Source organism: Flagellimonas olearia (assembly GCF_009184425.1).
Classification (GTDB): Bacteria; Bacteroidota; Bacteroidia; order Flavobacteriales; family Flavobacteriaceae; genus Flagellimonas; species Flagellimonas olearia.
Map to the genome: position 1 here is coordinate 891719 of NZ_WELG01000001.1, position 57671 is coordinate 949389.

The following is a 57671-nucleotide window of genomic DNA, read 5'->3' on the forward strand; positions in this document are numbered from 1 at the left end:
TCCTCAATGCCATAGATGGCATCACTGAAGGATTTGTCGTAGGCACTCATGGCCTTTGCAATGGTCCCTGACGCACCACCGGCCCTAAAAAAATGTCTTGCTGTTTCTTGTCCCGCACCAATTTCGGCAAAGGTTCCGTAAATGTTGGGGTTAAGATTTATGCGTAGCGTTTTTGCCTTTATCGAAGGGATGTTTTCAAAAGCATCTTCTTTGCTGAGTACAGTAGGCATATCCGGTATTTTATTGACCACAAAGTTACACTCTTCATTCAATCTATTAAATAAATAAGTTATAATTTTGATTTTAATGGACGATGTGATGACCATCACCTTTTTGGGCACCGGAACCTCACAGGGAATACCTGTCATTGGCAGTAACCACCCCGTGTGCCTAAGCCAGGACCCCAAGGACAAGCGATTACGGGTATCGGTCTTGGTTTCTTGGAAGGATTACCATTATGTAATAGACTGTGGCCCCGATTTTAGGCAGCAAATGTTGACCAATCCCATAGATCGTTTGGATGGTATTTTTTTTACTCATGAGCACGCGGACCATACCGCCGGTATAGACGATATCCGTCCTTTTTTCTTCCGGCAAGGCGATATCCCCATCTATGCCCATGAACGGGTCATTGCTTCTTTGAAAAGACGTTTCGACTACATTTTTGCCGATGAAGACCGATATCCCGGTGCTCCCGCGGTCCAAGTGATCCAAGTATACAAGGATACCCCCATTCAATTGGAAGACATGGATGTCATTCCTATAGAAGCCTATCATAACCGACTGCAGGTTTTTGGCTATCGTTTTAAAGATTTTGTATACCTGACTGATGTAAAGCGGGTGGATGCCCATGAAATGGCCAAGATGAAAGGGGTCAAGGTTTTGGTGGTCAATGCCTTGCGGGAAGAGCCCCATCATTCCCATTTCAACTTGGAGGAAGCCTTGGCCTTTGCCGAAGAAGTGGGAGCCGAAAAAACCTATTTGACCCATATTAGCCATATGTTGGGATTTCATGGGGAAGTGGAGAAAAAACTTCCCAAGAACGTACATTTGGCCTATGATAATTTGAAATTGAAGATCTAATCCATGAAGAACAAGATTTTTTTGTACCTATTTTTATTTGCAGCTCTTTTGGCCCTGTATCAATTTGTGAGTGCTAATAACCTACAAAAAGCCATGACTGCCGATGTGAACGAGTTGCAGACCAAGGTAGAGCAGCTTGAGGACTCCATTCAAAAAACCCAGCTGAAGTTATTGGACATGCAGTACTTTTCCTTGGAAAACAATGACGATGCCTTGGCCTATTACGACCATCTCAATCTGGAACACCCTGCCCGCTACATCGAGGACAAGCTTTTGGAGACCAATGAAAAATCCGGAGACAATCCACTGATTCCTTATGCAGGGATGGAAAGTGATTTTAAAATCAATAAAATCAAGGTATTGAACCACAAATGGATCTTGGCCGATTTCTCGGATGGGAAATACTGGGGAGATCTCATCATCAAGTATGAACTTAAGGACGACCTGAGCGTAGACTTTACCCTATTGGATCATTTGTTGTACACCCGTAGCAATTAAAGGTGCTCCACCAACCACTTCCGGAAGGAATAAAAGTTTTGTTGTGAAACCCCATGCCCAATGGGGAACTCTTCGTAGGTAATGTCTATGGAAAGTTTCTTTAAGAAATCCGGGGTCCTTTGGGCCCATTCCAAGGGGATCACCTGGTCTACCTGTCCGTGGGAAGCATAGATGTGTAGATGGTTAAAGTCGTTGTTGGCATACCCCTGCTTTATTATTTTTTCATCGATATAACCGCTTAGAGCGACTACATTTTTCACTTTCTCAGGATAGGATAGGGCCACGGCATAGCTCAGGATACTCCCTTGGCTAAATCCCAAAAGGGTAATGTTTTCTGGGTCGATATCATAGGCTTCAATCGCCTCATCGATGAACGCAACGATTTTTTCACGGGATTCCGAAGCTTGTTCCACATCGTTCCATTTGCCATGGGTCGCATCAAAATTGATGGCATACCAGGCATATCCAAAAGGATCTAAGTGGTAGGGTGCCCTTACCGAAATCACCAAAAGCTCTTCTGGGAGTTCAGAAGCAAAGGAAAAAAGATCTTCTTCATTGCTGCCATACCCATGGAACATAAAAATACCGAGCTTTTTACCAGATTCAACAGATGACGGGCGTATAAGATATTCCAGGGATAACGGGGTGGGGGACATGGTATTGTTTTAGGAAATAAAGGTAAACCATTTTTGAAAATGCTCCCCAAGAATAGGCAGGGGATTGCTCTTTCCTGATGAGGCTTGGGTGATTCCGTATATGAGCCCCATAACATATAATCCATAAAGCGGCAGGGTCAGAAAAACAATCTGGCTGAAGGAAAGCACGATGGCCATGGCGTGGAACACCAAATGCATGCCAAAGGCCTGTCTAATGTGAAAGCACGCAAACGTATTTCGCGGTTCCATGTTCCTACTCATGGCGATCAAAAAACCCACCAAGGTGATGTAGGCTATTACTGCAGTGGTTTTACCAGATTTGGCTTCGTTCAAAATATCAGATTAAAATATGACTGTTGTTGATAATACCATATACCTTACCCTTCAAAGGTACTCCCAAGAACATACTGTTTTTGGAGGTGGACAGAATATCTCCCACCCCAAAGGTATATTCCGTTTCTGGGTCGAACAAGGTAAGGCAAGCTTTTTGGCCTTCTCCCAAGGAAGGGGATTCTATCCCAAATCGCTCATGACCTTTGGTCAATAAAGCCACAGTTTCCTCCACACCAAATATGGGGTTAAGGGCTCCAAAAGCGGATTCCAGACCCAGGGTGCCGTCGGCGGCATTGTCAAATTCCACCCGTTTTTCCTCAACATCCATGGGAATGTGGTCCGTAGCGATATAATCAATCGTCCCATCCTTGAGTCCTTTGATCAACGCTTTGATTTCTTTTTGTGTCCTCAGGGGAGGGGATACCTTGTAGTTGGTATCAAAATCTTTTAAACTTTCATCCGTGAAAACCAGATTATGAACCGCAACACTGCAGGTTACATCCAGTCCTTTTTTCTTGGCATTGGCAATCAATTTTACCGACTCTGCCGTGGAAATCGTTGGGATATGTAGTTTTCCTCCGGTATATTCCAAGATAAAGAGGTCCCGGGCAATCTGAAGTTCTTCGGCCAAAGCCGGAATGCCTTTCAGTCCCAAAGTGGTGGAAACTACTCCTTCATGGGCGACCCCTATCCCTTTAATGGAACCTTCTTGCGGGAAGGAAAAGACCAATCCGCCAAAATTCTGGGCGTATTGCAGCGCTATTTTCAGTAGATTGGGGTTACTGATCTGTTGTTTAAAATCGTAGTAGGCCACGGCTCCGGCATTTTTCATATCGAACAATTCGGCCAAATCGTTTCCTTCCGAGTTCTTGGTCAAAGTCCCCAAGGGATATAAGCTGGTAGCTTTTCCTTGTCCACGTTCCTTCAAAAAGACCACATCGGAACTGGTGTCCGGTACGGGGCTGGTGCTGGAATACAATACAATATCGGTAAAACCGCTTTTGCCGGCCACATGAAGCCCATGGGAAATAGTTTCCCTTTCCTCATGGCCAGGCTCCCCAAAACTTACCCCTGTATCCAACCACCCCAAGGAGACATGAAGGTTTTTTAAATCGACCAATTTGGTGTTGGACGGTGGATCAATGGATACGGCAATCTTTTCGATGATGCCTTTTTTTATAAGGATGTCGCGTTTTTTCAAGTGCAGTTCCCTGTTCTCGGGGCACACTATTTTTGCGGACTTCAGCAGAATGTTCATGGAATGATTTTTTGGATGATTACCTCTACCAGTGCCAAAAGCAACGCTAAAATAACAAACCATTTCCAATAAGCGGCAATGTTGTTTTCAGCTTCCAAATAGGTAAAAAGCGAGTCAATGGATTCTTGGGTATGGGTCTGGTTCAAACTTTCCAAATCCAAATAGGCCAATTGGCTCTCGGATCTTGGATAATTAAAGCTTATGTTCTTTAAGGCCCGATCATTTTGGGTGATGGTGTAAATGCCATCGGTGGTAGGGTTCTGCTCAAAAACAAGTCTCACTTTATTGGGGAGACTCTGTTGTAGTGGAATAAAGGTTTCATCCCCTTTGGATACGCTTAAAATGGCATCGTTGGTCAATTGGGTGGATATGTCAACCGATTCCGCTTGGCCCAAAGTATGTTGAATCTGGGGTAGTTTCAAGCTGGAAGTGGCCATGTTGTAAAACGTGGGAACGATCAATGGGGAGGCCGTAAAATTTGTGTTTTCCGGTTCCAAGGATGCGGTGAAGCAAAACCATCCATCACTTCCCAATAAAAATGGTTCATTGTTATCCAAAGACAGTATTCGTGGCAAATTGGAACGGATTCTGAAATACTGCTCTACCTTCGGATACTGAAAATTGGCCACCTCCTTTTCAAACACGTTTTTGTATAAGGGATGGCCAAATGAAATGGCGGTGATGTTCACACTATTATCTACTTTTTCAAGAAATTGAATATTGGAAAGCTGGGAAAACAAGCTATTGTATGAAGTGAGATCACTATTTTCTGAAGGCGCCACCACCAAAGTACCTCCATCCTCTTTAAAAGAGGCAAGCACATTTTGCAAACTATTGGGAATGGTGTTCAAATTATCAAGAATAACCATATTCTGTCCTTCTAGGGTACTGTAGTCCAATTGGTCCAGAGGTACTTTGATCAGGTCAAAATCTTCTTGGGGAAATAAGCGTTCCAAATAGTCGCTATGGGAAGCGCTTATTGCCAACACCTTTATTCTTTCCTTGGTGTTGATGTTAAAATAGAACTGGTTGTCGTAGCCCAAACCATTGTCTGTGATGATGATCCGCCCGTTGATCTCTTGTCCACTGGGAATAGAGAACATCACTTCAGATGTATGGGTAGTGCCGAACTTCGCGGCAGATTTTGCGATTAAGGACGACCCATTGTAGAGCGAAATGGGCAAGTTTTGCCCATCGGAACCGCCGCTCAAGAGAATGTGGAGTCGGGTCTGATCTGAAAAATCTTCCTCAAGATATATGGAATCTATGGAAACATTGGTGCGGTCCCGTGGTCTGATCGGCACATAATAGGAATGGACGGTGGAATCCGATGGGATTTGTCCAGCCGCCATACGTTGCTGAAAATCGGAGATGACAATCAAATTTTTTATGGTGGCGTTGGAGTTGGAAAACAAGGTATTGGCCTTCAACTGGATATCTTCAAGGTTCAATTGCCTATCCGTATAAGGAAGTGACAATAGCTGGTTTTGAATATCCTTTACAGAAACATCCCTAAAAGTGTTTTCATTGGTGAACAAACTAAAAACAGTCCCTGCATCCATATTTTTGATAAGATCTTGAATGGCCTTTTCCATCAGCGAAAGACCATTGTTCTTGGCCTGCATACTAAAGGAATTGTCCAAATAAACCACAGTTTCCTTTTGCTGTAATGCCGTAACTGTGGAAGAAAATGGTTGGGCAAAGGCTATGATCAAGGCGGCCAATAAGAGTAATCGGGTAATAAGCAACAGCCATTTTTTTAGGGTATTGCTCTTCCGTGATTCAGAGACCACCTTTTGTAGCATAGCCACATTGGTAAAGGGTGTTTTTCTAAACCGTCTTAACTGAAATAAATGGATTAGAATGGGAATACTGAGGAGAAAAAGGGCCCAAAGGATTTCTGGATGTTTAAACTGCATTCCCAACTTTGATTGGACAAATATAGGCATTAAAATAGTGCAGCCCCACAAATTTCACTGTTAAGGGAGTGGTAAATGTAAGTAGGGGAAGAACAGTAGCTCAGCAAAAGAAATAATAGTCCTCCATGGGAGTTAGGCCTACATGGGAAAAATATGCTGTGATTTCCCGTTGTGCTTCCTCGTTGGCTACGGTAACAATACTTTGGGGTTGTTCCAACGCTTTAAGCATCTTAAAATGGACCAATACTTTCCCATAGATTTTTTTTCCGATTTTTTTCGGGTTATCGCATAGCCAAGTAAAGTCAATATGCCGTTCCAAAAGGGTTTTGGCGATGGTTTTTCCCTTGAATCCGGCACCCCATATAACCAATGGGCGGTTAGGTTGATAATCCAATTTTAGAAAATAATGGAGTTTGATGTCCAAAAAATAGTTTTGGGCATAGTGCTCATGGGTACGGGAGGTCCTGGTATCATAATCGCGCCATAAATGGAGTACTTCATGGCAAGGAATGATTTTCAAATCGTTTTCATAAAAGCGAAAAGTGAGGTCATAATCTTCAGGATATCGGTGTGGACGAAACGCACCGCTAGTCTCAAAATCCTCCCGATAGGCCATCCAACAAGGGGAGGGAATAACACACTCCTTATAGATTTCACTGTAATTGGAACCCGTGGACGTCAATTGGTTCAGCCAAGCTTCATAGCGTTCATAGCCATTGCTGATACCACGTTCAGAGAAATAACGGACTTGCCCAACGGCCACATAACCTTTTCCCGATTCCAAAAGAGATTGCACCATGACCTCCAAACGATGGGGTTTCATAATATCATCCGAATCCATTCGGGTTACAAAATCGCCAGTACTTTGGGCATAGGCGGTCTGCAAAGCCGGAATGATGCCTTTTCCTGAATTGTTGAACACCTTCACTCTGGAGTCTTTTTGTCCATAGGAATTCAAAAGACCGAGGCTATGGTCACTGGAATGGTCGTTTACGGCAAGGATTTCCCAATTGGGGTACGTCTGTTTCAGGATGGAATCCAGACATTCAGGAAGAAAATGTGCGGTATCCTTAAAGGGTATAACAATGCTTACCTTGGGATTTTGCATATTACAAAGAAACTAAATTCCAGAGGCAAATGCACGGCATCAATCAAAAGGAAGCAAATCTGGAGGAATATAATCCGTTTTTGCCTTTTCATGGGTCAGCACTTCAGGGGTGTAATGTTGCTCAAGCAATTCTTTGAAAGCAGTTTTCAATCGTGGAAACGCATCCATAAAATCGAAAAAGTTGGTGGATTTTGATTTTTTGTTGAAATGATGTACCGCCTTCACGGCTGCAACGGTTATGGTAGCGTGAAATTTATCCCCATTGCCATATATAGCATCAAAATGAGCTATACCCGCGCAAGTCTTCTCCACAGCCTTCTCTTCCCCGTACTTTTGAAGATATACCCATGCCAATCGTATATGGGCCTCATGGTTGAACAGTTTTGGGTGCAAACTGGCTTTTTCAAAAGCTTCCACAAATTCCTTATCACTGAGTTGGGAATGATGGGTATAATTTTTACCATACCAAGGATTTGGGCGCGTGCAAGACATACTGTTTAATTTTAGATTGGGTAATTGAGGAAATGAAAAGTATCACCACAGGAAATCAACATGAGATGCAATTGCCTGTGGCGATATATTCAGAAGGTTACGCTTTCTCTGAGACGTCCTTAAACGTCAGCATTTCCCAAATTCGTTTGGAGGCCCCATTGTAAAAGCCCGTTTCATGCTTATATCCTTTTGGATTGTTGAAGGTTCCAAAAATGATATCAAATAGGGAAATGTCTGAATAGTTATAGGCGTGTATCCCTTTAGCATGATGAATGGTATGGGCTTCCGGCCTTTGTATGATATAGCCTATCCACGTTGGTGTGGTAATATTGGCATGCTGAAAGATGGCCAAAAAAGTAGTAATCAGAATGAACAGGGTTGCCGCTTCCGGGGTAAATCCTGCCACGACCACCAAGCATAGGCTTCCCAATAGGGTAAACCCAATCATGTCCATCGGGCTAAAATAAAAGGCACCATAACTATCCATGCGTTCTGCACTGTGATGCATCTGATGGAAAATCTTCCATAAGGTATCATTCTTGTGCATGGCATAGTGCCAAATGTACAGTCCAAATTCATAGATCATGACCGCAACAAACGCTCCCCAACCGGCCCCCAAAGCGGTAAGGTCAAATAGTTGGTAATCCACCAAATAGGTATCCCATACCAAGGGGAAATAGGTGGATAAGTAAAAAAATACGCCGAAGGATGCCAGTCCCCGCAGTTTCCAATTCTTTACTTTGGGCAGTTCCCTGGCTGGAAATAGGGCTTCCCAAAGCATCAATACGCCGTACATGCCCAATACAATCAAGGAAATTGGGTCGATGAGCACTTCCCATGGATTGGGTAAACTTTTAATGATTTCAAACATCTTGTCTAGTTTTAATGTGTTGTTCACCCTAATAGGCAAAAGTTTCCGCCTTACATTGTAAGGAAAGTGTCGTAAGGGCCATTAAGTGGTCCACTCATGCGGCGTTTCCGGCTCGTAACTACAACAGGTGCCCGTCTTGATGGAGTTGGTCAAATGCTTGGCCAATTGAGGGTGTACCTTTTCAATTTTTTTAATGGAACTCCGAACACGCCAAGTTACGGCCGCTCTTGCCTTTTCTATGGAAGACCCCGTTTTTCGAATGGAATTGGAGAGTCCGGTTACTTGGGACAAGTGTTCTACCAAGGCGTCGTAATCCCCTTTTAGTTCATCTGCCTTTTGGTACAAACCCATTTCTTCGGCATCGCAAATTTGGATTTTTAGGGACCGAAGCTTGGTTTTGTACTCTTTCATGGCCTGCTCATCGATCAGTGAAGTTCCTCTGGTCTCCAACACCACACCCATCAATTCGGCACAGTGGACCTGTTCTTCGGGCTGTTCCAATAATTTGGCAATATCGTGGAGTCCCTTGGAATCTTTTAGGGTTGCCGACAGGTTTAAGTAATGAAGTTCCCAAAATTCACCATTGTCCAAGAAACTTCCTTTTACGGTAGCGCTGGTTTCTGGTTTTGGAAAAGATGTTGCATCTATTTTGGAGGAAGCTCCCGAAATGTATTCCCAGAAAGGCTCTAAATTATTTTTGACCTTATACGGATTCACCACTTTTTGCCATTCCACAGCCTCTTGGTCGGTAGGCTCCTTTCCTTTGTTGATGTTTCGTTTGTGAAGTTCCAAGTATTTTTTCCAATAGACCTTCATCTTGTCATACATGGAAAGGTGATAATATGCGGCGGACAAGTACGCCGGGAAATCGGTCCAAATGGAAAGTATGGCCACTTTTTCACCCAGTTCAATGGCTTTTTTATAATCTCCCTTTTCAAAATAAACCAACATGCCAATGGGGAGGTAGGCTTCGGGTTGCAACGGGTTTAGGTTACGCGCCCTGAGATAGAGTTCCTCGGCTTCCTTCAAATGTCCCAGCCAAACAAAGCAATTGGAAATCAGGATCAGGTTGTCCGCATCATTCGGATTCATCCGCAATGACTTTCTCAAAAGGTGTTCAGACTTGTCGTAATCCCCCAAATACAGAAAGGTTCTTCCCAAAACGGCCAGAGACACATAATCATTTTCATCCAAGTCAATGGCCTTAAGGGCATAATCATGCGCCCCTTTATGACTTACTTCCCAACGGTCCCATAACTGGCAACTCCATTCATTGAAATAGGAAAGGGATATTCCGGTATAGGCTCTGGCGAACAGAGGGTCTATTTGCAAAGCGGCCTCAAAATATTCCCTAGCGGTAAGGTCGCTTTCAACGGTTCCTTTTTTTAGTTCCTTGATGCCCAAAAGCCAATTTTCATAGGCAGCGAGCTCAAAAGATTCTTTTTTGTAGGAGTAGGAGAGCAGATCGTGTTCTATCTGTTGCTGTAACACACTGACCATCTGTTGGGTAATGGTGTCTTCGGCATTCAGCAGGGTCTCAAGGGTCTCAATATGATTCCCGGCAAAGACCACTCTATTGTCCCGGGTCCGTATTAGTTGCACCCCAATTCGGTATCCATCATTTGAAGGTCTAAAACTACCTGTAATGATATAGTCAGCGCCTAATTGGGCAATGGATTCGGTATCGGAAATATCTGAAATACCCAAAGTGGAGTATTGTGAAATGACCGATAATCCCACAAATTTGGAAAAGTTAATGATAAGATCTTCCGTGAACCCTTTTATGATAGGGCTCATGTCATTTTTCACCCCAATAATCTGAAAGGGCAATACTGCAATTGTAGTTTCCTTGTTGCCAACTAGTTCCACCAGAAAATAATTGTATGATCAAAGATACAAAAGATCACCTATGGTGTACAGAAGAGCAGTATATCCTCAAAGTTTTTGTGTGTTTGGCGTACACGGTTATATAAATGGATAGGAATTCTGTGGCTATGGTCGTAATAGGGCATCGTCTATATTGGCCTTATACAACCTGCTGTTTCCATTTTCGTAGGAATTCAGAAATTGTATAAGTTGCCCCATAGTTTCCAATGTTCCTTCCGGGTTTTGGGTGCGCCGGCTCGTAAAATACAGCACGCCTTTAACTTCATCCACATAGGGGCAGTAGTCCATATAAGGCGAGTTAATGGGTTGGGGAAGGGGTTGGGCTTTGGTCCATTGCCCTTCATTTTTAAAACTAATGTACAGATCGCCGCTTCCTTGACCATCCTCACGCGCATATCCCCCAAAAATCAAATAAGAGTCATCCTTGGAGATGTACCCATTGTACTCGAATCCCTTGGAATTGATATTCTCGTCCAGCGAAATAGGCTCACTATATTCCCCATTTTGAAATGCGCTGAAAAAAATATCATCCTCACCTTTGGAGTCTGGACGGTCACCGGTGTAATATAGATTCCCGTTGGACGCTATTGCAGGATAAAACTCGTTATGCTCCGTATTTATCGGTGCTCCAAGATTTATAGGGTTGGACCATTTCTGGTCAGGACCCTTTCGCTCTACATACCAAATATCATAATCCTTGGTTTTGGAAATGGAGTCATGCAACGGGCGGTTCGACACAAAATAAAGCCGAAGACCATCAGGTGACATGAAGGGTTCCATATCCTTATATGTTCCTGAAAAGGATGCAATCTGGGGAGAATCCCATCCATTTTCGGTTTTTAAAGAGATGGAAATCACGGAAACCTCTTCAGTTTGGGATTGAACGGTAAAATAGGCCTCGGTACCACTTGCATCCATGGTAAAGTCCCGGACCTTGTTAAACTCCTTAAGGACATCCATAGCAGGACTTACGGTTATTTTGGCTTGACCAAAAATGGTCAGCGAACAAATGGAAAAGAAAACAAAGAGCCTAGTTTTCATTTTGGATTACTTGAGTAATCGCTTTATTGACCAACTTTTCCATCACGGCATAACCTTCCTTGGTTACATGGACTTCATCCGTGGTGTAGGCTTTGGGAAGACCGTTTCGTTCATCGGCCATTGCGGAAAAATAGTCCAGATAGGTTACATTTTGCTCAGTGACCATTTCTTTTAGGAGTTGGTTGAGTTTAGGAATCTTGATATTGGGCTGTAATCCAGGTCGCCACGGATAATCATAGGCAGGAAGTACGGAGCAAACAATGGGGTGGATTCCATTGGCCTTGGCCAATTGTACCATGGAGAGGATATTGTCCCTAATTTGTTCCAAAGTCATCGGACCTGTGTTTCCGGCTATATCATTGGTTCCCGCCAGAATAACCACCGTTTTGGGGTGCAGATCAATGACATCTTGTTGAAACCGAAGCAGCATTTGGGGAGTGGTCTGCCCACTGATTCCCCGATTGATATAAGGATTATTGTTAAAAAATGAAGGATTGGCATTGGACCATCCCTCGGTGATGGAATTCCCCATAAAAACTACACGGCTTTCCAAATTTTTGGTCTTTAGTACTTCGGCATTGGCTTCCTGAAACTTTTGAAGATTAGGCCAATCCTGGGCCTGAATAGCTATGGGGAGCGACATTATTACAACTAAAAGAATAAATTGGATTTTGGTTTTGTACATCTATGACAGGTTTTGCTAAAAATAAGCAAATAATCATATTCCAAAATCAAAAGAACAGGTAATAGATCACTATACCCATCGAAATCATGATAAAGATGGCAAGGAAGGTTGCATTTTTTTCCTTTCTTTTCCGTTGGGCTATTTTTCTTCGAATGCGTAGCATATCCAATGGAGTGGACTTCTTCAAGTTCAATTGGGTCTTTACTTCAGAACCATACACGTCCCCTTTACTTTTCAACTTACGTTTCTTCAGTAAATCCCGGTTGGCCTTAAAAGACTTTACCGCGTCCAACATGTAACCGCCACCACCCATAGTATTGTAGTATACCTATTTGTAGTAAGTTACAGATTTTTGTTACAAAAAAGCGGTAAAATCAACTTAATGTCGACTTTACCGCTTCGAATGTTTTTTTATGATTTACACCCTAATACTTGGCACTCTTTCCATTGGCCTGCGTCCGTACAATGAAGGCTCGGATATCATCGTTGGCCTTTTGTAGATCTTCCCGTCTTAGGTACATCATATGCCCGGAACGATAGCCTTTGAATTCAAACCTATCCTTCATGCGACCACTGGGATCTACTTGCGACATGCTATACTTTGCGGCAAAATAGGTGCAGGCCCCATCATAATACCCAGATTGTACCAATACGTTCAAATAAGGGTTTTGGGCCATGGCCTGACGTAGATTATCGCGTACGTCGTCATCGTCATTGTTCCATGGATGAACGGGGCCGAACATATTGTATTTGATATCTGTTTTAAAATTTAATTCTTCTTGCAGATAGTAGTTGATGGCAGGAGTGAAACTATGCAACCAAGAAGTCAATTCTGGAGAATAATCCGGACTATCACCAAAAACCTGCTTGTCTATACCAAGGTATCTACTATCCAAGCGACCCATCGTATACGCACCTCTTTCCTTCATCAGGGCTTTCCAGAAAAACTGTGTAGGCACATCGAGATTGTGATCTAGGATATCCTGTTCTTTAAGCCCCGTATAATAGGCCATCTTTTTTGCCACGGCCGCTTTTTCGGCGTTAGCAATAAAACCGCCTTTGGCAATGGCAGGCAATAAGGTATTTAGGGTATAGTCTTCCACTTCGGGCAAGACCTCCAAAAGATCTTTGCCTTGCAAAGCAGAAGGTAAAGCCTTATGGTGCCAAGCGGTGGCGGCGAAATAAGGTAAGTTCAGGGCACTGGAAACGGGATCTTCGGTACGGAACACACGATAGTCCGCGGGAGATACCATGATTACCCCATTGAGGTACATCCATTGTTGATTTTGAAGCGCCAAGGAAAGTCCCATTACACGGGTTCCTCCATAGCTTTCCCCAACAATATATTTGGGTGATCGCCATCGATTGTTGCGTGTCACGAAGGTATTCAACCATTCGGCCAAGTAGGCCGTGTCGGCATTGATGCCGAAAAATCTTTCACGATCTACTTTCTCACCCGTTTCAGGAATGGTCCTGGAATACCCGGTATTGGCAGGGTTTACATATACAATGTCGGTAACGTCCAATACGGAGAATGGATTTTCCTTTACCCCATAAGGTTGAACAGGGTATCCTTCATCATCTATCTTAAGGATTCTGGGACCGGTGTAGGCCAAGTGCATCCAAACCGAACCGGAGCCCGGACCACCGTTGAAGGAGATCAAAAGGGGACGGCTGGCCCTATCCTTTACATTGTTCCGGGTGTAATACGTATAATGGAGTGCCGCTATGGGTTCGCCCATTTCATCCCAAACAGGTTGTGTTCCCGTAGTGGCCGTATAGTTGATGTTTACCCCATTGATAGTGACGGAATGTTGCGTGGTCACCGTAGTGTCAACAGGTATTTTTCTGTTTTGTGCAAAAGCAATCGATGAGCATAGGACCATGCCCAAGAGAAGATGGATATTTTTCATTTTTAAGGTTAATTAGTCTAAGCCTAAAAATAGGTATTTTGGGTTACATGGGTTGCCACACGACCAAAAAAGAAGGGATTAACATTAAATTCAAATCCTAGAAACACAGAAGCCACCCAAACTTTACATGCTAACATTGATTTAAAACAAGCATAAACCAATCAATATATAGGGGTAACCCAATCCTAAAAGTTCATATATAGTTTTGACGAAACAGTAACCTTAAAACTAAACTTTATGAATTTGAAAAAATTATTTCTAGGATTGGTATTGACTTCGGTGGTCGCCATTGGCTTTACTAGTTGTGATGGGGAGGACGGCAAAAATGGTATTGATGGAGTGGACGGTGTCGATGGAGTTGATGGTGTCAACGGAGAGGACGGGGAAGATGGCGATGATCTTACCGTTGCCGATTTGGTTCCCCTTACCAGCTCGGTTACCCCAAATACCGTATTTGAATTAAAAGGTGAATTCAGTACCTCGGCCCAATTGGAGATGATCATGTCTTCTGCGGACATCCTTGAATCTGATTCCACTTTCGTTTATGGCGCTTATATGGACGGTGCCGCATTGTATCCGTATGAAGATGGCACCTATGCCTTCATCAACAATTTGGAAGCTGATTATTCCATTGCACGTATCCGAATGAACTCCGATCTTCAACCATTGGAAGGTGATTATATTGTAAACTCAGCAGCCACCGCTTTTACTGCAATGTGTTCCGGGTCCTCCATCACTATGGAAGAGCATGGATTTGGACCTCTATATCTTTCTGGTGGAGAGTGGGGTGGAAATGCCAAAGGGGTATATAAAATCAATCCATTTCGTTCCCCTGATGAAAGGGTGGAGGCCGAAAGATTACCGGCTTTGGGTGAATGGGCCACTGAAAATGCCGTAGCTATCGGTAAAGATGCCTACCCAACCCAAACCGTGGTTTTTATGGGTGATGATGACAGTAACAACACCTATCCTCAAGCCCATTTTGGAATGTATGTGGGTAACAGAGGTGATCTGTATAGCGGAAAGCTATATGTGTTGAGAGGAAAGAACCCAACTGAAACAGCTATTGGAGGTGGAGGCCTTAAGTTTGAAATGGGTATGGCCGAAGATATTGAATACGATGTGGAGTGGGTTGAAGTTACCGAGCGTACCCTTGCCGAATTGAACCAAGAGGCCATAGATTCCGTTGCCATTGGATTCCAGAGAATTGAGGATATTGACTGGAGAAGAGGTTCTGCCGAAAACAACAGGACCGTGTTCTTCAACGCTACAGGAAGAATCCGTTCGGATAATCCTGATTTGGCCAATAGAGGTACTTCCTTCGGAAGGGTATACAAATTGGAACTTGATCCAAGTAATCCCATTGGAGATGCAAAATTGACCGTTGTCGTAGATGGTGATTTGGAAGGTGGAAAAGGAGACGGTATGCACTCTCCGGATAATATCGTGGTAACCGAGAACTACGTATATGTTCAAGAGGACCCTAATGGTTATGCAGATGCCAACCCAGATATACAAGGTTATGCCAAGTTGTGGCAATATGACATTGCTACGGGAACTTTCAAGGAAGTGATGGAGTGTAACCAAACGGTTGCTGCCGGACTTGGTATTGGGAATACCGATTCTTACTGGGAAATCACCGGTATGATCGATGTAACCGATATCATTGGAGCTTCCGAGCCAACTTTTGTGGGTGGAGCACAGGTACACGGATGGTCTTTTGACAGTGGTAACCCCATGACCTATAGAGCAGACGGAAAGAAATTTGTGGATCCAACCGCCATTGATGAGGCAGCGGCCACTTTGGAAGGCTCCTTCCTTTTCAAATTAACAGGGCTTCCCAGATAATCCATTGATTTCACATCATAACATTTTTTAAAATGAAAGGGTTCCCTGTTATGGGGAACCTTTTTGTTTCCATTTTTAAATTCATCAACCCATGAAATCATCGATATATACTACCTTCTTTGCATTCCTTTTTTTGATGGTGGGATCTTGTAAAAAACAAGAAGGAAATGCAAGTCGTACCACTTCAATGGACAAGGAATCCGTGTTCAATGAAGACATCAAAAGCTACTATTTCCAAACATTGGACAGTGCGGCATACTACATTCAAAAAATGGATACGACCCAAAGCTTGGAAGTAAACCGGGCCAATTTTCTGAAAAGCAGGGAATGGTACAAACGGGCAGAACCCATGATTATCGCTTACGATTATGAAAACTACCTATCCATGAACGCCCCCAACCTCCTTAAAGTGGAAATCGATGATTACACGGACATTAAAAAATTGAAGCCCAAGAGCTATCAGGTCTTGGAAGAGCTGTTGTATGCCGAAGAACCCATCTCCAATAACGAATTGGATTTGGTATTGACCTATTTACAGGTTCGTATCCCCTATATCCGCAGAAACCATATGCTCTATACCCAAAGGGACCGACATCATCTTAAGATGATGCGTGATGCCATTGTGAATGTTGCCACCAAGGGTATTACCGGTTTTGATTCGCCCATGTTGGCCAATTCCCTGAATGAGGCCATCTATACGTATGAATCCATTGCTGAAATATTGGCAATTTATACGGAAGCATTCAAGGATAAATCCCTTATGGATCAATGGTCCGCTGAAATAGAGAGCACTATGGCAACCTTACAATCTGGGGATTTTGACCATTTTGACCGATACACTTTCATTAAAGACCATACGAACAGGCAATTGGAGTTGATCAATGCAACCGCAACAGATTGGAACATTGCCTTGAATACATCAAGACCATTGAACCCCACGGCCACCAATCTTTTTGATAAGGACTTTTTCAATATTGCCCAATTTTCCACACCAGGCTCCCCTGACATTACCCCTGAACGCATTGACCTCGGGAGAAACCTGTTCAATGACCCTTCCCTTTCCAGTAGTGGAAACATAAGCTGCGCCACTTGCCACATCAAGGAAAAGGCATTTACGGACGGACATCCCAAAGCTTTGGGTATCAATGGGGTGGAATTACAGCGAAATACCCCTACCATGACCTATGCCGTATATCAGACCACCATGTTCTATGATGGTAGGGCGGATGGCTTGGAGGACCAAATCGTGAATGTGGTCAATGATGAAAATGAGTTTCATATTGATTTGAACACCATTGAAAAGCGAGTAGGGCAGAACACGTTTTACAAAGCCGCTTTCGATAGCTTGTATGGAGGGGAAATCAATAACTTGAACGTACGCCATGCCATTGCCACCTACATTCGGAGTCTTGCCCCATTCAACTCCAAATTTGACCGAAACATACAAGGAAAGGAGAACTCACTGACCCAAGAAGAAAAACTGGGCTTTAACCTTTTCATGGGAAAAGCGGCCTGTGCCACCTGTCATTTCCCACCAGCCTTTAACGGATTGGTGCCTCCCAAATATGACGAAACGGAATTTGAAAATCTGGGCGTTCCCAAAAATCCGAGCTTTGAGCATCCCATTTTGGATGATGACCCAGGCATGTACCATCCCTACAAGGTAGAAGAAAAACGAAATTTCTTTAAAACGGCAACGGTCCGAAATGTAGAGTTGACAGCACCTTATATGCACAATGGGGTGTACAAAACCTTGGAAGAAGTAATCACTTTCTATAATGTTGGGGGAGGGCAGGGAATGGGCCTTGACGTGCCTTACCAGACCTTACCACCCGATTCGCTGAACCTAAGCGATGGTGAACAAAAAGCATTGGTGGCTTTCATGAAAACGCTCACGGACAAAGAGTTTGTTGATGGAAAATAACGGTTATAGTCTCGACTAAAACTTTTCAAATACGCCAAGGCCGAAAAGGGCAAAATCATATTTTACCGGGTCCGAGGCATCCAACCTTCGTAGGTTTTGGTCCAATTCAGCCAAAGCTTTGGCATCGTTCTGTTTGCGTTTGAGCAGTTTCAGCTTTCGGGCCACATTGCCGGAATGTACGTCAAGAGGGCAGGAAAGTTGACTTGGTCTCAAGCTTTTCCACAGGCCAAAGTCGACCCCGGTGTTGTTGTCACGGACCATCCAACGTAAAAACATATTGATGCGTTTGGCAGCAGAACCTTTCACAGGGTCCGAAATGTGTTTTGTGGTCCGGGTAGGGTGGGGCAGTTCAAAAAATACCTTCTTGAAACTGGAAATGGTGGGTTGCAGGGAGTCTTTTTCGCTGTTTTGACTGAATATAGGCTCCAATCCACCATGGTTTAGGTAGATATGCCGAATGCCGCGGATAAAATATTGCAGGTCGATTCCATTAAAAGTGCGATGTACAAAGGGAGAAAGCTTTTCCAGGTCATCTTCGGAGTGGTTCATTACAAAATCGTACGGGGTGTTCCCCATAAGTTCCATCATCTTGGAAGCATTGTTGATGATACTTTTCCGATTGCCCCAAGCAATGGTCGCCGTTAGGAATCCACTGATCTCGATATCTTCTTTTCGGGTAAACCGATGGGGTATTTGAAGGGGATCATCCTCCAAAAAACGAGGATGGTTGTATTGGACGACCTTTTCATCCAAAAAAAGTTTTAATTCTGATTTTGTCATGGTACGCTAGGAAACTATCAAACCATCCACCATGGTCAACTTACGATCCGCCATATTGGCCAACTCCAAATTGTGGGTTACCAATACAAAGGTCTGTCCAAACTCATCCCGAAGCTTAAAAAAAAGCTTGTGCAGGTTATCCGCACTTTCCGAATCCAGATTTCCGCTGGGCTCATCGGCCAGTACAACAGATGGTTTGTTCATCAAGGAACGTGCTACGGCCACTCTTTGCTGTTCCCCTCCGGAAAGCTCGTTGGGCTTGTGATGGTACCGGTCCTTCAGACCCAAAAAGTCCAAAAGCTCCATGGCTCTCTTTTCTGCTTCCTCCTTGGGTGTTTTTTTGATAAAAGCAGGAATACAAACATTTTCCAAAGCCGTGAACTCAGGCAATAGTTGGTGAAATTGAAAAATGAAACCAATATGCTCGTTTCGGAAACGGGCCAAGTTCTTATCGTTCAATTGGGTAACCTCGGTATCATTGATCAGGAGTTGGCTTTCCTGTGTGTTCGATGGTGAATCCAAAGTGCCCAAAATTTGGAGCAAGGTGGTTTTCCCCGCTCCTGAAGCCCCAACAATGGATACCACTTCCCCTTTTTTGATTTCCAGGTCGACCCCTTTAAGTACTTTCAGGTCGCCGTATTTTTTTTGAATGTTTGTTGCCTTGATCATGAAAACAGCTTCTTCCGGTGAACGTAACCATTGCACCATGCGGTAACAAAGATTGGAATTTTTACTAAGTTTTTGGGCATCTTTCCGACTGATGTCAGGAAATTAGTTTTTTATCTGGATTGCGGGATACTAAACTTTACCTAATTTTGAAACTTCATGGACAAACAAGTCAACATGGATTGGGAGACCGCCATATTCGCTGGCGGTTGTTTTTGGTGCACTGAAGCTGTTTTTCAACGACTCAATGGGGTGATGGAAGTGGTTTCCGGTTATACTGGGGGAACCATTAAGAATCCGGCTTACAGGGAAATCTGTACGGGGCGCACAGGACATGCTGAAGCCATCAAGATTACATTCGACCCTTCAAAAGTTTCTTATGTGGAATTGTTGGAAGTGTTCTTTGCCACCCATGACCCCACTACCTTGAATCGTCAGGGAAATGATGTGGGAACCCAATATCGGAGTGAAGTCTTCTATACAAACCCTGCACAAAAGCAGCAAGCGGAAGAGTTCATTGCCCTTTTGGAAAAGGAGCAGATTTTTGCTTCACCCGTTGTAACGGCCATTTCCGAAGAGAAACCCTTTTACAATGCCGAGGAAGAACACCAGAATTATTATAATGACCATACACAACAACCCTATTGCCAAGTCATTATAGAGCCCAAAATCAAAAAGTTGAACACTTATTTTTCAAAAAAAACAAATACTATCAAGTAAAGCCTATGGCACCGTATCGCAATCTGGAAGAATACAATATTGAAATTACAAACGAGGTAAAAGACCACTTTGCCAAGATCATGGGGGACATTGGGGAGGATATATCCCGTGATGGTTTGGTAAAGACCCCGGAAAGGGCTGCAAAAGCCATGCTGTTCCTTACCCAAGGGTACAAACAGGATGCTACGGAGATTCTTAAAAGTGCCATGTTCGCAGAGAGTTATGACGACATGGTGATCATTAAAGACATCGAGGTGTATTCCCTTTGCGAGCACCATATGCTCCCTTTCTTTGGGAAGGCCCATATTGCCTATATTCCCAATGGACATATTGTAGGACTCAGCAAAATACCCCGTGTGGTGGATGTTTTTGCCAGAAGGCTTCAGGTTCAGGAAAGATTGACCCATGATATTTTAGAGTGCATAAACACTACCCTTAAGCCCAAAGGAGTGGCCGTGGTTATTGAAGCCGCCCATATGTGCATGATGATGCGCGGGGTTCAAAAACAAAACTCGGTCACCACAACATCTGGATTCCGAGGTCAGTTTGAAAAACAAGAGACCAGAAACGAGTTTCTAAAACTTATTAGCTCCGATTTGTCTTAAGGCATTTCTTCAATTCATTTGGATTTTCTATTTTACCACAATGACAGAAGAAAAAGACCCCAAGTACCGTAATCTACTTTTAGGACTTTTGTTCGACGGCATCGGAATGCTGTCGTTCGCGATTCCCGGAATAGGGGAGTTTTCGGATGTAATCTGGGCTCCCATTGCAGGGTGGCTCATGACCCGATTGTATAAGGGCAGGGTAGGGCAGGCTGCAGGTCTCATCACCTTTGCCGAAGAGCTGATTCCCGGTATGGATATCGTGCCCACCTTTACCTTGACATGGATCTACACCTATCTATTGAGCAAAAAAAAGAGCGACAAATCGTAAAAACTATCTGCCGCTCTCCAAATTTTAATTCCGTTTTTACAATCCAATACTCAGATTAAAGGCAATGTTACGGCCAATATTGGCAATGCCATCAGTCTTTAATCGGGATAGGTGTGAGATGTAGGTTTTATCAAAAAGATTATTGCCACTTATCTTGAAACCCACCAGTTGGTTGAAAATGTTGATTTCACCCCCAAAACCCATATTGAATAGGCTATATCCAGATGTAGGTGTCTCAAAAGTGGCCACTTTGTTCTGGTCAAACACGGATTGAACCGTGGCAAAGGCATAACTTTTGGATTTCGTCCCTTTTGCCGTGTTCCATTCTACCCGTAGTGTATTGTTCCATCGGTTAGCAGGAATCAACGGAAGGTCGGTCTTGTCTTCCAGTTCCCCAAAGACCATATCAAAACTGCTTTCCAAATGCAGCCAATCCAAAGGATGGGGGTGTAAGTGGAACCCGAATTCCCCTCCGTATAGCTTGGCATCCTGTTGTTGGAAAACGTATATGGGGTTATCATCCCTAAACTCTCCAGTAGGTTGCAAATAAATATAATCACTCACATTGTTATAGAATGCATTGGCATACACCTCAATATGTTGATTGCCATATTCAAGGGCCAGATCTACCTGTACATTTTGCTCGCTATCCAGATCTTGGTTTCCTATCTCAACGCGATTGGCGCCACTGTGGAGGCCATTGGAAGTCAATTCGGATAGGTTGGGTGCCCTGAATCCCGTGGCAATGTTCAAACGGAACAAAATATTGTCCGTTAAATCTGCCCTATATCCAACGGCAGCATTAAAACTATTAAAGTTTTTGTCCAAACTGGGAATATATTCCTCATCGCCAACAATGCCACTTTCTTCCCCATTTATTGATCTTAAATCATACCGTAACCCAAATTGGAAATCACTTTTATTGAAATGGACATGCGAGGTGGCCAAAACCCCAAAATCGTTGGTGATGGCATTGGGAATAAGCACTTCTTCCCCAAAATTCTCGTTCTTTTGATGCATGCCCTGCACACCAAAGATAGTGGTCATGCTGCCCCATTGGGGATTGAACTGCAGGTTGTAGTTAAACGTGCTCAAGTCCATGTCCAAGGCGGGACCTTCCTCCTCTTCATGCTCTTCCTCTTCCGCAGGTTCTTCGCCTTCATGTTCGTGGTGTTCCTCGAACTCTTTCCGATTATTCAAAATGTATCCCAACGTAGCCTCCAAACTGGATTTTCTAAAGAAAAAATTACTTTTTGAGCTTAATATATGGGTTGCGATTTCTTGATTGGGCAATAGCGGGTCCCTACCATTGTCTTGTACTCCAATTTCCTCGGGAATCCCCAAATTGGATTCGTTGTAATTGTATCTCAGTTCCGTTTTGAACTTGGTGGCCTGATAGGCAAGTCCGGTCTTGATATCAGCTTCCTTGAACCTAGAGTTGGTCACGCCGGTACCATCGCCGGTTTCATAATCGACATTGGATGCATAGGCACCCCTGACCAAAAACTTAAGTTTTTCACCTGAGGTTTTAAACCCCGCGTTGGCCCCATACCCCAATGTATTGGTAAAATAGTTTAGGTTGATGTCGCCTGAGGTTTGGTTGGGAAGTTCAAAACTTTCAGGGTTTAGGTAGAGTACACCACCTAGGGCATCCGAACCGTAGAGTAGGGAAGCGGGACCTTTGATGACCTCTATACTGGAAATCCCGGCATCATTGACCCCAAGACCGTGTTCCCCTCCAAATTGTTGGTTCTCCAATCGTACGCCTTGGGTATAGACCAAAACCCTATTGAAACTCAGTCCCCTGATCACAGGTTTTCCAATACCTACCCCTGTGGAAACCGAGGTTACCCCGGGAACTCTGGTAATACCATCTGCCAAGGTAATGGCACCTTCACTTTTAAGCTCTGCGATGGACTTTTGTTCCACCTTCATTACATTCTCGCGCTGAAGTTTATGAAAAGGAGTGGAAAGGACAACCTCGTCAATTTCTATGGCCGAGGGAGTCATGGCATAATTATACGTGTTGTTGCCCGAGTGGATTTCCAAGGTCGTGGAATGGGTTTCGTAGCCCAAATAGGCCACTACGAGTTTATAGGAACCTTCAGGAAGGTCTTTTAAGGTGTAAGTTCCGTCAGCGCCGGTCACGGCTCCTTTCTCCAATTGGGGAATATAAACGGATACCTGTTCCAAAGGCTGTCCATTTTCCGAATCTGTTATGTTACCTGTAACTGTGCTCTGTGCAGCTATATATATTGGAGCCAATGCCAAAAGCATTGACGTGAATAATTGTTTCATTATAAAAATTACTACGTTATTGAATGTGTTGAATGGAAAGGAAAACTATAACGAAACAGTAGGGGGACCTCGTAAGGCCAAATATTCCTTTTGGTAAGGTTTAAAAAAGGAGTTGTGAAAATTGTGCTGATGCCCAATAATCGGTATTTCCAGACAAACGTATTCATAGGAAGATGCCACAAATACTTTGGAAACCAGCGTGAAATCATGAAACTCACAATGGATATCCGCCTCATGGATGTGCTTTGTGCCCTCAGCAATGCAACGTTTTTCCTTGGAGTGTCCAAAGAGCGCATGCGATAGCTTTACTGCGGATGGGGTAAGTATCCCCAAGGCCAGTACAAAGGAAACTACAGCAATGATGCGTTTAGGAAGCAATGAGGTCATCTTGGCAAAGTAACCTATCCAAATACTTTTTCTGTGTTAACAAAACTATAAAACTATGGAAGGAGAAATCCTAACCCCATGCGTTTCAACATTTTCTTTTCAAATTCCCAGAAGAATTTGAATTGTCCGAACAGCCATCCAACAAAGACCAATATGCATTGGTATATGGGAAATATCAAAAGAATTCGCGCGGTCCAATATATAGCTCCATGGGTATTGTTTTCTCCAAGTCCTATCCATTCAACCAAAGGGCCGGCAAGCTTTCCGGAGAGGCTTCCGGTTATGGCGAAGACAATGAAAATGGCTATCATTTCCCATTTATGGGATACCTTCCACTTATGCTCCAATTTTTTAAAGCACCACAGAAAAAATCGAATCAAAATCAGAGATAATCCTATAGTGGATCCTAAAGTAAAAACCCATTCCACTAGTGTATTGTTAAGCCCGAAAGTGTGCAACAAACGTCTGGAAATCCAATAGGCGGTAAGGAGCACCAAGGAGAATCCCAGAAAGGGAAAGAAAAGTTGCCAGTTTTTATGAATTTCCCAGCGGTCCTTTATTTTTTTCATCGGCAAGAGTGTTCCGATGCAAAAATACGGTTTTAAATCCTTGGAAGAAAGGGGCCAAGGCGCTGTTTGTACTTCCTTTGGAAATAAACAAAATAATTATAGAGCTTATAATTCACCTCATAGCCATAATCAATATTGGAATCATAATCGATTTGGAACATATACAGGTTTGGATTGAAGTTTCCGGGCTGTACCACACGTCTGTTCCATTCCATTACAAGAAGTTGATTCCTGTTTTCCAGAAAAGATTGGGAGTAGTACCCTTCGGGTCGGGCGATACTCAGTAACCAAGTATAGAATCCAGGTTCAATGATAATGATTTCATACTCACTTTCCTCATCTTTGATTTCTACTTCCTTTTCTTCCTGTGAATTGAAAACAGCCTGCTCTTCGTCGGAAATGTCCAAGGCCTCTTTTTGTGCAGAACAGGACACCAATAGGCCAAAAGTGGCCATAAAGGCCACCAATAAGGATAAAATTCTCTTTTTCATAGCTTTAAGATACAAAAAAAGCCATTTGAAAATTCAAACGGCTTTGTTAAATATCGTTAAGTAGAAAGACTATTTTCCAAAAAGTCCGCCCAGCATTCCGCCAAGGCCGCTTTTTTTCTGTCCGCCACTGTTCAATACCATTCCGGCCAAGTCGTCTATAACGCTACCATCGCCATCCGAGTCAAGAAAAGTCTCAATAAGGGATTGTTGTTTGGAGGCACTTCTACCGCCGCCCATAAGTCCCCCCAAAAGACCGTTCAGTCCATCAGGGCTGCTTACATTTTGCTGACGTGTTTGTTTCCCCAAATAACCCAATAGGATAGGGGCCGCAATTTTAAGGATTTGGGAGATGGTCCCGGCATCCAGACCCGATTTGCTGCTCAAGGCATTTTCCACTTGGGGCTGTTTTGTCCCTAAGATATGCCCTAAGATTCCAGCTCCATCGTCCATTACATTTTGGTCCACTCCTCCTCCGAAGAAACCACCCATATCATCCAAAATGCTACCATCATGTTTGGAAGACAGCGCATTCATAAGTCCTTGGGCTCCCCCAGGGGTAGAGGTATTCTTTTTCATGGCACCCATCAATAAGGGCATGGCCATACTTAAAACGTCGGCCGTCTTATTCTCGGATTGCCCGGTTTGTCCGGCCACCCCGCTAATCAATTGTTGGCCCATGGGGCTATTTAGTAAATCCAATAATCCTGACATTGTATTTGTGTTAAGGTTAGAAAGACAATGTAGTGAAAAACTAGGTTTTGAACCCACATAGGGGTTAAAAAACCAGTTATTTTAGCAATTTGATAATCTGTTGCGCCAATTCCAGACCAATGCGTTGCTGTGCTTCTTGGGTTGATGCCCCAATATGTGGGGAAAGTGATATTTTGGGATGCATCAATATTTTGATTTCAGGCTGGGGTTCGGATTCATATACATCCAATCCCGCAAAGGCCAATTTATCGGAATCCAAGGCTTCCACTAGGGCCACTTCGTCCAAAACTCCACCACGTGATGCATTGATGATTCCTGCCGTGGGTTTCATCTGGGCCAATTCTTTTTTCCCGATGACATACCCATTTTGTGACGGTACATGGATGCTGACAAAATCAGAATTCTTTAAAACCTCCTCAAGTGGGCTATCGGCTACATTGAATTTCACTGTCCGTCCGTCATAAAAAGAGAGCTCCAAGCTTATTTTTTTGGTATGATGATCATGGTACAGCACTTTCATGCCCAAAGCAATCGCCATTTTTGCAGTGGCCTGTCCTATCCTGCCCAAACCGATTATACCCATGGTCTTTCCACGCAGTTCCATTCCGGAAGCATAACTTTTTTTGAGCTGTTTAAACTGACTGTCCCCCTCCAAGGGCATATTCCGATTGGAATCATGCAAGAAACGTGCTCCGCTGAGCATGTGGGCAAAGACCAGTTCGGCCACTGATTCTGAAGAGGCTTCGGGTGTATTGATCACATGGATACCTTTGGATTGGGCATAGTCCACATCGATATTGTCCATACCCACACCGCCCCGGCCGATTAATTTGAGACCAGGGCAAGCGTCGATGGTTTTTTTTCTTACCTCAGTGGCACTTCGCACTAAAAGGACCGATATGGAATTGGCGTTGATGAAATTTGCCAACTGTTCTTGGGCCACTCGGGTGGTGACCACTTCAAAACCTTCTTTTTGAAGTACATCTATTCCCGATTGGGCCAAGCCATCATTGGCCAGTACAATATTCATAGGCTTAAATTCTAAGTCTTAAGTTTTAAATAGTTTCTTGGCTGGTTTTGACAATTTTGGTCAAAATTTTGATGATTTGCTCTATTTCTTCCAAATACTCTTTCAAATCAAGGTCAGATAAATTGGCTTTATGAATCAATCGTAACCAATATCTGGATTCACGTGCTTCTTTTGAAGCTATGGCATTTTAGAAATGAAATCTTTTTTGAATTGACCTACACCTGCTTCGGCTACATTGGCTCCAATGCTGGTGGATGAACGCAATAATTGATAGGCGAAGACATACTCGTTGTTTTCCTTCAAATTTTTAACCAACTTGATGATGCGCAACGAAAATTCAAAACTTCTTTCTTCGATCAATATTTACGATTTAGAACTAAAAACTCAACACTAATCTATCCTTTTTTCTCCAATTCGCTCATAATGTCGACCAAAACCCCTACACTTTCCAACGGAAGTGCATTGTACATGGATGCTCGATACCCTCCAACGGACCGGTGCCCATTGATTCCACTGATCCCTGCTTCCTTGCACATAGTATCGAAAAGCTCTTTTAATCCATCATCTGTTATGTTGAAGGTGGCGTTCATGGTAGAACGGTCTTCCTTGGCTGCAAAACCAGAAAATACCGGATTCAATTCTATTTCGGAATAAATAAGACTGGCCTTTCGCTCATTGATTTCCTCAATGGCAGCTATCCCTCCCAAATCCTTTAACCACTGCATGGTAAGCATGGATACGTATACCGCAAATACAGGAGGTGTGTTGAACATACTCTCTTTTGATACATGCACGGCATAATCCAACATGGACGGGATTTTTCGGGAAACCTTGCCTAAAATATCTTCTTTGACCACTACCAAAGTGGCTCCAGCAGGGCCCATATTCTTTTGCGCCCCGGCATAAATCAAATCGAATTTTGAAAAATCGAGCTGGCGGGAAAAAATATCGGAGCTCATATCACAGACCAAAGGCACATCCGTTTTGGGGAATTCCTTGATCTGGGTCCCGAAAATGGTATTGTTGGAGGTAAGGTGCAGGTAATCCAAATCTGAAGGGATATGGTATCCCTTTGGGATATGGTTGAAATTTTCCGCCTGTGAGGAGGCCACTTCCACAATATCCCCGAACAATTTGGCCTCCTTGATGGCTTTCTGGCTCCAGGTCCCTGTGTTGACGTAGCCCGCCTTTTTGTCCAAAAGGTTATAGGCCGCCATCAAAAACTGCATACTGGCCCCTCCTTGTAAGAATAGGGCTTGATATCCCTTTCCTTCCAAGCCTAAAAGTTCAAGGGCCAACGAACGGGCCTTTTCCATAATGGCCACAAATTCCCTACTGCGGTGAGAGATTTCTATAAGTGATAGACCAATGCCGTCCAGTTCCACTACGGCTTCGGAAGCCTTTTGCATGACCTCTTTGGGTAAAATGCAAGGTCCTGCGCTAAAATTGTGTTTTTTCATTCCCTTAATTTAAAGGGTAAAGGTCTAAAAAAAACTTGGATCTAAAAACGGTTTCGGTAAACGGTTTTTCTATAGTTGAAGTAAAAATTCCATAGTGTCCACACCATCTGCGTAATCATCCAGTTTGGGTTTTTGGGTCTCCCCGAAAGCAACATCATTAGATTGGCTCTCTGCAGACACGATACATTGGATTTGCTCTTCTTGTCCCAACAACTGTTCACGTAGTTCTTCCAACGAATCGTAATGGGAATAAAATAATGCCGCGATAGGGGAAGAGAATCCCTCGTCTTCCTTGAGTACCAAAAAACCATTGTCCAGAATCTTGAAATCGCTCATCAGGTACACTGCCTTGTTGTAGTCGTAGTTATTGGCATATTTATGATGATGGATAACCTCCTGAAAAGTAAACATGGCCTTGTAAAATGTATCAAAATCATATCCTTTGGGCACAAAAAGCTTGGCTACATTCCTACAACCCAACCCGTAATACCTGAAAATATCCTCACCCAAGGCTTCCAGCTCAGCTTGGGATTCATTCCCGCTTAGGATGGCCACCGAACTTCTGTTCTTTCGGATGATGTTCGGTCTTTTTCCAAAGTAATGTTCAAAATAGCGCCCGGTATTGTTGCTTCCCGTGGCAATGACCGCATCGAAATTTTCCAGTTTACCTTCGGTAAATTCAATCCGTTCAGTCAATAAGGGCTCCTCTTTCATCAAAAAATCGGAAATAAAGGGGAGCAATACCTTATCATTGGAGGAAAGCTTGGCCAACACCTTGTTCCCAGAGAGCAGCACACATAAAAAATCATGGAATCCCACCAAGGGAATATTACCGGCCATGACAATACCGATGGTCTTTGGAGCGTTATCAACCGTAAGCTCATACTTGGAAAGCCATTGGGATAGGGTTTCTTCGGTCAACAATTCGCTCCATTGTTTTAGCGCAACGATGATGTTGTCCCGGGTAAACCACCCATTTTGCTGTTCAGCCTTGGTCAGGGCCTCTTCAAATGAAGCCGATGAACCATTGTCATTTTCACAAAAATCGGCAAGGTAACTTCCAAGTTTAACAAAAGCTTTCAATATTGGGAGATGTGCCCTCATTATATTTGTATACTAATTTGGTAGGGTTTATTTTTGCCAAAAATACGCATGCTGAAATGAATCAGCACCACGGAAAAAGAAAATTATGGCGATAATTATAACAGACGAATGCATTAACTGCGGGGCCTGCGAGCCAGAATGCCCCAATACAGCAATATACGAAGGAGCCGACGAATGGCGATATGGTGACGGTACTTCCTTGGAGGGCGATGTGGTCCTTCCCAACGGAAAGGCCGTGAATGCCGAGGAGGTCCAGGAACCCGTGAGTGACGAAATCTATTATATAGCACCCGATAAGTGTACCGAGTGCATGGGCTTCCATGAAGAACCCCAATGTGCGGCGGTTTGTCCTGTGGATTGCTGTGTGCCGGACGAAGATCACGTGGAAAGCGAAGAAGAGCTTTTGGGTAAACAGAAGTTTATGCACCCCAACGGGTAACCCATAAAAAACACGTAATTTAGCCCCGAATTTATTTCGGGGTTTTTTTATGCAGGAAAAAGAAAAAACATATAATGGTTTTTGGAAGCAGGCCGGGTGTATTTTGTCACTTGTGGCCATTTTTGGAATAATCGGTCTTTTTGCCATGGGCTTTTATTTCCTGATAAAAGGGTTTTAAAACGTTCAAAACAAAACTTCAACTTATATTTGCAGCCTTAAAATACACCTGAATAGATGAAAGCCGGTATCGTAGGATTGCCCAATGTGGGAAAATCCACCCTCTTTAACTGTTTGTCCAATGCCAAGGCGCAAAGTGCCAACTTTCCCTTCTGCACCATTGAACCCAATATTGGGGTGGTAAACGTACCCGATACCCGCTTGGAAAAATTGGAGGAATTGGTGAATCCTGAACGCGTAATTCCCGCCACCGTGGAAATTGTGGACATAGCCGGTTTGGTAAAAGGTGCGAGCAAAGGTGAAGGGCTCGGCAACCAATTTTTGGGCAATATCCGTGAAACAGATGCCATTCTTCATGTCTTACGCTGTTTTGACAATGATAATATTGTACACGTAGATGGTTCCGTAGACCCTATCCGGGACAAGGAGACCATCGATATGGAACTCCAATTGAAAGATTTGGAGAGCGTGGAGAAAAAATTGGACAAGGTAAAACGTGCCGCCAAAACCGGAAACAAAGAGGCCCAGAAGGAAGAAGCTGTTCTTTCTGCCTTGAAAACAGGTTTGGAATCCGGCACATCGGTACGGGCCATTCAACTCAGCGATGAAGATAGACAGGAATATGTAAAACCGCTCCAATTGATCACGGACAAGCCTGTAATGTATGTCTGTAACGTAGGGGAAGAAGCCGCAGCTACCGGAAACGCCTATGTGGAAAAAGTTAGGGAAGCCGTGGCCCAGGAAAATGCCGAGGTCATCTTTTTGGCCGTGGGTACCGAGGCCGATATCACCGAATTGGAAACCTACGAGGAGCGTCAGATGTTCTTGGAAGATTTGGGTCTTTCTGAACCAGGTTCTGCCAAACTCATCCGTGGCGCCTACCGTTTGTTGGATTTGGAGACCTATTTTACCGCTGGGGTCAAGGAAGTCCGTGCATGGACCATCCCTGTGGGAGCTACGGCACCCCAGGCAGCGGGTGTGATCCATACCGATTTTGAAAAAGGATTTATCCGTGCCGAGGTCATTGCCTATGACGACTACGTAAAGCACGGTAGTGAGGCCAAGGTCAAGGAGGCTGGCCGTATGCGGGTGGAAGGCAAGGAATACATCGTTAAGGATGGCGATGTGATGCATTTCCGCTTCAACGTGTAACTATTGAAAAAATCTTGAGAGGGTAAAATTTCCGTCAACTCAAAACCAGCATCCGTCAATTCATAGGACCCATCAGTACATTGATGGGTCTTTTTTTGTTTCAGAGTATCGATTTTAAAGGTCTAATCCATTAAATCTTTAAAAATTTTGATATGAAAAAAGCAATATTGATGGGCCTTCCCATAATGAGTATATGCCTAATTCTTTCCTGCGGCAAGGACGATGGGCCAACTCCTGATCCAGAACCTCAAGAAGTTGAAATTACTAGTTTTTCCCCCACATCCGGAACCGTGGGCACCGAAGTGACCATCAATGGTAAGAACTTCAGTTCTGCAAAAGAAGAAAACAATGTAACTTTCGGCTCATTTAAAGCCCCGGTTGTTGAAGCTAGTCCAACTAAGCTCGTTGTACAGGTGCCTACAAATGCAGTTACAGGTAAAATTACTGTTACTGTTGGCAGCAGCTCCGCCACGAGTACCACAAATTTTGAGGTGTTGGTGTCCAGTGGCCCTCCCACAGTTACAAATTTCGAACCTAAATTTGGTGTACCGGGTACCGAAGTGATTATTTATGGAGAAAATTTCAGCACACAGGCCAATGCGATTACCGTTACGTTTGGCGATGCTGATGCTATACCAACAAATGTGGTCAATGGCCAAATTACACTTAAAGTACCGGAGGGAGCCACCACAGGTTCTTTAAGCATTGTTACCATGGGTGCCCCAACAGTGACCACTGCAGATGATTTCACAGTGTATGTCCCCTCATCCATGACCATGACCCCTGATGCAGGTTATGTTGAGGAACCAGCTTTTGAGATTGGCGAAGAAATATCGCTATTTTTTAACGCTGATGTTCCTTCAGGCATAAGTGAATTTTTGGTGCACAAAATCATTAACGGAGGTGAGCCTGCACTGCTAGGAGATATTACATTCTATCATGGTTATGTAACACTTAATAATATTCAACTTTTACCAGAGGTAGAGGAAGCGATCGGAAACGAAGTGGAAATCATCTTCAGTTTAAAGGGCGAGGCGGATATTGATTATGCCACCGCTAGCTTTTCCTATACCGTAGCGGAACAAGGTCAAGGGGGTTATGGAGGAAAGTACCCCACCTTTAGCATTATTGCCAATGTTAAACTAGGTAGCCAAGGAAACATGGAATATGGAAGTTACTATAATTCTTCGGCCAATGCAGTTTATTCCAATCCTGGAGGACTTACCGACAGTGAACAACAACTGGTTGATATTACGTTTGGCACAAGTGAAACCTATCCTAATCTAATTTCACCGGACGAACGTGCCAACTACGGTTTAAATAATCCATTGGGGGATAATGCCGCCAAAACTTGGCTTATTTTCAATGGCCCGGCCTCAAACTTTAATGAAATAACCTCTTACGATGTGGGCGCGGCCTACGTTACGGAATATTGGCATCAAGGCGTTTCAATTGAAGAAAACATGTTGTATAAATTTCAGAATGCATCTGGAGAAAAAGGGGTTATTAAAGTAAATTCAATTACAGGTGATGGTGATAATAAAGTGGTGCATTTTGATATTATTGTTCAAGATTGACCCATTTTAAATTCCAAGTTTAACCGGCCACCATGATGGCCGGTTTTTAGTATATGACAAAGCTTCCGTCAATTCAAAACGTACATCCGTCAACTCATATGGCCCATCAATATATTGATGGGTCTTTTTTTGTTCCAGAGTATCGATTTTAAAGGTCTAATCCATTAAATCTTTAAAAATTTTGATATGAAAAAAGCAATATTGATGGGCCTTCCCATAATGAGTATATGCCTAATTCTTTCCTGCGGCAAGGACGATGGGCCAACTCCTGATCCAGAACCTCAAGAAGTTGAAATTGCTAGTTTTTCCCCCACATCCGGAACCGTGGGCACCGAAGTGACCATCAATGGTAAGAACTTCAGTTCTACAAAAGAAGAAAACAATGTAACTTTCGGCTCATTTAAAGCCCCGGTTGTTGAAGCTAGTCCAACTAAGCTCGTTGTACAGGTGCCTACAAATGCAGTTACAGGTAAAATTACTGTTACTGTTGGCAGCAGCTCCGCCACGAGTGCCACAAATTTTGAGGTGTTGATTTTTCCCGGTTCATTATCCATTGATGATTTTCAACCCAAGGAAGGTGATTTTGGTACTATTGTATTCATAGATGGTTCCAATTTTAGTGCCGTACTCTCCGAAAATACAGTAAAGTTTGGGGACGTACAGGCCGAAGTGACGGATGCAACGACCTCCAAACTTACCGTAAAGGTGCCATCTGGAGCCAACACCAATCTGATATCTGTAACGGTAGCAGATCATACCACGGAAACCGCGGAATACTTTCAATTACCGGTCTGGCGTACATTGAATGACTTTTCTGGCAGTCCTCGAAGAAATGCATTTTCCTGTGTTGTTGATGGAAATGCCTATGTTGGAATGGGAATAGGGGATGGAAACTTTTACGATATTTGGTCCTATGATCAAAACGGCGACAGTTGGTCGAATACCGAAAGTGCTTATCCAGGTAAGGGCAACACAGATCCAGCAGAGTTTGTTTTGGATGGTAAGGTCTATGTCTTGGATGGTCTGGAAGGAGGATTGGGTCTTTGGACCAACGAGTTTCGTTCTTATGACGTAGCGACCAATGAATGGACAAACCTTCCAAATTTTTCAGGGAGCGTACGTTATAGGGCCATTGACTTTACCCTACAGGGCAAAGGATACGTTGTAGGTGGAATAAGTAGCGAGAACACTTTTATGGCAGATGTTTGGGAATATGACTCCCAAGAAGGCACTTGGACCGAAAAGACACCCTATCCCCAGCCAGAAGGAATTTACAATATGGCCTCTTTTATTATAGATGACCACGCCTATGTGGGAGCAGGGGGGGTTGGCCCCTTATCGTCAAGTGCTGATTTTTATAAATTTGACGGCGTTGATTGGACCCCGATTGCAAGTCTCCCAGAGTCAGCACATTCCAGAGTTGGCCCTGTTGGTTTTTCAATTAATGGCAAGGGGTATATAGGATTGGGAAGAAACGTTGAAAATTACCTAATGCTCCAAGACTTCTATGAGTATGACCCCGGTACCGATGTTTGGACTCAAATAGAAGATTTTCCATCCGTACCCAGGTATTTGGCCACAGCTTTTGTGTTGGACGGCAAGGCTTATGTAGGCCTGGGAGATGCAGGCGGCGATTTGGATGAGCAACAAGATATATACTTGTTTGACCCTGCCAATATTGCACCGCAATAATCCGTTGGACGAACGACCTTTTTATGACAACAGCATCCTTGTTATAACTAGCGTCAACCCAAAACCAGTATCCGTCAATTCATATGGGCCATCGATAAATTGATGGCCCTTTTTTTGTTCCAGAGTATCGATTTTAGGTTTGATATAAATTATTAACCCAATAAATTTTGATTATGAAAAGAGCGATACTACTAGGGCTTTCCATTTTGGTCCTGTCCCTGAACACTTTTTGCGGCAAGGACGATGGGCCAACTGATGAGCCCAAAGCTGTGGAAATCGATGGTTTTTCACCCACATCCGGAACCGTGGGAACAGAAGTGACCATCAATGGTAAGGACTTCAGCACCACAGAAACAGAAAATGTTGTAACCTTTAATGGAACCACAGCCGAAGTAAAGGAATCCACTTCAACAGTTATCAAGGTAGATGTCCCCACTGGGGCCACAACGGGAAAAATTAAAGTTTCCGTAGGTAGCAATTCGGCCACTAGTGCAACGGATTTTGAAGTAATAACGGCACAAGCCGCCCCAGTGGTTAATGGATTGGATGTGACCACTATTTGTGAAAAAGGCTATGTTACGATAAATGGTTCGAATTTTGGTTCGGACGCTGAACAGGCAATGGTATTCATAGGTGAGGTTCAGGCTGCAATTCAATCCCATAGTGCTACGAGCATTACCTTTGAAGTCCCTGTAGGCGCCACTACTGGAGAAGTGGAAGTAAGGGTAAACGGCCAATCTGGCTTTAGCGACAGCCAGTTGGAAATATTCATTATTCCTTCTATAGACGAATTTAGTCCAAAAGAAGGGGAGTGGGGAAGTGAAGTAACACTTAATGGTAGGTTTAAGGACCAAGGGAATATAATAAAATTTAGAAATAAGAATAGCCAGCTTTTGGAAGCTGAAATAGTAAGTGAAAGCACATCTGAAATTGTAGTAAAAGTGCCCTATGGTGCCAGAACCAATGGATTAGCAATATCATACGATTGTGGTACTTTAAATCACTTTGAAGATTTTACTGTTTTCCATGGCAAATGGACCAAAGTTGCAGATTTTGGAGGTGGAAAAAGACGAAGCGCAGTTGCTTTTGTATTGGATGGGGTTCCTTACGTGGGATTGGGGACAGATGGTACAATAACTCCCAACAAAGATTTATGGTCTTATGATCCTGTATCCAATCAATGGACTCAAAAAAACGCAGTATTGCCAGGTGATGGCCATATTGGATGTTCAAGCTTTGTAATCGGGAGCACAGCTTTCGTTACTCAAGGAACACTTATAGGAGCGGGTACGCTGCATTCTGAAATGTGGGAATATAACGCGGTTGCGGACCAATGGACAGCGAACAATAGTTTTGCAAGTACAACACGATCTGTAGCTGCTGCCTTCAATATTGGTGATAAGGGCTATATGGGGACCGGTTATGGAGAAGGAGGCATAGAGCTTAATGATTTTTGGGAGTATGACAATGGCAATTGGACGCAAAAAACCAATGTAGGGGGTGCTCAGGGACCAGTTCGTTACAACGCTGTTGGAGTTGGCCTTAATGGAAAAGGATATGTAGGCACAGGGTTTGGTTTAAACGAAACTACGACCCTAAGTGATTTCTGGGAGTACAACAATGGCACTTGGTCTCAGATGGCAGATGTTGGCAATGGCGAAGCTGTCGCCAGGGCTAACGGCATTGCATTTGCAGTTGGCAATAAAATTTATGTAGGTTTTGGGCAAGATCTTAATTATAATGATTTAAAAGATATTTGGGAATATGACCCCGCAAACGATATTTGGACAGAGTTGGCCACTTTCCCTGGAACAGCGCGTTCAGGAGCAGTAGCTTTTGTATTGAATGGTAAAGCTTATGTGGGAACCGGGGTTGAATCGGATGAATTGAGTGATTTCTGGGAGCTAGATCTAGGTAACTAAACAATAAGCCTGCCAAAAAAAAGCACACTGGCGTAAATATTATAATTTCTTACTATTGAAGCGCCCATTTTTAATGGGCGTTTTTTAATTCACAATCGACATATAAGCCTATCAACATCCCTTGTTGATTACTTTCTGCGACACTTTCTTTTATTTTTGTCCCTAAATTTTATATTAGCAAGGATTAACCCCTTTACACATGACAGAAACCCAGTATACAGAAGACAATATCCGTTCACTGGATTGGAAAGAGCATATTCGTATGCGACCCGGGATGTACATTGGTAAGTTGGGCGATGGTTCATCTGCGGACGATGGTATTTACATCCTCCTCAAAGAGGTGATCGACAACTGTATTGATGAGTTTGTCATGGGGGCTGGGAAAACCATCGAGATCAACATCAAGGAGAATACCGTGCATGTTAGGGATTATGGCCGTGGCATTCCCTTGGGGAAAGTAGTGGATGTGGTCTCCAAAATGAACACGGGCGGTAAGTACGATACCCGTGCCTTTAAAAAATCCGTGGGATTAAATGGGGTAGGGACTAAGGCGGTAAATGCGCTGTCCGCTTATTTTAGGGTAGAGTCCAACCGGGACGGCCAATCCAAATCCGCAGAATTCGAGGCAGGCAACCTCACCAATGAGGAGCTTTTGGAAGAAAGTTCACGACGTAGGGGAACCAAGGTGAGTTTTGTTCCGGACGAATCCATATTTAAAAAATACAAATACCGTAATGAGTATGTGGAACGCATGCTCAAAAACTACGTATACCTAAATCCTGGGCTCACCATTGTCTTTAATGGGGAAAAGTACCATTCGGAAAACGGATTGAAGGACCTGTTGGAGGACAATAACAACGAGGAAGATTTTCTATATCCCATTATTCATCTAAAAGGTGATGATATTGAGGTGGCCATGACGCATAGCAGGACCCAGTACAGTGAGGAATATCACTCCTTCGTTAATGGGCAGCACACCACTCAGGGGGGGACGCACCAAGCAGCGTTCCGGGAAGCCGTGGTCAAGACCATCCGCGATTTTTACGGAAAGAATTACGATGCCTCAGATGTGAGGAAATCAATCATTTCAGCGATTTCCATTAAAGTAATGGAGCCCGTTTTCGAGAGCCAGACCAAGACCAAATTAGGCTCTACGGATATGGGAGGAGACTTGCCCACCGTGCGTACCTACATCAACGATTTTCTGGGAACACAGTTGGACAATTACTTGCACAAAAATCCGCAAACCGCTGAAGCCCTACAACGTAAGATTGTTCAGGCAGAGAAGGAGCGCAAGGAACTTTCGGGTATCCGAAAACTGGCAAGGGAACGCGCCAAAAAGGCCAGCCTGCACAACAAAAAACTTAGGGATTGCCGTGTACACCTCCAAGACATGAAAAAAGACAGGAGATTGGAGAGCACCCTTTTTATCACCGAGGGGGATTCAGCTTCAGGTTCCATTACCAAGTCCAGGGATGTTAATACCCAAGCCGTTTTCAGTCTTCGAGGAAAGCCGCTGAACTCTTATGGCATGTCCAAAAAGATCGTATATGAAAATGAGGAGTTCAATCTACTCCAAGCCGCATTGAACATTGAGGAATCCATGGAAGATTTGCGGTATAACAATATTGTCATCGCTACGGATGCCGATGTGGATGGGATGCACATCCGGTTGCTGCTGATTACCTTTTTCCTGCAATTCTTTCCGGAACTGATCAAGGAAAATCATTTGTATATCCTGCAAACCCCACTTTTTAGGGTTCGGAATAAAAAAGAGACCATTTATTGCTATAGCGAGGAGGAGAGACGAAATGCCATTGAAAAATTGAGCGGGAAGCCAGAAATTACCCGATTTAAGGGATTAGGTGAAATCTCCCCAGATGAGTTCAAGCATTTTATTGGGGATGATATACGATTGGAACCTGTGATGTTGGACAAGACCATGAGCATAGACAATCTTTTGCAGTTTTACATGGGGAAAAACACCCCGGACCGTCAAGAATTTATTATAAATAACCTTAAAGTCGAACTCGACTTGATAGAAGAAAACCAACTATAAACCAAATAAATACACATCCTTCTAGATGGAAGAGAACGAAGAACTGAATGAGGAAGGTTTAGAAAGCCAAGACAGTCTGGTCAAGGTAACCGGAATGTACAAGGATTGGTTCTTGGATTATGCTTCGTACGTAATTCTGGAGCGTGCTGTTCCCGCTATTGAAGACGGTTTCAAACCGGTACAGCGCAGGATTATGCATTCCCTCAAGGAATTGGACGACGGCCGTTATAACAAAGTGGCCAATGTGGTAGGACATACCATGCAGTACCACCCCCACGGTGATGCCAGTATCGCGGATGCCATGGTTCAAATTGGCCAAAAAGATCTCCTCATTGACACCCAAGGAAACTGGGGAAATATCTTGACCGGTGATGGTGCGGCGGCATCACGATATATAGAGGCCAGGCTTTCCAAGTTTGCCCTTGAGGTAATCTATAGCCCTAAAATCACGGAATGGCAATTGTCCTATGATGGCCGAAAGAAGGAACCAGTGCACTTGCCAGTCAAGTTTCCGTTGTTATTGGCCCAAGGGGCGGAAGGAATCGCCGTGGGACTTTCCACAAAAATATTGCCCCACAACTTTAACGAGCTTATAGACGCCTCCATAAAACATTTAAAAGGACAGCGTTTCACCCTGTATCCAGATTTTCCCACAGGTGGAATCATAGATGTGGCCAATTACAACGAAGGCCTGCGTGGCGGAAAGGTTAGGGTAAGGGCCAAAATTTCGGCACTGGACAAGAACACCTTGGTCATCACCGAAATACCGTACGGCACCAACACCTCCTCTTTAATTGATTCCATTTTGAAGGCCAATGACAAAGGGAAAATCAAGATCAAGAAAATAGAGGACAACACCGCCGCCGAAGTGGAAATTTTGGTGCATTTACCCAACGGTATTTCTCCAGATAAGACCATTGATGCACTTTATGCATTTACTGCTTGCGAATCATCCATATCTCCTTTGGGCTGTATCATTGAAGACAACAAGCCTTTATTTATAGGGGTCAAGGAAATGCTGGAGCGTTCCACCGAGAATACCGTGGAATTGTTGAAGTCCGAGCTGGAAATTCAATTGGGAGAACTGGAGGAACAGTGGCACTTTGCTTCCTTGGAGCGTATTTTTATTGAAAACCGAATCTATCGGGATATTGAAGAGGAAGAAACCTGGGAAGGCGTGATTGCCGCTATCGATAAAGGGTTGAAACCTTTCACCACGAACCTGAAAAGGGAAGTGACCGAAGAGGACATTGTTCGGTTGACCGAGATTCGTATCAAACGTATTTCCAAGTTTGATTTGGAAAAAGCCCAACAACTTATTGATAGTCTGGATGAGCGTATAGCCCAAACAAAGCACCATTTGGAACATTTGGTGGAGTATGCCATAGACTATTTCAAGGAGCTTAAGAAGAAATATGGCAGCGGTCGTGAGCGACAATCTGAAATTAAAGTGTTTGATGATATTGAGGCTACCAAAGTGGTGATCCGCAATACCAAACTCTACGTAAACAGAGAGGAAGGTTTTATTGGGACATCGCTGAAGCGCGACGAATATGTTACGGATTGCAGCGACATTGATGACATCATCGTTTTCACCCAAAAAGGGGAGATGATGGTCACCAAGGTAGACTCTAAGGTTTTTGTGGGTAAGAACATTATCCACGTTGCGGTATTCAAGAAAAAAGACAAGCGCACCACCTATAATATGATCTACAAGGATGGCAAAGGCGGGGCCAGCTATATCAAACGATTCAATGTAACCAGTATTACGCGTGACAAGATTTACCCGCTGTCCGGCGATAAAGCCTCCGCAGAAGTACTTTACTTTTCTGCCAATCCCAATGGGGAGGCCGAGGTGATCACCGTATTGTTGCGGCAATCGGGCAGTATCAAGAAACTCAAATGGGACTTGGATTTTGCCGATGTTCTCATCAAAGGTCGAGCATCCAAAGGAAATTTGGTCACCAAATACAGCGTTAAGCGTATTGAACTGAAGGAGAAGGGAGTTTCCACCCTAAAACCCAGAAAGATTTGGTTCGATGAAGTGGTAAGTCGACTCAATGTGGATGGCAGGGGTGAACTGCTGGGCGATTTCAGGGGGGACGACCTATTATTGGTGATAGACCAAAAAGGAACGGTGCGGACCATTCAACCCGATTTATCCACCCACTTTAATGAAGATATGATCGTATTGGAGAAATGGAATCCAAAGAAACCCATTTCCGTGGTACATTATGAAGGCGAAAAAGAGCGCTATTACCTCAAGCGTTTTCTGGTTGAGAATCCAAATAAGGAAGAAGTGGTGATTTCCGAACACCCAAAATCCTTTATGGAACTGGCCACAACGGATTGGAGACCCATGATGGAGGTTGAATTTGTGAAGCCACGCGGCAAAGACCCCAAACCCAATCTTGAAGTGAATGTGGAGGATTTCATTTCCGTAAAGGGCATCAAGGCCATCGGGAACCAGCTCACCGCAGAAAAGGTCAAGAACATCAATCTTTTGGAACCTCTGGTTTTTGAGGAGCCCGAGGAACCCAAAGCAGAAGATATGGAAGTGGTGGACGAGGAAAGCGTGGATACCGATGAGACCGATACCGAGACTAAAAAAGACAGTTCTGACCAAACTTCTTTGTTTTGATTTATATTCTACCTATATTCTCACCTGAACAGTAATATGCACTCCTAACCTCATAGCTAATACATTTTATGGATTTTACCAACCCGCTGGTTTACGGCGTACCAGTTTTTATTGCCTTCATTTTATTCGAACTTACATATAGTAAGACCCATGGGGACGACCATCTTTATAACTGGAAAGATTTAGCTGCAAGCGGTTTTATGGGAATTGGTTCCGCAATCTTGGGGCCATTTTTCAAAGTGGTTTTTGCCATTGTTCTTTTTAATGCCACGTATGAGTTCTTCAATCCCATGGAAAATGGCACAAGACAAAATATTTTGGGTTACGAGTCTTTTGGATATGCATGGTATGTTTGGATACTCTGCCAATTGGCGGATGACTTTACCTATTACTGGTTTCACAGGGCCAATCATGAAATCCGTATTTTGTGGGCAGCACATATTGTTCACCATTCTTCCGATAATTTTAATTTGGGTACGGCTGTTCGCAATGGCTGGTTTACCATTTTGTACAAACCCTTGTTCTACATGTGGATGCCTGCCATAGGGTTTCCACCCGAGATGGTCGTGGTTTGTTTGGGCATTGAAGCGTTATGGCAGTTTCAGTTACACTCTGTGTACATTCCCAAACTGGGCTTTTTGGAGAAATTCCTCAACACCCACACCATGCACCAAGTACACCATGCGCAAAACGTGGAGTATCTGGACAAAAACCATGGAGGCTTCCTAAATATTTTTGATAAGGTTTTTGGGACGTGGAAGGAATTGGATGATGACATCGATGTAAAATACGGTGTAATACATTCCCCAAACTCCTTTAACCCGGTTGTGATACTTACCCATGAATTCAAGGACATTTGGAACGATGTAAAGAAAGTGGACAAGCTATCCCACAAACTGATGTACATTTTTGGCCCTCCTGGTTGGAGCCATGATGGAAGCACCCTTACCGTAAAACAGCAGCAAAAGTTGTTCGAGGAACATAAGGAAGTGCATCCTGAGTTGGCGTATCAACGCCCAAATTAACCTTTACTCAACAGCTTCTGCTTCAGGATTCTTGTTTTTCTGCATCCTGAGGTTCAAAAACTCCACCATTAAGGAGAAGGCAATCGCGAAGTACAAATACCCTTTGGGTATGGCACCTACCTCATTTCCAAATACCACGAGGTGGGATAAATGGGCCGCTTCAGCTATCAGCATGAACCCAATAAGAATCAAGAAAGATAGCCCTAACACCTGTATAGATGGGTGCCGGTTGACAAATTCCCCTACCGGACTGGCAAACAGCATCATGATTACCACAGAAATGACCACCGCTGTGATCATAAGAATCAAGGCATCGGTTGGGTTGGGAGAAATGCCGTTGGTCATCCCTATTGCCGTTAATATGGAATCAAATGAAAATACAATATTGATTACGGTTATCTGAACAATGGCGTTCATCAAAGAAGACGACCGCGACTTTTCCACTTCGCGCTCATCGTGCCCACGATCTTCAACTTTCTCATGGATCTCCTTGGTGCTCTTGTACAGCAAGAACAATCCACCAGAAAAGAGAATAACGGCCTGCCAGCTTATTCCACCGGTAATCCAGGATTCATCCAAAAGCATGAAGGGTTTTTTCATCTTGGTGAGCCATGTAATTCCGAACAGTAATATAATTCTCATGACCATGGCCAATACCAGACCGATATTGGTGGCCTTTTTTCGGTCTTTCTTTTCCAATTTGCCAGCAGCAATGGAAATGAAGATAATATTGTCGATTCCCAGGACAATTTCCAAAAAGGTCAAGGTAATCAATGCCATCCAGGCATCCGGGCTGGTAAAAATTTCAAACATGGTCAGTTTATTTTGTGGGCGGTTCCTCTAAATCTTCGTTTATCCCCAACAGCGTTATACTCAAAGGTATACGAAGAATCGGAAGTTGTCAATATTTTAATATGGATTGATTTTTCCTCTGCTTTGCTCTTCGGGTTCTTGTTTTTCAGGATGTACTCGCAATCATTGATCCAGCGAACGGACGAAGTATCCCTTTTTCCGTCATAAAAATCCACTTCGGTGTCCAATGTCCTATGGAACGTGGTTTTCTTTTCCTCTCCGTCAATCACGGTGGTGAATGTGAATTCACCTGTTTTAAAGTCTGTGCAATTGCGTTGGGGCGGCTGCCCACATGCCCAAAAAAGTAAAATGAGCACTCCTGAGAAGAAATAGTTTACCATAGTTACAAAGTAACGGAAAGAACTAAAGCGGGTCAATCCTTTTTTGCTTGAAAGGACTCAAAAGTGCCATCGGCATAAAAAACAATCACTTTTATGGGTTGGAGGGTGTCTTTGTCCTGCGCAATGGAGTTGAATTCTGTTTCGGCTTGATCAGATTTCGTTTTTCCCGGAACAGCAATCTCTTTTTTGATTTCCCCTTCTTTTATAGATGACGGAAATTCCCCGACCCCTTTCAATAACCAGTACAGGTTTACTTCGGGGTAGGTGTCCACCAACTTCATTACAAAATCCAGACTGGGTTTGTTTCGTCCATTCAACAAATGGGAAACACTGGAACGCTGCACGCCAATTTCGTCCGCAAAGGCAGAAACCGTTAGACCATAGTGGTCCATGATGGTTTGTATTCGCGGAATTACATCTTTATTCACAATTGTAAATTTGTTATTTTAAAGCTAGTGAAAATCATAGGAACTGGAAAGGATATTTTATAAACCGGATTTTAAAATCAAAAGAAAAGAATTAAATGGTTAACCATAAACTACTGTTTTTGAATAAATTAATTGTAATTGTGAAAATTCAAATTACAATTGTATTCAAACATCAAAAGTATCTGCTACATCCATTCACAAATGTATCTAAAATAGTGTCGATTAATTCACATTTGTAAACTTTGTGTGGGTTATTTTTGCGACTCATTTATAATGCAACTATGACTGATCACTCCCTATATAGAGAGCGTAGCGTACAAAACCGATACATTACTTTAGAGACGTTGGAGACCTGCCTTAAAAAAAGACCAGCAGCCTCTTTAAAGATTTTGGGCAAGTCTGTGCAGGGAGAACCATTATACGCATTCACATTGGGGAAAGGGGAAACTCGAATCTTGATGTGGTCACAAATGCATGGAAACGAGTCCACCACCACCAAGGCGGTTTGGGACATGGTAAATTATTTGGAGTCCAGCGAGGGGTTGGCCATTTTAGAGACCTGCACCTTAATGATTGTGCCAATGTTGAACCCTGATGGCGCTAAAGCTTATACAAGGGTCAACGCGAATGAAGTGGACCTGAACCGGGACGCGCAAGAACTCACCCAGCCCGAAAGCCAAGCGCTGAGGGATTTGTTCGAAAAATTCAAGCCTGATTACTGCTTTAACCTGCATGACCAGCGCACACTGTTTTCCGCGGGGCAATCAGCAAACGTGGCCACGGTATCTTTTTTATCCCCTGCCAGCAATGCAGAGAGAGAGGTTACACCAAGTAGGGAGGTGGCCATGAAATTGATTGTGGCCATGAATGAAACCTTGCAGAAAATGATTCCCCAACAAGTAGGACGATATGATGATGGCTTCAATGCCAATTGTGTTGGGGACACCTTTCAAATGCTCAATGTGCCAACTATATTATTTGAGGCAGGGCATTCCCCAAAGGATTATATGCGGGAAAACACGCGAGAGTATATTTTCCATGCCTTGATAAAAGCCTTGACCACTATTTCAAAAGGGGAAATAGCTAGTTATCCCACATCGGATTATTTCAATATTCCGGAGAATGGGAAACTATTCTATGACATTTTGGTACATAACCCGCAGGTTTTGAATCCAGATTTGGCCCCAGGAATTTCGCTTGGGATACGTTTCAAGGAGGTCTTGGATGGAAACAGGATTTTGTTCACACCGGAGTTGGGAGATATGGGCAAACTAGATGGATTCTATGGCCATGAGACCTTTAACTGTTTAAATCAAAAGGATTTGGAGCTACTGTCTGGACGCGATGAAATCTTGGATTTTATCAAAAATGTTGGGAAATAGACAAGGAACTTTCTTTGCTTCTTGCATTTTATTTAAAAAAGAACCATTTTTATTACGTTAATTTCTTTATTTAACTAATTTTGCTGAAAAATTCAATATAATGACCAAAGTAAAACTAGACGAAATCGACCATCAGATATTGGATATGCTGATCGATAATACACGTACACCCTTTACCGATATTGCCAAAAAGCTTTTGATATCTGCTGGTACGGTACACGTTAGGGTTAAGAAAATGGAAGAATCCGGAATCATAAAAGGTTCCTCCCTTACTTTGGATTATGTCAAGCTGGGATATTCCTTCATTGCCTACGTAGGGATTTTTCTTGAAAAGACCCACCAGACCAAGTTTGTATTGGAGCGTCTTAATCAGATTCCGTATGTGACCGTGGCCCATATTACCACAGGAAAATTCAATATTTTCTGTAAGATCAGGGCCAAGGATACCACCCACGCCAAGAACATCATTTTTAAAATTGATGATATTGACGGCATCAGTAGAACAGAGACCATGATCTCGTTGGAAGAAAGCATCAACGATAAGAAACGTTTGATGCATACCATCTTCAACGAGCTATAACCGGTTTAACATTTGGGCCATGCGAAGTTCAGAGTTACCTTCTTCTGAATACAATCCCTTTTACCATACCTATATCCTTGCTTTGGACAATGTGGGTCTCATGGAAGAATTGAACCATGGGAAAAAACTGTTTTTGTCCTTGTTGGATGACATCCCCAAAGAAAAACTTGGATATGCCTATGCCGAGGAGAAATGGACCTTGGCGGAAGTATTAGTGCACATCATTGATGCCGAAAGAGTTTTTCAGTACCGAGCCTTGCGATTTGCCCGAAATGATAAAACTCCATTGCCCGGTTTTGATCAGGACGATTATGTGCCCCTCTCAAAAGCCTCAAAACGAACCATAGAGGATATAAGGGATGAGTATGCGGCCGTACGACAATCCACTATTTTACTGTTTAACTCCTTTGATGATGAAGCGTTGCAAAGATCGGGCGTTTCCAGTGGCTCACCTTTAAGTGTCAGGGCCACCGGGTTTATCATCAGCGGGCATCAGGCGCATCACCTGAAAATTATCAGGGAGCGATATCTGTAACGTAAAGGTCTAGTATAAGCTGTCGTTTTCGTAATCCCCGTCGGAATCCGGTTCAAAATCAGCTTCGTTAATGGAACCCTCATCGGTTTCCAAGACTTCTTCCTTGCCCAACTCCCTTTCAATGTTTTCCTCAAAGTTGGAAATGAAATTGGAAAGGCTCTTACTGATTTTTACCAGATATATGGTGTCCTCAGTTTTTACCTCTACAGCTTCAATGACCTCGCCGTTTGGTTTTTTCAAGGAAATAATGTCGTCATCGCCATACCCATAAGGGTAGGAATCAATCAAAACAGCGGCCACCTTGTGGTCCAGCTTTTTGTAGTCAATGAGTATACGTTTCATAATGGATAGGTTTAATGCTATCCTAAACTATGAATTTTTAAAACCCATAAAACCAAAGAGTTGTGAACGGAATTATTTAGTATATGAAGCGATTATTCCTTGTAGTAAGCGAACGCTTTATAAAAGAGTTCCTCGGGTACTTTAACATCGGTAACGGCATCGCCAATGGATTGGAGCAGCACAAAATTGATATCGCCATGGGAGTTCTTCTTGTCGTATTTGAGAAGCTTAAGGATGGCTTTGATATCGTCATCATCCAGTTCAACGGGCTCAAAGTGCTGTGAGAATGTCTCTTTGATTTCTTGAACGGACAGTCTGGACAGGCCTTTCAATTCGTGGGAAAGGTAACCTTCCAATATCATTCCTGCCGCAATGGCCTCACCATGAAGAAGGGTTTTCTTGTTGGGGTTCTCCAAACAATATGATTCTATGGCATGGCCCAAGGTATGACCAAAATTCAGGATTTTCCGAAGGCCTTGTTCTGTGGGATCCTGCAGGACCACATCATTCTTTAGGGCAATGGATCGCTGTATGCTCTTGGCATCGGTAAAATTGCCCTGCGTCTTGAGCTCGTCCCAGTATGGCGCATCTTTAATAAGTCCATGTTTCAGCATTTCGGCGTAGCCGCTGACCACTTGTCGGGGATCCAAGGTTTTTAAAAACTCAGTGAACACCAATACCATTTGAGGTTGATTGATCACTCCAATCTGGTTTTTCAACGCGCCTAAATCAACACCCGTTTTACCACCTATGGAAGCATCTACCATAGAAAGTAGGGTAGTGGGGATGTTGATGAAGTCGATTCCTCTTTTAAAGGTTGAGGCAACGAATCCTCCCAAATCGGTAATTACACCACCGCCCAAGTTGATCAATAGACTTTTTCGGTCGCCATCATGACTGGACAATTTTTCCCAGACCTCCAAACAAGTCTGTATGTGCTTGTTTTCTTCTCCAGATTGAATTTCAAAAATGGAATCGATGGGGTAGTCCAGTATCTTTTTAAAGACAGGCAAACAATGCATTTTGGTGTTTTCATCCACCAAAAGAAATACCTTGGAATAGTTTTTCTTGGCAATATGCTGTCTTAGAGCAGCTTCTGCAAGCTCTCCTAAATGAACCTCGTACGATTGTGATTTAATGGATTCCATAATTCAAATTACACCGCTAAATAAAGATTATTTTTATTGATAATCTTCTAGATTGGCGACTTATATTTGGATCTTTAAAAGATTGCCAATAATGCGACCGAATTTTGAGAATACCGCAATAGCTTTCGAGTTAAAATCGGACTCCCAACTGGAGAGGGCTTATTTTTTATTCAGAATGATTGCCAATGAACCTTTGGTTCGGATTGGCTCTGCAGTGACCAATTTTGCCCTCAAGGCACATCTTCCGGTAGAAGGACTTATCAGGGCCACCGTTTTTGACCATTTTTGTGGAGGGGTCAATGAAAAGGACTGCCTGTCCGTGATCGATAATATGTACAGCAAAGGGGTGCACTCCATTCTGGATTATTCCGCCGAAGGTAAGGAAGTGGACAACCAGTTTGATTTTGCCGTACAAAAGACCTTGGAAATCCTGGATTTTGTCAAGGAGAAAGACGCTATGCCTTTTGCTGTATTCAAACCCACAGGGTTTGGTCGTTTTAAATTGTACGAGAAAAAGAGTGCTGGACAACCATTAGATGAAAAGGAGACCGCGGAATGGAGTAGAATTGTAGATCGCTACGAAAAAGTCTGTAAAAAAGCTCATGCCTTGGGAGTCGCTTTGTTGATTGATGCCGAAGAAAGCTGGATGCAGGATGCCGCAGATGATCTAGCGTTGGACATGATGCGAAAATACAATAAGGAAAGTACCATCGTGTACAATACTTTCCAGATGTACCGCTGGGACCGAATGGACTATTTGAAAAAACTAAATGCCTTGGCCAAAGAAGAAGGTTTCAAGGTAGGGGCAAAAGTGGTTCGGGGTGCTTACATGGAAAAGGAAAATGACAGGGCCCACGAAAAAGGCTATGAAAGCCCCATTTGTAAATCCAAACAAGAAACAGACGAAAACTTTGATGCCGCCATCACTTTTGGTATGCAGCATTTGGACCGAATCACTTTATTTGCCGGGACCCATAATGAGAAAAGCTGCTTAATGCTGGTAGACTTAATGGAACAACACCAATTGGAACCTTCGAATACCAATATTTGGTTTGGGCAACTGTTTGGAATGAGTGACCATATTACTTACAATTTGGCCCAAGAGGGGTACAATGTGGTAAAATATGTGCCTTATGGTCCGGTAAAGGATGTAATGCCCTATTTGATACGAAGGGCAGAGGAAAACACCTCAGTGGCCGGACAGACCTCTAGGGAACTGGCCTTGTTGCAAAAAGAACGAAAACGTAGAAAACTGGATTCCTAAAGGGCTTTTTCCATAGTTTTAATGACTACCTGTTCCGAGCAATTTTCAGCTTGCATCTGGTAGTCCTCACCATTTACTTCATGGGAAATAATATAAACCTTGCAAGGTTCTGCTTCGGTATCACTTTTTCCAAAATCCACATCACCATCGGTTAAAAAAGATGTGATCAATACCGTATCCTTGAACTGTTCAGGTAGATTTTCATCAAAGACCAAGGCTTTGGACCGCATGTCCTTGAGCACCCTACAATTGGGGAAGTAGCAAAATTCCAATCCTTCTTCCCCGGATTTTTTCTTTAAAAAGAAAACCAAAAAAACTATACCAATGGACAGCCCTACCAGGTACCATCCCAAACGCTGTAAAAAAGCCATTCGCCTTAAAAAATCAGAAAGTTAATATCACTATAGTTGAGTCCAAACCAGTCCCCAACCGATTTATTGGTCAAAATACCGTGGTACATATAAAGTCCGTTTCGCAAACCTTTATCGAAATGCAGGGAATGTTCCAGCCCTCCATCTTCACCTATCTTGAGCAAATACGGTGTAAAGATATTACTTATTGAAATGGAAGAAGTTCTGGGGTAACGGGATGGGATATTGGGAACCCCATAGTGGATTACCCCAAATTTTTCCATAGTGGGTTTGTTGTGGCTCGTAATTTCGGAAGTTTCAAAACAGCCTCCCATATCAATGCTCACATCAATGATAACAGCTCCCTTTTTCATGTTCTCCACCATGGAACTGGATACCACGACAGGGGAGCGGTTCTTTCCACGGGTTGCCCCAATGGCCACATCGCAACGTTTTAGGGCTTTGATAAGGTTTTTTGGTTGTATGGTAGAGGTGTATACCGTACGGTTAAGGTTGGTCTGTAGGGTTCGTAATTTTGTAATGGAATTGTCGAACACCTTAATATTTGCACCCAATCCCAATGCCGACCTTGCGGCAAATTCGCCTACGGTCCCAGCTCCAATAATGACTACTTCCACCGGGGGAACACCACTGATGCTTCCCAACATCAATCCATTGCCCTTGCTGGTCGCCGCCATCAGTTCCGAGGCAATCAAGATGGAGGAAATCCCTGCAATCTCACTCAATGAGCGCACGGCTGGGTAATTTCCGTCTTCGTCCCTAATATACTCGAATGCAATGGCCGTGAGTCGTTTTTTGGCCATGGCCTCAAAATATTCCTTACGCTGCGTTTTGATCTGTAATGCGGAAATCACAATGGTTTGGGGATTCAAAAGGTCTATTTCCGACAGAGAGGGGGGCTCCACTTTAAGAATAATGGGGCATGAGAAAACTTTCTTGGTGTCCCTGGTTATTTCGGCCCCTGCATTGGTATAATCGATATCGGTGAAATTGGAGGCTTCCCCGGCACCGGATTCCAATAAAACACGGTGGCCGTTAGCGGTAATGGCATTCACGGCATCTGGGGTAAGACAGACACGTTTCTCTTGATACTGGTTTTCCTTTGGGATACCTATAAAGAGTTCACCCTTTTGTTTCAGCACTTCCAAGGTTTCTTCTTGGGGTAGGAGCTGTTGTTTGCTAAAGGGGGAGGATGGCTGGTTCATATATTGTAAATCTGAGTGTCATGCCATGGGCATTAAAACAAATTTACATTTTTTTTGAAAGGGTCTTCTGGCGTTGTTCCAGTTTCTCCCTTTCCTTTCGAAGTTCTTCTTTTTCCTTTAGTATGCGTAACTCGGCATCCATGGCATCCAAATCAATACCATGTACGTGTTTATCCACCAATTTCACCCTAATGAAGTATACTATGGGCGTTACCACCATGGTCACGGCCACCACATACATTACTTCGTTCTCATCAACAATATTGGAGTCAAAGGTAAGTACGGCAAACAGCTGGAAGCTGTACATGGAAATTGGAATAAGAATGGCATAATACCACCAATTCTTACAGGTCACGAACCATACCACCAGAAGCAATAAGGGCACAATTTTGTTGAAATAATAATAAAAAGCCTCCCCAACATCATCAAATCCATTGGCGCCAAACTCAATGCCCAAAAATGACCATGTTTCTGCACCTTCCGGCATGTATTTGTACCAGTAGAACAAGATGGGGGATACTGCGATCAGAAAGGCAAAAGCACCTTCCATGATCAGTTTCTTACGGATACTTTTTTTGTCACTCATCACTCATGATAACATAAAAAAGCTGATTTTATTGCAAAAAAAATGGCCCTATCAAAAAATAGGACCATTTGTACTTCAGTTAAAATCGGAAAAAAATTACAGCTTTCTGATCTTAGACTTCTCGATACTAGTAGTTTGACTTTTGTCCAAATCTACTGTCGCAACCGCAACAGTCATAGCCAAAAAGGCAACACCTAGTAATCCAAAAAAAACTTTTTTAGTGTTCATCGTAAAAGAGTTTTTGGTTAATAAATGAATTCATCTACAGGACAAATGTAGGAAAATATTTCAACTCTACCTACGCTTCATCGATAAAATTGGCATTTTAACGTAAAAAAAACACACTTTATCGATTCGTCGATGTCCTGCGCAATAAACTGGTTTGAATATAGGAGGATTGGGCGTTAACAAACATTTAACTCGACTGAACGCGTATTTTCATCGATTAAATGCAGGAAAATGGATACAGCATTATCCGGAAGTAGGGAAGCAATTTTTTCGGGCCATTCAATGAACACCCATACCCTTGGGTCCAAATAATCTTCAAAGCCCATATCCAAGGCTTCGCTCTCATCGTTCAATCGATAAAAATCGAAATGATGGGCCAAAACCTTGCCTTGAACATCGTGGTATTCGTTCACCAACCCAAAAGTAGGGCTGCTGCCTGTGTCCACAGCTCCCAATTCTTTAAGCATGGCTTTTACAAGGGTGGTTTTTCCAGCTCCCATTTCGCCATAAAAACATAGTATTTTGTCCGGGGCGGCTTGCAGTACTTTTTGCGCTGCCATTTGAATCTCATCTAGGCTGAATGTAATCTTCAAGTCGGTATTATTTAGCATCCAAAACTACAAAAGGAACAATCATTTCTTCCAAGGATACCCCTCCATGTTGATAGGTATTTCTATAATAACTTACATAATGGTTGAAATTGTTGGGGTAGGCAAAGAACAAATCGTTCTTGGCAAAGATATAGCTACTGCTCAAATTGATATTGGGCAAATGGATGTCCTGAGGCTTTTTTGAGGCCAAGACATCCTTATCCTCATAAGTGAGGCTTTTTCCGGTCTTGTAGCGCAGATTTAGACTGGTATCCCTGTCTCCGATCACTTTTGAAGGCTGCTTTACGTTGATGGTGCCATGGTCAGTGGTCAATATCAGTTTCATACCCAGACCTTGAGCCTGTTGGATAATCTCCAACAAGGGTGAATTCTTGAACCAACTGAGGGTAAGGGACCTGTAGGCCTTATCATTGGATGCCAACTCTTTCACCACCTCCATTTCCGTCTTGGAATGGGAAAGCATGTCCACAAAATTGTAGACCACCACGGTTAGGTCGTTGTCTTTTTGGGTCTTGAAATTTTGGGCCAACTGTTTCCCCTGTTTCAGGTTATTAATTTTGTGGTATTCCCATTTTAGGTTTAGGCCCAAACGCTTTAATTGGGCTCCCAAAAAATCTGCTTCGAAAAGGTTCTTACCGCCTTCGTCCGTATCATTTTTCCACCAATTGGGATACTGCTTCTCCATGTCCAAGGGCATCAGCCCCGAGAAAATAGCATTCCGTGCATACTGCGTGGCCGTTGGTAAAATGCTGTAATAGGCAGATTCTTGTTTCTTTTTATAGTGGACAGCCAATGTTTCCTCAAAAGCCAACCATTGATCGTACCGAAGGTTGTCTATGACCACCAACAGGGTTTTGTTTCCTTCCAGTTCTGGTTGGATCTTATTTCTAAAAAGGGTGTGGGACATAATGGGAGCATCCCCATCCTGAAACCAGCTGCGATAATTCTTGTCCACGAACTTTCCGAATTGCGAATTGGCCTCGGCCTTTTGGGATTCCAATATCTCAAACATCCCAGAATCCTCGATCTGTTCCAACTGAAGCTCCCAATAAATTAGTTTTTTATAGAGCTCTACCCATTCTTCAAACGAATTGATAGTGGAAAGGTCCATAGCGATCTTTCTAAACTCTTGTTGATAATTTGCGGTGGTTTTCTCAGAGATCAACCGCGAGTTGTCCAAACTTTTTTTGAGAGACAGTAATATTTGGTTCGGATTTACCGGTTTGATGAGATAATCGGCGATTTTGGACCCAATGGCTTCATCCATGATATATTCCTCCTCACTCTTGGTGATCATTACCACGGGGATGGAAGCATCGTACTTCTTTATTTCATTCAGGGTCTCCAGACCGGATAGGCCGGGCATGTTCTCATCCAGGAACACGATGTCGAAAAAGGAATTTTTAAGTTCTTCAAGGGCATCCTGCCCACTTTGACTGGTAACTACTTTATAATTTTTGCCTTCCAGAAATAAAATGTGAGGTTTTAATAGATCGATCTCATCATCGACCCAAAGAATTGTTATCTTGTTCATATAGTAGTTATCTTTGTGGGATTAAAACAAAAATCCTTGGTAAAAACCAATAAGCTTAACGTTTTCAACGACCCAATTTACGGTTTTATTGGAACTCCAAACGAACTAATTTTTCAGTTGATCGCGCATCCTTACTTTCAAAGGCTGCGTAGGATTTCGCAAATGGGTATGTCCTTTTTGGTCTACCCTGGGGCACATCATACCCGATTTCACCATGCACTGGGTAGTATGCATCTTATGGATAGGGCCATTCAGGTCCTAAGGTTGAAAGGGGTGGATATCAATGAGAAAGAAGAGACCGGGCTGTTATGCGCCATTCTGTTGCATGATATTGGCCACGGCCCATTTTCACATGCCTTGGAAGGTTTTGTGGTTAAAGACCAAAGCCACGAAAAACTGTCCTTGTTGTTCATGGAAGAACTCAACAAGGAGTTCAATGGGGCTTTGGACACTGCCATAGCCATTTTTAAAAGGGATTATCCCAAGCCTTTCATGAATGAATTGGTATCAAGTCAATTGGACATGGACCGATTGGACTACTTAAAGAGAGATAGTTTCTATGCCGGGGTTACGGAAGGGAATATCAATTCGGAACGGCTTATCTCCATGCTCAATGTGGTGGATGGAAGTTTGGTGTTGGAAGAAAAGGGCATTTACGCCGTGGAAAAGTTTTTAATGGCCCGAAGGTTTATGTATTGGCAGGTGTATCTGCATAAAACAGGCTTGGTGGCAGAGCAGTTGTTGGTACGCATCATGCAACGCGCCCGGGAGCTTTTGATCAAAGGAAGCCACTTGTCCGGTAGCGAGGCCCTCCTCTTCTTTTTGGGAGAGAACGAGCCCATGGAATTTAACCGTGAGGCATTGGCAAAGTTTGCCCAATTGGATGATGTGGACATTTTTGGGGCCATAAAATCATGGCAGTTCCATGAAGATTTTGTGCTTTCCAAAATGTGTGGCATGGTGCTCAATAGAAAATTGTTGCATATCAAAATAAAAAAACGCCCAGCCAACCCAGAAAAAATGCAATTAAAATTGGAAGAAGTCGTCCAGAAATACGATCTTTCAGAAGAAGACGCCTCCAACTTTGTTTTTGAGGGAGAAATTTCGAACAAGGCCTATAACAGTAATGGACAGGCCATACGCATTCTTAAAAAGAATGGAAGAATAACCGATGTGCTCAAAGAATCTGACCAACTCAGCCTTAAGGCACTTTCCAAGACCGTGACCAAATATTATAGCTGCTACCCTAAGGAAGCTGTTTAACAAATTTTGTTACTTTTGCACAAATGAAATTTACAGCTACCCAAATTGCCGGAATCTTAGAGGGGGAAGTTGAGGGAAATCCTCAAATCGCTGTACATAAATTATCCAAAATTGAAGAGGGCGAAAAAGGCTCCTTGACTTTTTTGGCGAATCCAAAGTATACCTCTTATATCTACTCCACAAAGGCATCCATAACCATTGTGAACAAGGATTTCATTCCAGAACAGTCCCTGTCCACCACATTGATCAAAGTAGAGGACGCCTACAAATCTTTTTCCAAATTATTGGAATACTACAATCAAGTAAAGAACAATAAAGTGGGCGTGGAAAGCCCATCCTTTATTTCCGCAAGTGCCCGTTACGGGGAAGGATTTTATTTAGGAGCTTTTTCCTATCTGGGCGAAAATGTCAAGATAGGGGACAATGTAAAGGTCTATCCCAATGTATATATAGGTGATAATGTCACCATTGGCGACAACGTGATGATCTTTGCAGGTGCCAAAATATATTCCGAATCCATTATAGGAGACAATTGCACCATACATAGTGGTGTAATCATCGGTGCTGATGGTTTTGGATTTACCCCAAATGCCAAGGGCGAGTACAGCAAAGTGCCACAGACCGGAAACGTTATCTTGGAAGATAATGTAGATATAGGGGCAGGCACCACAATAGATCGGGCCACACTTGGATCTACCATTTTACGAAAAGGGGTAAAGTTGGACAACCAAATCCAGATTGCCCATAATGTTGAAATTGGTGAGCATACCGCCATTGCCGCACAAACGGGTATAGCAGGATCTACTAAAATTGGAAAGCACTGCCTTATTGGTGGCCAAGTAGGCATCGTGGGGCATATTACCATAGGGGATAGGGTCAAGATACAAGCACAATCAGGGATTGGACGAAACGTGAAAGATGATGAAGTGCTGCAAGGATCACCCGCACTGAACTACGGCGACTTCAATAAATCATACGTACACTTCAAGAATTTACCAAAACTGGTGAATCAAATCTCCAACATAGAAAAAAAAGTTGAAGGTGAGCAAGACAAGTAACAAGCAACGCACCATTGAAAAGAAAGTAACCCTTGAGGGAGTGGGACTCCATACAGGGGAACATGTGACCATGAGCTTTTTACCTGCAAAGGAAAACCATGGTTATGCATTCAAACGGGTAGATCTTGAGGGAGAACCCATTATTGAGGCCGATGCCAACTATGTGGTAAATACCCAAAGAGGTACCAATCTGGAAAAGAATGGGGTGAAAATCCAAACCTCGGAGCATGTTCTTGCTGCCTTGGTTGGGTTGGATATTGATAATGTGATGATCGAGTTGAATGCCCCTGAACCTCCTATTATGGATGGCTCTTCCAAGTTTTTTGTGAAAGCGTTGGAAGAAGCTGGTATCGTGGAGCAGGATCAGGAGCGGGAGGAATACGTGGTAAAAGATGTTATTTCTTATAAGGATGAAGCTACGGGCAGTGAGATAACCGTAATCCCATCGGACCATTATCAGATTACCACAATGGTGGATTTTGGCACTAAAGTTCTAGGGACCCAAAATGCCACTTTGGAGCATATCTCCGACTTTAAGGAGCAGATTGCCTCTGCCCGTACCTTTAGTTTTCTTCATGAGTTGGAGATGCTTTTGGAGCATGGCCTGATCAAAGGAGGGGACCTTAACAATGCCATTGTTTATGTGGACAAGGAAATTTCCGAGTCCACCATGAAAAAGTTGGAACAGGCTTTCAACAAAGAAAAACTATCGGTAAAACCGAATGGGATCTTGGACAATTTGACTTTACATTATCCCAATGAGGCCGCACGACATAAATTATTGGATGTAGTTGGGGATTTGGCTTTGGCCGGAACGCGGATTCGGGGAAAGGTCATTGCCAATAAGCCCGGCCATTTTGTGAACACCCAATTTGCCAAAAAACTATCCAAAATCATCAAGATAGAGAAAAGGAACAAGGTTCCCACCTATGATTTGAATCAGACTCCTTTAATGGATGTGACCAAGATCATGGGGATGTTACCCCACCGTCCGCCCTTTTTGTTGGTGGATAAGATTCTGGAACTTTCCGACACCCATGTGGTAGGTGTAAAGAACGTGACCATGAACGAACCGTTCTTTGTGGGACACTTTCCTGGCGCACCGGTTATGCCCGGCGTACTTCAGGTAGAGGCCATGGCACAAACAGGAGGCATCTTGGTGTTGAGCACTGTTCCGGACCCGGAAAACTATTTGACGTTCTTTATGAAAATAGACAACGTGAAGTTTAAACAACAGGTGGTACCCGGAGACACCTTAATCTTTAAATGCGATTTGATTTCTCCCATTCGCCGTGGCATTTGTCACATGCAGGCTTATGCCTATGCCAACGGCAGGTTGGTTTCGGAAGCCGAGCTTATGGCACAGATCGTTAAAACCAAAAACGCTGACGAATAGATGAACCAACCCTTAGCATATGTGCACCCAGGTGCCAAGATTGCCAAAAACGTGGTCATAGAGCCCTTCACCACCATTCACAATAATGTAACCATTGGTGAAGGCACTTGGATTGGCTCAAATGTAACTATCATGGAAGGGGCCCGTATTGGAAAAAATTGCAATATTTTTCCCGGGGCCATTATCTCCGCCATGCCACAAGATTTAAAATATCAGGGGGAAGACACCACGGTCCATATTGGGGACAATACCACCATTAGGGAATGTGCCACTATCAACAAAGGGACCTCGGACCGTATGAAAACGGTCATCGGGAACAACTGTCTGATCATGGCCTATTGCCACGTAGCACACGATTGTGTTGTAGGCGATGGATGTATCTTCAGTAATAACTCCACTTTGGCCGGACACGTGACCATTGGTCAGAATGTGGTTTTGGCCGGAATGGTGGCCGTACACCAGTTTGTATCCATTGGAAACCATGCGTTTGTAACAGGTGGTTCATTGGTACGGAAAGATGTACCACCCTTTGTGAAAGCGGCAAGAGAACCCTTGTCCTATGTAGGCATCAACTCCATAGGGCTTCGCAGAAGAGGGTTTGAAGCTGAAAAAATCAGGGAGATACAGAATATCTACAGAATATTATATCAAAAAAATTATAACAATTCCCAAGCGGCATCCATTATTGAAGCTGAAATGGAGGCAACTCCTGAACGTGATGAGATCCTTCAATTTATCAGGGATTCGCAACGCGGAATCATGAAAGGCTATTTTAGTTCAAATTAATCCTATGGCAAGTACTTCAGATATACGAAAAGGGTTGTGCATTAGATACAACCACGACATTTTTAAGATCATTGAATTCCTTCATGTAAAACCCGGAAAAGGCCCTGCCTTTGTCCGAACCAAATTAAAAAGTGTCACTACAGGAAAAGTAATAGACAATACCTTCTCCGCTGGGCATAAGATTGAAGATGTTAGGGTAGAGACCCGATCGTATCAATATCTATATCCGGAAGGGGACACGTTCCACTTCATGAATACGGATGATTACAACCAGATTTCCCTGCAAAAAGATGCGTTGGATTCTCCTGACCTATTAAAAGAAGGAGAGGTCGTTACCATTATTTTCAATACGGAGGACAACATGCCACTTTCAGTGGAAATGCCCGCCAGTGTTATTTTGGAGGTAACC

General features: G+C 43.3%; 57 protein-coding genes and 1 pseudogene (2 of these 58 running past the window's edge). 24 read left to right on the plus strand and 34 right to left on the minus strand.

What is annotated here, in order from left to right; all coding sequences use genetic code 11:
- Nucleotides 1-230 carry the 5' portion of a TonB-dependent receptor gene (locus F8C76_RS03670; RefSeq protein ID WP_152130509.1) on the minus strand. The gene continues 1255 nt to the left of window position 1, outside the view, so only the first 230 of its 1485 coding nucleotides appear in the window; its start codon is at nt 228-230; its stop codon lies beyond the left edge, outside the window.
- An 88-nt stretch (nt 231-318) separates the two neighbouring features.
- Here F8C76_RS03670 and F8C76_RS03675 point away from each other — a divergent pair, with 88 nt between their 5' ends.
- On the plus strand, nt 319-1083 hold the full coding sequence (locus F8C76_RS03675) for an MBL fold metallo-hydrolase (RefSeq protein WP_152131463.1): 765 nt from the start codon (nt 319-321) through the stop codon (nt 1081-1083).
- A gap of 3 nt (nt 1084-1086) precedes the next feature.
- The gene (locus F8C76_RS03680) at nt 1087-1581 is read left to right on the plus strand and encodes a hydrolase (protein WP_152130510.1); all 495 of its coding nucleotides are present in this window, start codon (nt 1087-1089) and stop codon (nt 1579-1581) included.
- Here F8C76_RS03680 and F8C76_RS03685 read toward each other — a convergent pair.
- From F8C76_RS03685 to F8C76_RS03740, 12 genes are all read right to left on the minus strand, one after another.
- Complete coding sequence (locus F8C76_RS03685; RefSeq protein WP_152130511.1) at nt 1578-2237, minus strand: alpha/beta hydrolase; 660 nt, start codon at nt 2235-2237, stop codon at nt 1578-1580. The genes F8C76_RS03680 and F8C76_RS03685 overlap by 4 nt on opposite strands.
- Before the next feature lie 9 nt (nt 2238-2246).
- On the minus strand, nt 2247-2570 hold the full coding sequence (locus tag F8C76_RS03690) for a hypothetical protein (protein WP_152130512.1): 324 nt from the start codon (nt 2568-2570) through the stop codon (nt 2247-2249).
- Nucleotides 2571-2574: 4 nt separating this feature from the next.
- Nucleotides 2575-3828, minus strand: coding sequence for a dihydroorotase (locus F8C76_RS03695; RefSeq protein WP_152130513.1), 1254 nt, complete (start codon nt 3826-3828; stop codon nt 2575-2577).
- Nucleotides 3825-5747, minus strand: coding sequence for a BatA domain-containing protein (locus F8C76_RS03700; RefSeq protein WP_249042355.1), 1923 nt, complete (start codon nt 5745-5747; stop codon nt 3825-3827). The genes F8C76_RS03695 and F8C76_RS03700 overlap by 4 nt, the downstream gene beginning before the upstream one ends.
- A gap of 100 nt (nt 5748-5847) precedes the next feature.
- Nucleotides 5848-6855, minus strand: coding sequence for a glycosyltransferase family 2 protein (locus F8C76_RS03705; protein WP_152130515.1), 1008 nt, complete (start codon nt 6853-6855; stop codon nt 5848-5850).
- Nucleotides 6856-6894: 39 nt separating this feature from the next.
- Nucleotides 6895-7347 (minus strand): hypothetical protein, encoded by a 453-nt coding sequence (locus F8C76_RS03710; RefSeq protein ID WP_211372111.1) that lies wholly within the window; start codon nt 7345-7347, stop codon nt 6895-6897.
- A gap of 97 nt (nt 7348-7444) precedes the next feature.
- Nucleotides 7445-8218, minus strand: coding sequence for a sterol desaturase family protein (locus tag F8C76_RS03715; protein ID WP_207211114.1), 774 nt, complete (start codon nt 8216-8218; stop codon nt 7445-7447).
- Between the two features lie 81 nt (nt 8219-8299).
- Nucleotides 8300-10087, minus strand: a complete 1788-nt coding sequence (locus F8C76_RS03720; RefSeq protein WP_152130516.1) for a tetratricopeptide repeat protein — start codon at nt 10085-10087, stop codon at nt 8300-8302.
- A gap of 123 nt (nt 10088-10210) precedes the next feature.
- Nucleotides 10211-11146 (minus strand): TolB-like translocation protein, encoded by a 936-nt coding sequence (locus F8C76_RS03725; protein WP_152130517.1) that lies wholly within the window; start codon nt 11144-11146, stop codon nt 10211-10213.
- Nucleotides 11136-11831 carry an SGNH/GDSL hydrolase family protein gene (locus F8C76_RS03730; RefSeq protein ID WP_152130518.1) on the minus strand — a complete coding sequence of 232 codons (696 nt, stop codon included), beginning with the start codon at nt 11829-11831 and terminating at the stop codon, nt 11136-11138. Before F8C76_RS03730 ends, F8C76_RS03725 begins: the two co-directional genes overlap by 11 nt.
- A gap of 46 nt (nt 11832-11877) precedes the next feature.
- Nucleotides 11878-12144: a hypothetical protein gene (locus tag F8C76_RS03735; protein WP_152130519.1), complete on the minus strand. Its 267-nt coding sequence runs from the start codon at nt 12142-12144 to the stop codon at nt 11878-11880.
- Nucleotides 12145-12256: 112 nt separating this feature from the next.
- Nucleotides 12257-13744, minus strand: coding sequence for a S10 family peptidase (locus F8C76_RS03740; RefSeq protein WP_152130520.1), 1488 nt, complete (start codon nt 13742-13744; stop codon nt 12257-12259).
- A gap of 237 nt (nt 13745-13981) precedes the next feature.
- Between F8C76_RS03740 and F8C76_RS03750 the strand changes: the two genes are divergently transcribed.
- Together F8C76_RS03750 and F8C76_RS03755 are read left to right on the plus strand one after the other, a co-directional pair.
- Entirely contained in the window at nt 13982-15592 is a 1611-nt protein-coding gene (locus tag F8C76_RS03750) for a PhoX family protein (RefSeq protein WP_170283971.1), read from the plus strand.
- 91 nt (nt 15593-15683) lie between these two features.
- Nucleotides 15684-17516, plus strand: a complete 1833-nt coding sequence (locus tag F8C76_RS03755; protein WP_152130523.1) for a cytochrome-c peroxidase — start codon at nt 15684-15686, stop codon at nt 17514-17516.
- A gap of 15 nt (nt 17517-17531) precedes the next feature.
- Here the strand turns inward: F8C76_RS03755 and F8C76_RS03760 are convergent, their stop codons facing one another.
- On the minus strand, nt 17532-18296 hold the full coding sequence (locus tag F8C76_RS03760; RefSeq protein WP_129654334.1) for a TIGR02757 family protein: 765 nt from the start codon (nt 18294-18296) through the stop codon (nt 17532-17534).
- A gap of 6 nt (nt 18297-18302) precedes the next feature.
- Nucleotides 18303-18965 (minus strand): ABC transporter ATP-binding protein, encoded by a 663-nt coding sequence (locus F8C76_RS03765; RefSeq protein ID WP_129654333.1) that lies wholly within the window; start codon nt 18963-18965, stop codon nt 18303-18305.
- A 156-nt stretch (nt 18966-19121) separates the two neighbouring features.
- On the opposite strand from F8C76_RS03765, the gene msrA reads away from it, so the two are divergent.
- The 3 genes from msrA to F8C76_RS03780 are packed head-to-tail and all read left to right on the plus strand — an operon-like array spanning nt 19122 to nt 20618.
- A complete protein-coding gene (gene msrA / locus F8C76_RS03770) occupies nt 19122-19682 on the plus strand; it encodes a peptide-methionine (S)-S-oxide reductase MsrA (protein ID WP_152130524.1) in 561 nt (186 codons plus the stop codon).
- 5 nt (nt 19683-19687) lie between these two features.
- A complete protein-coding gene (gene folE / locus F8C76_RS03775; protein WP_129654331.1) occupies nt 19688-20287 on the plus strand; it encodes a GTP cyclohydrolase I FolE in 600 nt (199 codons plus the stop codon).
- Between the two features lie 40 nt (nt 20288-20327).
- Nucleotides 20328-20618, plus strand: a complete 291-nt coding sequence (locus F8C76_RS03780; protein WP_129654330.1) for a hypothetical protein — start codon at nt 20328-20330, stop codon at nt 20616-20618.
- 36 nt (nt 20619-20654) lie between these two features.
- On the opposite strand, the gene F8C76_RS03785 is transcribed toward F8C76_RS03780, so the two are convergent.
- The 9 genes and pseudogenes from F8C76_RS03785 to F8C76_RS03825 form a co-directional block, all read right to left on the minus strand.
- Nucleotides 20655-22916: a TonB-dependent receptor gene (locus tag F8C76_RS03785; protein WP_170283972.1), complete on the minus strand. Its 2262-nt coding sequence runs from the start codon at nt 22914-22916 to the stop codon at nt 20655-20657.
- Between the two features lie 45 nt (nt 22917-22961).
- Complete coding sequence (locus tag F8C76_RS03790; protein ID WP_152130525.1) at nt 22962-23303, minus strand: hypothetical protein; 342 nt, start codon at nt 23301-23303, stop codon at nt 22962-22964.
- A 53-nt stretch (nt 23304-23356) separates the two neighbouring features.
- Entirely contained in the window at nt 23357-23872 is a 516-nt protein-coding gene (locus F8C76_RS03795; protein WP_152130526.1) for a DUF6787 family protein, read from the minus strand.
- 32 nt (nt 23873-23904) lie between these two features.
- The gene (locus tag F8C76_RS03800; protein WP_152130527.1) at nt 23905-24363 is read right to left on the minus strand and encodes a DUF6146 family protein; all 459 of its coding nucleotides are present in this window, start codon (nt 24361-24363) and stop codon (nt 23905-23907) included.
- A 69-nt stretch (nt 24364-24432) separates the two neighbouring features.
- Nucleotides 24433-25074: a DUF937 domain-containing protein gene (locus tag F8C76_RS03805; protein WP_129654326.1), complete on the minus strand. Its 642-nt coding sequence runs from the start codon at nt 25072-25074 to the stop codon at nt 24433-24435.
- Nucleotides 25075-25150: 76 nt separating this feature from the next.
- Entirely contained in the window at nt 25151-26104 is a 954-nt protein-coding gene (locus F8C76_RS03810) for a D-2-hydroxyacid dehydrogenase (RefSeq protein WP_152130528.1), read from the minus strand.
- 25 nt (nt 26105-26129) lie between these two features.
- Nucleotides 26130-26464, minus strand: a pseudogene (locus F8C76_RS03815) (four helix bundle protein).
- A 35-nt stretch (nt 26465-26499) separates the two neighbouring features.
- Complete coding sequence (gene serC / locus F8C76_RS03820; RefSeq protein ID WP_152130529.1) at nt 26500-27564, minus strand: 3-phosphoserine/phosphohydroxythreonine transaminase; 1065 nt, start codon at nt 27562-27564, stop codon at nt 26500-26502.
- 69 nt (nt 27565-27633) lie between these two features.
- Nucleotides 27634-28668, minus strand: a complete 1035-nt coding sequence (locus F8C76_RS03825; RefSeq protein WP_152130530.1) for an acyl-CoA reductase — start codon at nt 28666-28668, stop codon at nt 27634-27636.
- Between the two features lie 85 nt (nt 28669-28753).
- Between F8C76_RS03825 and F8C76_RS03830 the strand changes: the two genes are divergently transcribed.
- The 8 genes from F8C76_RS03830 to F8C76_RS03865 all read left to right on the plus strand — a co-directional run bounded on the left by F8C76_RS03830 (nt 28754) and on the right by F8C76_RS03865 (nt 41352).
- Nucleotides 28754-29107, plus strand: a complete 354-nt coding sequence (locus F8C76_RS03830) for a 4Fe-4S dicluster domain-containing protein (RefSeq protein WP_129654322.1) — start codon at nt 28754-28756, stop codon at nt 29105-29107.
- A 234-nt stretch (nt 29108-29341) separates the two neighbouring features.
- Complete coding sequence (gene ychF / locus F8C76_RS03835) at nt 29342-30436, plus strand: redox-regulated ATPase YchF (protein ID WP_152130531.1); 1095 nt, start codon at nt 29342-29344, stop codon at nt 30434-30436.
- A 152-nt stretch (nt 30437-30588) separates the two neighbouring features.
- Nucleotides 30589-32013, plus strand: coding sequence for an IPT/TIG domain-containing protein (locus F8C76_RS03840; RefSeq protein WP_152130532.1), 1425 nt, complete (start codon nt 30589-30591; stop codon nt 32011-32013).
- Nucleotides 32014-32199: 186 nt separating this feature from the next.
- The gene (locus F8C76_RS03845) at nt 32200-33705 is read left to right on the plus strand and encodes an IPT/TIG domain-containing protein (protein WP_152130533.1); all 1506 of its coding nucleotides are present in this window, start codon (nt 32200-32202) and stop codon (nt 33703-33705) included.
- A gap of 173 nt (nt 33706-33878) precedes the next feature.
- Nucleotides 33879-35627: an IPT/TIG domain-containing protein gene (locus tag F8C76_RS03850; RefSeq protein WP_152130534.1), complete on the plus strand. Its 1749-nt coding sequence runs from the start codon at nt 33879-33881 to the stop codon at nt 35625-35627.
- 199 nt (nt 35628-35826) lie between these two features.
- On the plus strand, nt 35827-37686 hold the full coding sequence (locus tag F8C76_RS03855; protein ID WP_152130535.1) for a DNA topoisomerase IV subunit B: 1860 nt from the start codon (nt 35827-35829) through the stop codon (nt 37684-37686).
- Between the two features lie 25 nt (nt 37687-37711).
- The gene (locus tag F8C76_RS03860) at nt 37712-40327 is read left to right on the plus strand and encodes a DNA gyrase/topoisomerase IV subunit A (protein ID WP_152130536.1); all 2616 of its coding nucleotides are present in this window, start codon (nt 37712-37714) and stop codon (nt 40325-40327) included.
- A gap of 68 nt (nt 40328-40395) precedes the next feature.
- Entirely contained in the window at nt 40396-41352 is a 957-nt protein-coding gene (locus F8C76_RS03865; protein ID WP_152130537.1) for a sterol desaturase family protein, read from the plus strand.
- Nucleotides 41353-41355: 3 nt separating this feature from the next.
- On the opposite strand, the gene F8C76_RS03870 is transcribed toward F8C76_RS03865, so the two are convergent.
- From F8C76_RS03870 to F8C76_RS03880, 3 genes are read right to left on the minus strand one after another with little or no spacing between them, the layout of a single operon-like run.
- Entirely contained in the window at nt 41356-42165 is an 810-nt protein-coding gene (locus F8C76_RS03870) for a TerC family protein (protein ID WP_129654313.1), read from the minus strand.
- A 2-nt stretch (nt 42166-42167) separates the two neighbouring features.
- Nucleotides 42168-42545, minus strand: a complete 378-nt coding sequence (locus F8C76_RS03875) for a DNA topoisomerase IV (protein WP_129654312.1) — start codon at nt 42543-42545, stop codon at nt 42168-42170.
- A gap of 32 nt (nt 42546-42577) precedes the next feature.
- On the minus strand, nt 42578-42973 hold the full coding sequence (locus tag F8C76_RS03880; protein ID WP_152130538.1) for a helix-turn-helix domain-containing protein: 396 nt from the start codon (nt 42971-42973) through the stop codon (nt 42578-42580).
- 281 nt (nt 42974-43254) lie between these two features.
- On the opposite strand from F8C76_RS03880, the gene F8C76_RS03885 reads away from it, so the two are divergent.
- From F8C76_RS03885 to F8C76_RS03895, 3 genes are all read left to right on the plus strand, one after another.
- Nucleotides 43255-44355: a M14 family metallopeptidase gene (locus F8C76_RS03885; RefSeq protein WP_152130539.1), complete on the plus strand. Its 1101-nt coding sequence runs from the start codon at nt 43255-43257 to the stop codon at nt 44353-44355.
- A gap of 100 nt (nt 44356-44455) precedes the next feature.
- On the plus strand, nt 44456-44935 hold the full coding sequence (locus F8C76_RS03890) for an Lrp/AsnC family transcriptional regulator (protein WP_116218835.1): 480 nt from the start codon (nt 44456-44458) through the stop codon (nt 44933-44935).
- Nucleotides 44936-44954: 19 nt separating this feature from the next.
- On the plus strand, nt 44955-45470 hold the full coding sequence (locus tag F8C76_RS03895; protein ID WP_152130540.1) for a DinB family protein: 516 nt from the start codon (nt 44955-44957) through the stop codon (nt 45468-45470).
- Between the two features lie 9 nt (nt 45471-45479).
- Here the strand turns inward: F8C76_RS03895 and F8C76_RS03900 are convergent, their stop codons facing one another.
- Nucleotides 45480-45812, minus strand: a complete 333-nt coding sequence (locus F8C76_RS03900) for a hypothetical protein (RefSeq protein WP_152130541.1) — start codon at nt 45810-45812, stop codon at nt 45480-45482.
- Nucleotides 45813-45904: 92 nt separating this feature from the next.
- Complete coding sequence (aroB, locus tag F8C76_RS03905; protein ID WP_152130542.1) at nt 45905-46960, minus strand: 3-dehydroquinate synthase; 1056 nt, start codon at nt 46958-46960, stop codon at nt 45905-45907.
- 91 nt (nt 46961-47051) lie between these two features.
- Between aroB and F8C76_RS03910 the strand changes: the two genes are divergently transcribed.
- Nucleotides 47052-48224, plus strand: coding sequence for a proline dehydrogenase family protein (locus F8C76_RS03910; RefSeq protein ID WP_152130543.1), 1173 nt, complete (start codon nt 47052-47054; stop codon nt 48222-48224).
- Here the strand turns inward: F8C76_RS03910 and F8C76_RS03915 are convergent.
- From F8C76_RS03915 to porX, 5 genes are all read right to left on the minus strand, one after another.
- Nucleotides 48221-48595: a DUF4258 domain-containing protein gene (locus F8C76_RS03915; RefSeq protein ID WP_152130544.1), complete on the minus strand. Its 375-nt coding sequence runs from the start codon at nt 48593-48595 to the stop codon at nt 48221-48223. The genes F8C76_RS03910 and F8C76_RS03915 overlap by 4 nt on opposite strands.
- Before the next feature lie 5 nt (nt 48596-48600).
- Entirely contained in the window at nt 48601-49800 is a 1200-nt protein-coding gene (locus F8C76_RS03920) for an alanine dehydrogenase (RefSeq protein WP_152130545.1), read from the minus strand.
- 43 nt (nt 49801-49843) lie between these two features.
- Nucleotides 49844-50386: a hypothetical protein gene (locus F8C76_RS03925; RefSeq protein WP_129654304.1), complete on the minus strand. Its 543-nt coding sequence runs from the start codon at nt 50384-50386 to the stop codon at nt 49844-49846.
- Between the two features lie 404 nt (nt 50387-50790).
- Nucleotides 50791-51207 (minus strand): tRNA (adenosine(37)-N6)-threonylcarbamoyltransferase complex ATPase subunit type 1 TsaE, encoded by a 417-nt coding sequence (gene tsaE / locus F8C76_RS03930; protein WP_152130546.1) that lies wholly within the window; start codon nt 51205-51207, stop codon nt 50791-50793.
- 7 nt (nt 51208-51214) lie between these two features.
- Nucleotides 51215-52759, minus strand: a complete 1545-nt coding sequence (gene porX / locus F8C76_RS03935) for a T9SS response regulator signal transducer PorX (RefSeq protein ID WP_129654302.1) — start codon at nt 52757-52759, stop codon at nt 51215-51217.
- A gap of 36 nt (nt 52760-52795) precedes the next feature.
- On the opposite strand from porX, the gene F8C76_RS03940 reads away from it, so the two are divergent.
- The 5 genes in view from F8C76_RS03940 to efp are tightly spaced (at most 23 nt apart) and all read left to right on the plus strand, a layout consistent with a single transcriptional unit that may run on beyond the window.
- On the plus strand, nt 52796-54022 hold the full coding sequence (locus F8C76_RS03940; RefSeq protein WP_152130547.1) for an HD domain-containing protein: 1227 nt from the start codon (nt 52796-52798) through the stop codon (nt 54020-54022).
- A 23-nt stretch (nt 54023-54045) separates the two neighbouring features.
- On the plus strand, nt 54046-55080 hold the full coding sequence (lpxD, locus tag F8C76_RS03945) for a UDP-3-O-(3-hydroxymyristoyl)glucosamine N-acyltransferase (protein WP_152130548.1): 1035 nt from the start codon (nt 54046-54048) through the stop codon (nt 55078-55080).
- Nucleotides 55064-56476, plus strand: coding sequence for a bifunctional UDP-3-O-[3-hydroxymyristoyl] N-acetylglucosamine deacetylase/3-hydroxyacyl-ACP dehydratase (locus tag F8C76_RS03950; RefSeq protein WP_152130549.1), 1413 nt, complete (start codon nt 55064-55066; stop codon nt 56474-56476). Before lpxD ends, F8C76_RS03950 begins: the two co-directional genes overlap by 17 nt.
- Complete coding sequence (gene lpxA / locus F8C76_RS03955; RefSeq protein WP_129654298.1) at nt 56477-57262, plus strand: acyl-ACP--UDP-N-acetylglucosamine O-acyltransferase; 786 nt, start codon at nt 56477-56479, stop codon at nt 57260-57262.
- Nucleotides 57263-57266: 4 nt separating this feature from the next.
- On the plus strand, nt 57267-57671 hold the 5' portion of the coding sequence (gene efp, locus F8C76_RS03960) for an elongation factor P (protein ID WP_152130550.1). 162 nt of this gene lie beyond the right edge of the window; 405 of the gene's 567 nt are visible here — the first part of the coding sequence; its start codon is at nt 57267-57269; the stop codon falls past the right edge of the window.

Bases quoted from the DNA above. Each gene is read 5' to 3' on its own strand.
- F8C76_RS03900 (WP_152130541.1), bottom strand. From the start codon at position 45,812: ATGAAACGTATACTCATTGACTACAAAAAGCTGGACCACAAGGTGGCC.
- F8C76_RS03855 (WP_152130535.1), top strand. From the start codon at position 35,827: ATGACAGAAACCCAGTATACAGAAGACAATATCCGTTCACTGGATTGG.
- porX (WP_129654302.1), bottom strand. From the start codon at position 52,759: ATGAACAAGATAACAATTCTTTGGGTCGATGATGAGATCGATCTATTA.
- F8C76_RS03680 (WP_152130510.1), top strand. From the start codon at position 1,087: ATGAAGAACAAGATTTTTTTGTACCTATTTTTATTTGCAGCTCTTTTG.
- F8C76_RS03920 (WP_152130545.1), bottom strand. From the start codon at position 49,800: ATGAACCAGCCATCCTCCCCCTTTAGCAAACAACAGCTCCTACCCCAA.
- F8C76_RS03695 (WP_152130513.1), bottom strand. From the start codon at position 3,828: ATGAACATTCTGCTGAAGTCCGCAAAAATAGTGTGCCCCGAGAACAGG.
- F8C76_RS03840 (WP_152130532.1), top strand. From the start codon at position 30,589: ATGAAAAAAGCAATATTGATGGGCCTTCCCATAATGAGTATATGCCTA.
- serC (WP_152130529.1), bottom strand. From the start codon at position 27,564: ATGAAAAAACACAATTTTAGCGCAGGACCTTGCATTTTACCCAAAGAG.
- F8C76_RS03925 (WP_129654304.1), bottom strand. From the start codon at position 50,386: ATGAGTGACAAAAAAAGTATCCGTAAGAAACTGATCATGGAAGGTGCT.
- F8C76_RS03805 (WP_129654326.1), bottom strand. From the start codon at position 25,074: ATGTCAGGATTATTGGATTTACTAAATAGCCCCATGGGCCAACAATTG.
- F8C76_RS03785 (WP_170283972.1), bottom strand. From the start codon at position 22,916: ATGAAACAATTATTCACGTCAATGCTTTTGGCATTGGCTCCAATATAT.
- F8C76_RS03875 (WP_129654312.1), bottom strand. From the start codon at position 42,545: ATGGTAAACTATTTCTTCTCAGGAGTGCTCATTTTACTTTTTTGGGCA.
- F8C76_RS03885 (WP_152130539.1), top strand. From the start codon at position 43,255: ATGACTGATCACTCCCTATATAGAGAGCGTAGCGTACAAAACCGATAC.
- F8C76_RS03685 (WP_152130511.1), bottom strand. From the start codon at position 2,237: ATGTCCCCCACCCCGTTATCCCTGGAATATCTTATACGCCCGTCATCT.
- F8C76_RS03740 (WP_152130520.1), bottom strand. From the start codon at position 13,744: ATGAAAAATATCCATCTTCTCTTGGGCATGGTCCTATGCTCATCGATT.
- F8C76_RS03870 (WP_129654313.1), bottom strand. From the start codon at position 42,165: ATGTTTGAAATTTTTACCAGCCCGGATGCCTGGATGGCATTGATTACC.
- F8C76_RS03710 (WP_211372111.1), bottom strand. From the start codon at position 7,347: ATGTCTTGCACGCGCCCAAATCCTTGGTATGGTAAAAATTATACCCAT.
- F8C76_RS03750 (WP_170283971.1), top strand. From the start codon at position 13,982: ATGAATTTGAAAAAATTATTTCTAGGATTGGTATTGACTTCGGTGGTC.
- F8C76_RS03730 (WP_152130518.1), bottom strand. From the start codon at position 11,831: ATGTACAAAACCAAAATCCAATTTATTCTTTTAGTTGTAATAATGTCG.
- F8C76_RS03860 (WP_152130536.1), top strand. From the start codon at position 37,712: ATGGAAGAGAACGAAGAACTGAATGAGGAAGGTTTAGAAAGCCAAGAC.
- F8C76_RS03845 (WP_152130533.1), top strand. From the start codon at position 32,200: ATGAAAAAAGCAATATTGATGGGCCTTCCCATAATGAGTATATGCCTA.
- F8C76_RS03735 (WP_152130519.1), bottom strand. From the start codon at position 12,144: ATGGGTGGTGGCGGTTACATGTTGGACGCGGTAAAGTCTTTTAAGGCC.
- F8C76_RS03865 (WP_152130537.1), top strand. From the start codon at position 40,396: ATGGATTTTACCAACCCGCTGGTTTACGGCGTACCAGTTTTTATTGCC.
- F8C76_RS03725 (WP_152130517.1), bottom strand. From the start codon at position 11,146: ATGAAAACTAGGCTCTTTGTTTTCTTTTCCATTTGTTCGCTGACCATT.
- F8C76_RS03915 (WP_152130544.1), bottom strand. From the start codon at position 48,595: ATGGCTTTTTTACAGCGTTTGGGATGGTACCTGGTAGGGCTGTCCATT.
- F8C76_RS03755 (WP_152130523.1), top strand. From the start codon at position 15,684: ATGAAATCATCGATATATACTACCTTCTTTGCATTCCTTTTTTTGATG.
- F8C76_RS03810 (WP_152130528.1), bottom strand. From the start codon at position 26,104: ATGAATATTGTACTGGCCAATGATGGCTTGGCCCAATCGGGAATAGAT.
- F8C76_RS03910 (WP_152130543.1), top strand. From the start codon at position 47,052: ATGCGACCGAATTTTGAGAATACCGCAATAGCTTTCGAGTTAAAATCG.
- F8C76_RS03795 (WP_152130526.1), bottom strand. From the start codon at position 23,872: ATGAAAAAAATAAAGGACCGCTGGGAAATTCATAAAAACTGGCAACTT.
- F8C76_RS03895 (WP_152130540.1), top strand. From the start codon at position 44,955: ATGCGAAGTTCAGAGTTACCTTCTTCTGAATACAATCCCTTTTACCAT.
- F8C76_RS03890 (WP_116218835.1), top strand. From the start codon at position 44,456: ATGACCAAAGTAAAACTAGACGAAATCGACCATCAGATATTGGATATG.
- F8C76_RS03715 (WP_207211114.1), bottom strand. From the start codon at position 8,218: ATGTTTGAAATCATTAAAAGTTTACCCAATCCATGGGAAGTGCTCATC.
- folE (WP_129654331.1), top strand. From the start codon at position 19,688: ATGGCACCGTATCGCAATCTGGAAGAATACAATATTGAAATTACAAAC.
- F8C76_RS03765 (WP_129654333.1), bottom strand. From the start codon at position 18,965: ATGATCAAGGCAACAAACATTCAAAAAAAATACGGCGACCTGAAAGTA.
- ychF (WP_152130531.1), top strand. From the start codon at position 29,342: ATGAAAGCCGGTATCGTAGGATTGCCCAATGTGGGAAAATCCACCCTC.
- F8C76_RS03850 (WP_152130534.1), top strand. From the start codon at position 33,879: ATGAAAAGAGCGATACTACTAGGGCTTTCCATTTTGGTCCTGTCCCTG.
- F8C76_RS03760 (WP_129654334.1), bottom strand. From the start codon at position 18,296: ATGACAAAATCAGAATTAAAACTTTTTTTGGATGAAAAGGTCGTCCAA.
- F8C76_RS03830 (WP_129654322.1), top strand. From the start codon at position 28,754: ATGGCGATAATTATAACAGACGAATGCATTAACTGCGGGGCCTGCGAG.
- F8C76_RS03800 (WP_152130527.1), bottom strand. From the start codon at position 24,363: ATGAAAAAGAGAATTTTATCCTTATTGGTGGCCTTTATGGCCACTTTT.
- F8C76_RS03705 (WP_152130515.1), bottom strand. From the start codon at position 6,855: ATGCAAAATCCCAAGGTAAGCATTGTTATACCCTTTAAGGATACCGCA.
- lpxA (WP_129654298.1), top strand. From the start codon at position 56,477: ATGAACCAACCCTTAGCATATGTGCACCCAGGTGCCAAGATTGCCAAA.
- F8C76_RS03790 (WP_152130525.1), bottom strand. From the start codon at position 23,303: ATGACCTCATTGCTTCCTAAACGCATCATTGCTGTAGTTTCCTTTGTA.
- msrA (WP_152130524.1), top strand. From the start codon at position 19,122: ATGGACAAACAAGTCAACATGGATTGGGAGACCGCCATATTCGCTGGC.
- F8C76_RS03825 (WP_152130530.1), bottom strand. From the start codon at position 28,668: ATGAGGGCACATCTCCCAATATTGAAAGCTTTTGTTAAACTTGGAAGT.
- F8C76_RS03675 (WP_152131463.1), top strand. From the start codon at position 319: ATGACCATCACCTTTTTGGGCACCGGAACCTCACAGGGAATACCTGTC.
- F8C76_RS03780 (WP_129654330.1), top strand. From the start codon at position 20,328: ATGACAGAAGAAAAAGACCCCAAGTACCGTAATCTACTTTTAGGACTT.
- F8C76_RS03700 (WP_249042355.1), bottom strand. From the start codon at position 5,747: ATGCAGTTTAAACATCCAGAAATCCTTTGGGCCCTTTTTCTCCTCAGT.
- aroB (WP_152130542.1), bottom strand. From the start codon at position 46,960: ATGGAATCCATTAAATCACAATCGTACGAGGTTCATTTAGGAGAGCTT.
- lpxD (WP_152130548.1), top strand. From the start codon at position 54,046: ATGAAATTTACAGCTACCCAAATTGCCGGAATCTTAGAGGGGGAAGTT.